This is a genomic window from Pelagibius marinus (assembly GCF_014925385.1).
Classification (GTDB): domain Bacteria; phylum Pseudomonadota; class Alphaproteobacteria; order Kiloniellales; family Kiloniellaceae; genus Pelagibius; species Pelagibius marinus.
The window spans coordinates 111,696-168,663 of record NZ_JACSDK010000017.1 but is presented as its reverse complement, the minus strand read 5'-3'; the positions used below and the strand labels follow the sequence as shown (position 1 = coordinate 168,663).

At 66.4% G+C, this 56,968-nt stretch carries 51 protein-coding genes (2 of these 51 only partly in view); 28 read left to right on the top strand and 23 right to left on the bottom strand.

Going from position 1 to position 56,968, the window contains the following annotated elements:
• Both gatA and gatC read right to left on the bottom strand, forming a co-directional pair.
• Window positions 1-271: the start of an Asp-tRNA(Asn)/Glu-tRNA(Gln) amidotransferase subunit GatA gene (gene gatA, locus H7X47_RS21865; protein WP_193370954.1), read on the bottom strand. Its footprint begins 1,208 nt before the window's first position; the window shows 271 of its 1,479 coding nt (coding positions 1-271); it begins with the start codon at window positions 269-271; the stop codon falls past the left edge of the window.
• Window positions 271-558, bottom strand: a complete 288-nt coding sequence (gene gatC, locus H7X47_RS21860; RefSeq protein ID WP_193370887.1) for an Asp-tRNA(Asn)/Glu-tRNA(Gln) amidotransferase subunit GatC — start codon at window positions 556-558, stop codon at window positions 271-273. Before gatC ends, gatA begins: the two co-directional genes overlap by 1 nt.
• 187 nt (window positions 559-745) lie before the next feature.
• On the opposite strand from gatC, the gene ruvX reads away from it, so the two are divergent.
• The 12 genes from ruvX (at window position 746) to rpmG (ending at window position 16,806) form a co-directional block, all read left to right on the top strand.
• Entirely contained in the window at window positions 746-1,225 is a 480-nt protein-coding gene (ruvX, locus tag H7X47_RS21855) for a Holliday junction resolvase RuvX (RefSeq protein WP_193370886.1), read from the top strand.
• A gap of 5 nt (window positions 1,226-1,230) precedes the next feature.
• Window positions 1,231-2,154 carry an AEC family transporter gene (locus tag H7X47_RS21850; protein WP_193370885.1) on the top strand — a complete coding sequence of 308 codons (924 nt, stop codon included), beginning with the start codon at window positions 1,231-1,233 and terminating at the stop codon, window positions 2,152-2,154.
• Window positions 2,155-2,289: 135 nt separating this feature from the next.
• Window positions 2,290-3,507: a CaiB/BaiF CoA transferase family protein gene (locus H7X47_RS21845; protein WP_193370884.1), complete on the top strand. Its 1,218-nt coding sequence runs from the start codon at window positions 2,290-2,292 to the stop codon at window positions 3,505-3,507.
• Window positions 3,508-3,589: 82 nt separating this feature from the next.
• A complete protein-coding gene (locus tag H7X47_RS21840; protein WP_193370883.1) occupies window positions 3,590-4,582 on the top strand; it encodes an aspartate carbamoyltransferase catalytic subunit in 993 nt (330 codons plus the stop codon).
• A gap of 10 nt (window positions 4,583-4,592) precedes the next feature.
• A complete protein-coding gene (pyrC, locus tag H7X47_RS21835; RefSeq protein WP_319633658.1) occupies window positions 4,593-5,897 on the top strand; it encodes a dihydroorotase in 1,305 nt (434 codons plus the stop codon).
• Between the two features lie 17 nt (window positions 5,898-5,914).
• The gene (gene plsY, locus H7X47_RS21830) at window positions 5,915-6,535 is read left to right on the top strand and encodes a glycerol-3-phosphate 1-O-acyltransferase PlsY (RefSeq protein WP_193370881.1); all 621 of its coding nucleotides are present in this window, start codon (window positions 5,915-5,917) and stop codon (window positions 6,533-6,535) included.
• A 195-nt stretch (window positions 6,536-6,730) separates the two neighbouring features.
• On the top strand, window positions 6,731-8,065 hold the full coding sequence (locus H7X47_RS21825) for an SNIPE associated domain-containing protein (RefSeq protein ID WP_319633657.1): 1,335 nt from the start codon (window positions 6,731-6,733) through the stop codon (window positions 8,063-8,065).
• A gap of 290 nt (window positions 8,066-8,355) precedes the next feature.
• On the top strand, window positions 8,356-9,498 hold the full coding sequence (gene dprA, locus H7X47_RS21820; protein WP_193370880.1) for a DNA-processing protein DprA: 1,143 nt from the start codon (window positions 8,356-8,358) through the stop codon (window positions 9,496-9,498).
• 139 nt (window positions 9,499-9,637) lie between these two features.
• On the top strand, window positions 9,638-12,337 hold the full coding sequence (topA, locus tag H7X47_RS21815; RefSeq protein WP_193370879.1) for a type I DNA topoisomerase: 2,700 nt from the start codon (window positions 9,638-9,640) through the stop codon (window positions 12,335-12,337).
• Window positions 12,338-12,339: 2 nt separating this feature from the next.
• A complete protein-coding gene (gene rnr, locus H7X47_RS21810) occupies window positions 12,340-14,718 on the top strand; it encodes a ribonuclease R (RefSeq protein ID WP_193370878.1) in 2,379 nt (792 codons plus the stop codon).
• A gap of 183 nt (window positions 14,719-14,901) precedes the next feature.
• On the top strand, window positions 14,902-16,515 hold the full coding sequence (locus H7X47_RS21805) for a S41 family peptidase (RefSeq protein ID WP_193370877.1): 1,614 nt from the start codon (window positions 14,902-14,904) through the stop codon (window positions 16,513-16,515).
• A gap of 123 nt (window positions 16,516-16,638) precedes the next feature.
• Window positions 16,639-16,806 (top strand): 50S ribosomal protein L33, encoded by a 168-nt coding sequence (gene rpmG, locus H7X47_RS21800; protein WP_193370876.1) that lies wholly within the window; start codon window positions 16,639-16,641, stop codon window positions 16,804-16,806.
• Between the two features lie 112 nt (window positions 16,807-16,918).
• Here the strand turns inward: rpmG and H7X47_RS21795 are convergent, their stop codons facing one another.
• Entirely contained in the window at window positions 16,919-18,343 is a 1,425-nt protein-coding gene (locus H7X47_RS21795) for a PleD family two-component system response regulator (RefSeq protein WP_193370875.1), read from the bottom strand.
• A gap of 22 nt (window positions 18,344-18,365) precedes the next feature.
• Entirely contained in the window at window positions 18,366-18,764 is a 399-nt protein-coding gene (locus H7X47_RS21790; RefSeq protein WP_227010703.1) for a response regulator, read from the bottom strand.
• Between the two features lie 227 nt (window positions 18,765-18,991).
• Between H7X47_RS21790 and H7X47_RS21785 the strand changes: the two genes are divergently transcribed.
• Both H7X47_RS21785 and H7X47_RS21780 read left to right on the top strand, forming a co-directional pair.
• Window positions 18,992-19,921, top strand: coding sequence for an ROK family protein (locus tag H7X47_RS21785; RefSeq protein ID WP_193370873.1), 930 nt, complete (start codon window positions 18,992-18,994; stop codon window positions 19,919-19,921).
• Between the two features lie 3 nt (window positions 19,922-19,924).
• Window positions 19,925-21,271: a DNA polymerase IV gene (locus tag H7X47_RS21780; RefSeq protein WP_193370872.1), complete on the top strand. Its 1,347-nt coding sequence runs from the start codon at window positions 19,925-19,927 to the stop codon at window positions 21,269-21,271.
• Between the two features lie 6 nt (window positions 21,272-21,277).
• On the opposite strand, the gene H7X47_RS21775 is transcribed toward H7X47_RS21780, so the two are convergent.
• On the bottom strand, window positions 21,278-22,093 hold the full coding sequence (locus tag H7X47_RS21775) for an EipB family protein (protein WP_193370871.1): 816 nt from the start codon (window positions 22,091-22,093) through the stop codon (window positions 21,278-21,280).
• 286 nt (window positions 22,094-22,379) lie between these two features.
• Between H7X47_RS21775 and H7X47_RS21770 the strand changes: the two genes are divergently transcribed.
• Both H7X47_RS21770 and H7X47_RS21765 read left to right on the top strand, forming a co-directional pair.
• Window positions 22,380-23,117: a GGDEF domain-containing protein gene (locus H7X47_RS21770; protein ID WP_193370870.1), complete on the top strand. Its 738-nt coding sequence runs from the start codon at window positions 22,380-22,382 to the stop codon at window positions 23,115-23,117.
• A gap of 44 nt (window positions 23,118-23,161) precedes the next feature.
• A complete protein-coding gene (locus H7X47_RS21765; RefSeq protein WP_193370869.1) occupies window positions 23,162-23,680 on the top strand; it encodes a DUF6505 family protein in 519 nt (172 codons plus the stop codon).
• Window positions 23,681-23,702: 22 nt separating this feature from the next.
• Here the strand turns inward: H7X47_RS21765 and H7X47_RS21760 are convergent, their stop codons facing one another.
• On the bottom strand, window positions 23,703-25,751 hold the full coding sequence (locus H7X47_RS21760; protein ID WP_193370868.1) for a methyl-accepting chemotaxis protein: 2,049 nt from the start codon (window positions 25,749-25,751) through the stop codon (window positions 23,703-23,705).
• On the opposite strand from H7X47_RS21760, the gene H7X47_RS21755 reads away from it, so the two are divergent.
• Window positions 25,735-26,019, top strand: coding sequence for a hypothetical protein (locus H7X47_RS21755; protein ID WP_193370867.1), 285 nt, complete (start codon window positions 25,735-25,737; stop codon window positions 26,017-26,019). The two genes, H7X47_RS21760 and H7X47_RS21755, sit on opposite strands and share 17 nt — an antisense overlap.
• On the opposite strand, the gene H7X47_RS21750 is transcribed toward H7X47_RS21755, so the two are convergent.
• From H7X47_RS21750 to aspS, 3 genes are all read right to left on the bottom strand, one after another.
• Window positions 26,016-27,197, bottom strand: coding sequence for an ABC transporter substrate-binding protein (locus tag H7X47_RS21750; RefSeq protein WP_193370866.1), 1,182 nt, complete (start codon window positions 27,195-27,197; stop codon window positions 26,016-26,018). The two genes, H7X47_RS21755 and H7X47_RS21750, sit on opposite strands and share 4 nt — an antisense overlap.
• Window positions 27,198-27,617: 420 nt before the next feature.
• Entirely contained in the window at window positions 27,618-28,640 is a 1,023-nt protein-coding gene (locus H7X47_RS21745) for an agmatine deiminase family protein (protein ID WP_193370865.1), read from the bottom strand.
• Window positions 28,641-28,669: 29 nt separating this feature from the next.
• Window positions 28,670-30,448, bottom strand: a complete 1,779-nt coding sequence (gene aspS / locus H7X47_RS21740) for an aspartate--tRNA ligase (protein WP_193370864.1) — start codon at window positions 30,446-30,448, stop codon at window positions 28,670-28,672.
• Between the two features lie 212 nt (window positions 30,449-30,660).
• Between aspS and rnd the strand changes: the two genes are divergently transcribed.
• Together rnd and H7X47_RS21730 are read left to right on the top strand one after the other, a co-directional pair.
• Window positions 30,661-31,833, top strand: coding sequence for a ribonuclease D (gene rnd, locus H7X47_RS21735; RefSeq protein WP_193370863.1), 1,173 nt, complete (start codon window positions 30,661-30,663; stop codon window positions 31,831-31,833).
• Window positions 31,834-31,838: 5 nt separating this feature from the next.
• Window positions 31,839-32,894: a M23 family metallopeptidase gene (locus H7X47_RS21730; RefSeq protein WP_193370862.1), complete on the top strand. Its 1,056-nt coding sequence runs from the start codon at window positions 31,839-31,841 to the stop codon at window positions 32,892-32,894.
• 14 nt (window positions 32,895-32,908) lie between these two features.
• Here the strand turns inward: H7X47_RS21730 and H7X47_RS21725 are convergent, their stop codons facing one another.
• The 7 genes from H7X47_RS21725 to H7X47_RS21695 form a co-directional block, all read right to left on the bottom strand.
• Window positions 32,909-34,426 (bottom strand): Ppx/GppA family phosphatase, encoded by a 1,518-nt coding sequence (locus H7X47_RS21725; protein WP_193370861.1) that lies wholly within the window; start codon window positions 34,424-34,426, stop codon window positions 32,909-32,911.
• Between the two features lie 7 nt (window positions 34,427-34,433).
• A complete protein-coding gene (locus H7X47_RS21720; RefSeq protein WP_437126588.1) occupies window positions 34,434-36,590 on the bottom strand; it encodes an RNA degradosome polyphosphate kinase in 2,157 nt (718 codons plus the stop codon).
• Between the two features lie 357 nt (window positions 36,591-36,947).
• On the bottom strand, window positions 36,948-37,559 hold the full coding sequence (locus H7X47_RS21715) for an RT0821/Lpp0805 family surface protein (RefSeq protein WP_193370859.1): 612 nt from the start codon (window positions 37,557-37,559) through the stop codon (window positions 36,948-36,950).
• A gap of 138 nt (window positions 37,560-37,697) precedes the next feature.
• A complete protein-coding gene (locus H7X47_RS21710; protein ID WP_193370858.1) occupies window positions 37,698-38,477 on the bottom strand; it encodes an SDR family oxidoreductase in 780 nt (259 codons plus the stop codon).
• Window positions 38,478-38,488: 11 nt separating this feature from the next.
• Window positions 38,489-39,214 (bottom strand): HdaA/DnaA family protein, encoded by a 726-nt coding sequence (locus H7X47_RS21705; RefSeq protein WP_193370857.1) that lies wholly within the window; start codon window positions 39,212-39,214, stop codon window positions 38,489-38,491.
• On the bottom strand, window positions 39,211-40,413 hold the full coding sequence (locus tag H7X47_RS21700; RefSeq protein WP_193370856.1) for an AI-2E family transporter: 1,203 nt from the start codon (window positions 40,411-40,413) through the stop codon (window positions 39,211-39,213). The genes H7X47_RS21705 and H7X47_RS21700 overlap by 4 nt, the downstream gene beginning before the upstream one ends.
• Complete coding sequence (locus H7X47_RS21695; RefSeq protein WP_193370855.1) at window positions 40,410-41,633, bottom strand: DUF2066 domain-containing protein; 1,224 nt, start codon at window positions 41,631-41,633, stop codon at window positions 40,410-40,412. The genes H7X47_RS21700 and H7X47_RS21695 overlap by 4 nt, the downstream gene beginning before the upstream one ends.
• A 119-nt stretch (window positions 41,634-41,752) precedes the next feature.
• Between H7X47_RS21695 and purM the strand changes: the two genes are divergently transcribed.
• From purM to H7X47_RS21680, 3 genes are all read left to right on the top strand, one after another.
• Entirely contained in the window at window positions 41,753-42,823 is a 1,071-nt protein-coding gene (gene purM / locus H7X47_RS21690) for a phosphoribosylformylglycinamidine cyclo-ligase (RefSeq protein ID WP_227010700.1), read from the top strand.
• A gap of 10 nt (window positions 42,824-42,833) precedes the next feature.
• Entirely contained in the window at window positions 42,834-43,481 is a 648-nt protein-coding gene (purN, locus tag H7X47_RS21685) for a phosphoribosylglycinamide formyltransferase (RefSeq protein ID WP_193370854.1), read from the top strand.
• A gap of 140 nt (window positions 43,482-43,621) precedes the next feature.
• On the top strand, window positions 43,622-43,744 hold the full coding sequence (locus H7X47_RS21680; RefSeq protein WP_193370853.1) for an aa3-type cytochrome c oxidase subunit IV: 123 nt from the start codon (window positions 43,622-43,624) through the stop codon (window positions 43,742-43,744).
• 37 nt (window positions 43,745-43,781) lie between these two features.
• Here H7X47_RS21680 and H7X47_RS21675 read toward each other — a convergent pair whose 3' ends face one another.
• The 3 genes from H7X47_RS21675 to ndk form a co-directional block, all read right to left on the bottom strand.
• Window positions 43,782-44,264 carry a hypothetical protein gene (locus H7X47_RS21675; protein WP_193370852.1) on the bottom strand — a complete coding sequence of 161 codons (483 nt, stop codon included), beginning with the start codon at window positions 44,262-44,264 and terminating at the stop codon, window positions 43,782-43,784.
• A gap of 147 nt (window positions 44,265-44,411) precedes the next feature.
• A complete protein-coding gene (locus H7X47_RS21670) occupies window positions 44,412-44,888 on the bottom strand; it encodes a PRC-barrel domain-containing protein (RefSeq protein WP_193370851.1) in 477 nt (158 codons plus the stop codon).
• Window positions 44,889-45,067: 179 nt separating this feature from the next.
• On the bottom strand, window positions 45,068-45,490 hold the full coding sequence (gene ndk, locus H7X47_RS21665; protein ID WP_193370850.1) for a nucleoside-diphosphate kinase: 423 nt from the start codon (window positions 45,488-45,490) through the stop codon (window positions 45,068-45,070).
• A gap of 246 nt (window positions 45,491-45,736) precedes the next feature.
• On the opposite strand from ndk, the gene H7X47_RS21660 reads away from it, so the two are divergent.
• Entirely contained in the window at window positions 45,737-47,620 is a 1,884-nt protein-coding gene (locus H7X47_RS21660; protein WP_193370848.1) for an ABC-F family ATP-binding cassette domain-containing protein, read from the top strand.
• On the opposite strand, the gene H7X47_RS21655 is transcribed toward H7X47_RS21660, so the two are convergent.
• The 4 genes from H7X47_RS21655 to H7X47_RS21640 form a co-directional block, all read right to left on the bottom strand.
• Window positions 47,617-48,138 (bottom strand): PAS domain-containing protein, encoded by a 522-nt coding sequence (locus tag H7X47_RS21655; RefSeq protein WP_193370847.1) that lies wholly within the window; start codon window positions 48,136-48,138, stop codon window positions 47,617-47,619. The two genes, H7X47_RS21660 and H7X47_RS21655, sit on opposite strands and share 4 nt — an antisense overlap.
• 116 nt (window positions 48,139-48,254) lie before the next feature.
• The gene (locus H7X47_RS21650) at window positions 48,255-48,689 is read right to left on the bottom strand and encodes a PAS domain-containing protein (RefSeq protein ID WP_193370845.1); all 435 of its coding nucleotides are present in this window, start codon (window positions 48,687-48,689) and stop codon (window positions 48,255-48,257) included.
• A 235-nt stretch (window positions 48,690-48,924) separates the two neighbouring features.
• Window positions 48,925-49,374, bottom strand: a complete 450-nt coding sequence (locus H7X47_RS21645; protein WP_193370844.1) for a DNA polymerase III subunit chi — start codon at window positions 49,372-49,374, stop codon at window positions 48,925-48,927.
• An 81-nt stretch (window positions 49,375-49,455) separates the two neighbouring features.
• On the bottom strand, window positions 49,456-50,958 hold the full coding sequence (locus tag H7X47_RS21640; RefSeq protein WP_193370843.1) for a leucyl aminopeptidase: 1,503 nt from the start codon (window positions 50,956-50,958) through the stop codon (window positions 49,456-49,458).
• Between the two features lie 241 nt (window positions 50,959-51,199).
• Here H7X47_RS21640 and lptF point away from each other — a divergent pair, with 241 nt between their 5' ends.
• The 5 genes from lptF to pdxA form a co-directional block, all read left to right on the top strand.
• Window positions 51,200-52,321, top strand: a complete 1,122-nt coding sequence (gene lptF, locus H7X47_RS21635) for an LPS export ABC transporter permease LptF (protein WP_193370841.1) — start codon at window positions 51,200-51,202, stop codon at window positions 52,319-52,321.
• A complete protein-coding gene (gene lptG, locus H7X47_RS21630; protein WP_227010684.1) occupies window positions 52,318-53,457 on the top strand; it encodes an LPS export ABC transporter permease LptG in 1,140 nt (379 codons plus the stop codon). Before lptF ends, lptG begins: the two co-directional genes overlap by 4 nt.
• A 40-nt stretch (window positions 53,458-53,497) precedes the next feature.
• Complete coding sequence (locus tag H7X47_RS21625; protein ID WP_193370840.1) at window positions 53,498-55,672, top strand: LPS-assembly protein LptD; 2,175 nt, start codon at window positions 53,498-53,500, stop codon at window positions 55,670-55,672.
• 131 nt (window positions 55,673-55,803) lie between these two features.
• Entirely contained in the window at window positions 55,804-56,787 is a 984-nt protein-coding gene (locus tag H7X47_RS21620; protein ID WP_193370839.1) for a peptidylprolyl isomerase, read from the top strand.
• A gap of 102 nt (window positions 56,788-56,889) precedes the next feature.
• Window positions 56,890-56,968: the 5' portion of a 4-hydroxythreonine-4-phosphate dehydrogenase PdxA gene (gene pdxA / locus H7X47_RS21615; protein WP_193370838.1), read on the top strand. Its footprint extends 908 nt past the window's final position; 79 of the gene's 987 nt are visible here — the first part of the coding sequence; the start codon lies at window positions 56,890-56,892; its stop codon lies beyond the right edge, outside the window.

The window sequence follows — 56,968 nt, the reverse complement described above, 5'->3', positions numbered from 1 at the left end:
CCGCGGTGGTCAGCACGCCCTCGGTGCAGAACAGGTCCTTCATACCGATCGGCAGGCCTTCCAGCACGCCGGCCTCGCCCGCCTTGCGCCGCTTGTCGGAGGCCTCGGCCATCTGCAGCGCCTTCTCAGGCGTCTCGGTGATGAAGGCGTTGAGCGAGCGCGCCGCCTCGACCGCGGCGATATGGGCCTCGGTCAGCTCCTTGGAGGAGGTCTCGCCCTTGGCCAGCAGGTCGCGCGCCTCGGCGATGGTGAGGTTGGTCAGCTCGCTCATCATTCCACCACCTTCGGCACGGCGTAGAAGCCATGGGCGCCCTCGGGTGCGTTGGCCGTCACCTTGTCGGGGTAGCCGCCGTCGGTCACCTCGTCCTCGCGCAGCGGCAGCTTCATCGAGACCACGGAGGTCATGGGCTCCACGCCCTCGGTGTCCAGCTCGGAAAGCTGCTCGATCCAGCCCAGGATGTTGGACAATTCCTTGGCCAGCGATTCCTTGTGGCTCTCGTCGACGCGAACGCGCGCCAGTCTCGCGATATTCGCGACAGTTTCCTTGTCGACCGACATCGGCCTCAACCCTCATTTCCGGAAAGTGCTCCGCCCCGCCGCTGCGGTTGCCGGAGCGATCAAAAACCGCCGGAACCTAGCACCGGCCCCCGGAAGCCGCAAGATTGGGGCTCCTTGCCGCCCCGCCGGGGGCTGCCTATAAGGGGTTGTTTTTCCTGATCCGGGCCGAAAGAGGATTTCACGCTCGATGGACCTCGCCGTCACAGATCTGGCCGAGCGGCTGAAGCCGGGCGAGCGCTTGCTGGGCCTCGACCCCGGGACCAAGACCATCGGGCTGGCGATCTCCGATTCGGCGCTCAGGGTGGCCTCGCCCCTGGAGACCATCAAGCGCGGCAAGTTCACCCAGGATGCCGAGCGCCTGGCGGCGGTCTGCAAGAATTACAGGATCGGTGGCCTGGTCATCGGCCTGCCGGTGAACATGGACGGCTCCGAGGGGCCGCGCTGCCAGTCGGTCCGCGCCCTGGCCCGCAACCTGGCGGAGAAGGCCGGCTTCACCCAGCCCATCGCCTTCTGGGACGAACGCCTCTCCACCGCGGCCGTGGAGCGCTTCCTGGTGGACGAGGCCGACATGACCCGCAAGCGACGCGGCGAGGTGGTCGACAAGATGGCCGCCGCCTACATCCTGCAGGGCGCCCTCGACGCCATCTCACGGCAGCGGCAGAGCTAGGCCCCATGCAGGCTCTCGCCACCGCCGTCCTGCCGGTCTTCCTGCTGATCCTGCTGGGCTACGTCATCCGGCGGCGTGGCTGGCTTCCCGCCGGCTTCTGGGAACCGGCCGAGCGCCTCACCTACCTCTTCCTGCTGCCGGCGCTGCTCGCCACCACCCTCGCCCGCGCCGACTTCTCGGCCCTGCCCGCCGCCGCCATGGCCGGCGCCGTCGTCCTGGCCATCGCCGCCATGTCCGCCCTGCTGGTCGCCTTCCAGCTCGTCACCCGGAAGAACGGCCCGGCCGTCACCGCCGTGCTGCAAACCTCGATCCGGCCCAACACCTACATCGGCCTCTCCATTCCCTTCGCCCTCTACGGCGAGCCCGGCCTCGCCATCGCCGCCCTCATCGTCGCCGTCGTGGTGCCGACAGTGAATGTCGTCTGCATTGCCGCCCTTCTGCGCTTCGGCGACCGTGCGGCGGGAGCGTCGGGATCCGGGCCGGGCCTTGTCCAGGCCATGATGAAGAACCCGCTGATCCTCGCCTGCCTTCTGGGGCTGGCGCTGAACTTCAGCGGCTTAGGCCTGCCGCCGGTGGCCGGCGAGACCCTCACCATCCTGGCCCGCGCCGCCCTGCCCCTGGCCCTGCTGGCGGTCGGCGCCGGGCTCGATTTCGGCGCCGCCCGGACCAGCGGCGGCTGGGTGGTCTCCGCCGTCGCGCTGAAGCTGGCGGGGCTGCCGCTGCTGACCGCCGGCTTCTGCCTGTTGCTGGGCGTCCACGGCCTGCCGCTCACCGTCGCCGTCATCTTCAACGCCCTGCCCGCCGCCACCTCCTCCTACATCCTGGCCCGCCAGATGGGCGGTGCGCCGGGGCTGGTCGCCAACATCCTTACCGTGCAGACCCTGGTGGCCGCGGTCACGCTACCGCTGCTGGTGCTCTTCATCGTCTGACACGGCCCGGTGATGCTTCCCGGTCCGGCGGAGCGACCACGCGCGACCCGGCCCTGCGGCGGCGGCACTTGACCGTCCGAGCCCGGACCGGCAAAACCCAGGGCAGCCTATATCGCCGCATAGGATTCTCACCCGATGACCGCCCCGCTTTCCGGCCTCAGGGTCTTTGACCTGACACGCATCCTGGCCGGCCCGACCGCGACCCAGCTTCTGGGCGACCTCGGCGCCGAAGTGATCAAGATCGAACGTCCCGGCCAGGGTGACGACACCCGCAAGTGGGGCCCGCCCTTCGTGCCCGGCCCGGACGGCGAGGACACCACGGAGAGCGCCTACTTCCTCTCCGCCAACCGCAACAAGCGCTCGGTCTCCATCGACATCTCCAAACCCGAGGGCCAGGCGCTCGCCCGCGACCTCATCGGCTTCTGCGACATCCTGGTGGAGAATTTCAAGGTCGGCGGCCTGGCCAAGTACGGCCTGGGCTACGACGACCTGAAGGACCGCCGCCCGGGGCTGATCTACTGCTCGATCACCGGCTTCGGTCAGACCGGCCCCTACGCCCCGCGCGCCGGCTACGACTACCTGGCCCAGGGCATGGGCGGTATCATGAGCCTGACCGGCGAGCCCGAGGGCGAACCGGTGAAGGTGGGCGTGGGCATCGCCGACATCATGTGCGGCATGTACGCGGTCAGCGCCATCCTGGCGGCGCTGCACTACCGCGGCATGACGGGCCTGGGCCAGCACATCGACCTCGGCCTGCTCGACAGCCAGGTGGCCTGGCTGACCTACGAGGGCCTCAACTACCTGACCTCCGGCCAGGTGCCCAAGCGCCAGGGCAGCGAGCACCCCAACATCGTCCCCTATAAGGTGATGCCCTGCGCCGACGGCTACTTCATCCTCGCCGTGGGCAACGACCGCCAGTTCCAGCGCTTCTGCGACTTCGCCGGCTGCCCGGAACTGGCCGAGGATGCGCGCTTCAAAACCAATGCCGACCGGGTGCGCAACCGCGAGGCGCTCTACGAGATCCTGCCGGAGATCACCCGGCATATGACCCAAAAGCACTGGGTCGAGGGCCTCGCCGAGCTGGCGGTGCCGGCCGGCCCGGTGAACACCCTGGATCAGGTCTTCGCCGACCCCCAGGTGCAGGCCCGCGACATGAAGATCTCCATGCCCTACCGCGGCAGCAAGAACGGCAAGGTCGACCTCATCGGCAATCCGATCAAGTTCTCGCAGACGCCGGTGGAGTACCGATTCGCCCCGCCGCGCGCCGGCCAGGACAGCGACGCGGTGCTGGAGGAACTGCTCGGCATGAGCCCGCAGGAACGCGCCCAACTGCGCGGAAAAGGCATCATTTAGGCGACTTACCCACGGCCTTTATCGCGGCGGTGGAAGACTGCCGCTTGCCGCCGGGCAAGGGCGGTGTCATAACACGGCTTTAATGACTTCGACCCACGGCACGACGGCCTCCTACGAAGGCTACCGGCACCGCCACCTCCTCGGTATCGAGGGGCTGACGGCCAGCGAAATCCTCTTTCTTCTCGATCTCTCGGACGGCTACGTCGCCCTCAACCGCGGCGCCGACAAGAAGAAGCATCTCCTCGATGGCCGCACGGTCATCAATCTTTTCTTCGAAAGTTCAACGAGAACGCGCACGTCCTTCGAGTTGGCTGCGAAGCGGCTCGGCGCCGACGTGATCAACATGTCGGTGGCCTGGTCGTCGATCAAGAAGGGCGAAACGCTCATCGACACGGCCATGACGCTGAACGCCATGCACCCCGACGTGCTGGTGGTGCGCCACCCGGATTCCGGCGCCGTGCAACTGCTGGCCGAGAAGATGAACTGCGCCGTCATCAACGGCGGCGACGGCAGCCACGAGCACCCGACCCAGGCCCTGCTCGACGCCCTCACCATCCGCCGCCGCCTGGGCGGCATCGAGGGGCTGCAGGTCGCCATCTGCGGCGACATCGCCCACAGCCGGGTCGCCCGCTCCAACATCCACCTGCTGACCACCCTGGGCGCAAGGGTCCGGCTCATCGCGCCGCCGACGCTGATGCCCGGCCAGATCGACCGCATGGGCGTCGAGACCTTCTCCGACATGCGCAAGGGGCTGAAGGACTGCGACATCGTCATGATGCTGCGCCTGCAGACCGAGCGCATGCAGGGCAGCTACGTACCCTCGACCCGCGAGTACTTCCACTTCTTCGGCCTGGACGGCGAGAAGCTGCAGGCGGCCAAGCCCGACGCGCTGATCATGCATCCGGGGCCGATGAACCGCGGCGTCGAGATCGACAGCGAACTGGCCGACGACATCCACCGCTCGGTAATCCGCGAGCAGGTGGAAATGGGTGTGGCCGTGCGCATGGCCTGCCTCGAGACCCTGAACCACAACCTGCATGCTGAGCGCAGCCGGCAGGAACAGGCTGCCCAATGAGATATCTCCCGTGACCGTCCTTCCGCCCAAGCACCGCACCGCCTACGTCAACGCCCGCCTGCTGGATCCCGCCAGCGGGCTGGACGCCCCCGGCGGCCTGCTGGCCGAGGACGGCAAGATCACCGACCTGGGCGCAGATCTCTTCAAAGACGGCGTGCCCGAGGGCGCGCAGCGGGTGGACTGCGGCGGCGCCTGCCTGGCGCCCGGCCTGGTCGATATGCGCGTGCAGATCCGCGAGCCTGGCGAAGAGCACAAGGAGACCATGGTTACCGCCGGGCGCGCCGCCGCCGCCGGCGGCGTCACCTCCATGGTCGGCCTGCCCAATACCGACCCGGTCATCGACGACGTCGCCGGCGTCGAGTTCATCGCGCGGCGCGCCCGCGAGGCGAAGGGCGTGAAGGTCTACACCTACGCCGCCGTCACCCGGAACCTGGAGGGGAGCGAGCTGACCGAGATGGGTATGCTCGCCGAGAGCGGCGCCGTCGCCTTCACCGACGGCCTGAAGCCGGTCGAGAACGCCCAGGTCATGCGCCGCGCCCTGGCCTACGCCAAGACCTTCGGCCACCTCATCGTGCAGCACCCGGAGGAGCCGAGCCTGGCCGGCGGCGCCATGAACGGCGGCGAGCTGGCCACCCGCCTCGGCCTGCCGGGCATTCCCAAGCTGGCCGAGGTGATGATGATCGAGCGCGACCTGCGCCTGGTGGAGATGACGGGCGGGCGCTACCACGTCGCCCACGTCTCCACCGCCGAAAGCGTGGAGGCGATCCGCCGCGCCAAGGACCGCGGCCTCGACGTCACCTGCGATACCGCCCCCCACTACTTCGCCCTCAACGAGCTGGCTGTCGGCGAGTACCGCACCTTCGCCAAGGTCTCGCCGCCACTGCGCAGCGAGGACGACCGCCTCGCCATCCTGGAGGGCGTCGCCGACGGCACCATCGACGCCATCGCCAGCGACCACAGCCCGCACGACCAGGAATCCAAGCGCCTGCCCTTCGGCCTCGCCGAGCCGGGCATCGTCGGGCTGGAGACCCTGCTGCCGCTGTCCCTGCAGATCTATCACTGGGACAAGTGCGGCCTGCTGGACCTGCTCGCCCACCTGACGGTGAAGCCGGCGCAGATCCTGGGGCTCGACGCCGGCCGCCTGGCCAAGGGCGCGCCCGCCGACCTGATGATCTTCAAGCCGGATCTTTCCTGGAAGATCGAACCCGACAACTTCGAGAGCAAATCCAAGAACAGCCCCTTCGAGGGCCTGCCGGTGCAGGGCCGCGTCATCCGCACCGTGGTCGACGGCCGCGCCCTCTTTGAAGCGGCCTGACGGCCTCGGGGGACGACATGCCCGATCCGATCTCCTGGGAATACGCCTGGCCCTACATCACCGCCGCGCTGATCGGCGGCTACCTCCTGGGCTCGATCCCCTTCGGGCTGGTGCTGACGAAGCTGGCCGGCCTGGGCGACGTGCGCCAGATCGGCTCCGGCAACATCGGCGCCACCAACGTGCTGCGCACCGGCCGCAAGGGCCTGGCCGCCGCCACCCTGCTGCTGGACGGCGGCAAGGGCGCCGCGGCGGTGCTCATCGCCCAGATGTGGGGCCCCGACATGGCCATCACCGCCGGCTTCGGAGCCGTCCTCGGCCACCTCTTCCCGGTCTGGCTGGGCTTCAAAGGCGGCAAGGGCGTGGCCACCACCCTCGGCGTCTTCCTGGCCCTCGACTGGCGCCTCGGCGCCGCCTGCTGCGCCCTCTGGCTGCTGGTGGCCTTCACCACCCGCTACTCCTCCCTGGCCGCCCTGCTGTCCCTCGGCGCCGCCCCGGTGCTGAGCTGGTTCATCCTCGGCGACCTGCAGATGGTCCAGCTGACCGCCCTCCTCGCCCTCCTGGTCTGGCTGCGCCACCACGAGAACATCCGCCGCCTGGTGAAGGGCGAGGAATCCAGGATCGGCCAGAAGAAGGGGTAAGGAACCCTCCCCTCGTTTGAACTGCTCTCTTGGCTGCGGCTAGCACCCGCGGTTGCCCGCTTTGATTTTCCAAAACTCTCGCTATGATTGAAAATCCGGCAGAGAATTGGACATTCGCAGCAGCGCTCAACGACTTCATCTGTTCCTAGCCCGAATGTCTCGGCTTAAGACACAACGCTAGAGAAGGAGAGTTTTGTGCTCGACCCAGGCTCAGCGTCCAATGAATTGACAGCTATCGCAAACACTTATGTTATCGCGATACTGCTGTGGATGCTCCTCCCGCTTGTATTATTCCCGCTCTGGATCTGGGCGCGGATACGTTTACGAAAGTATGCTCCCATAGCTTCTGTTGAATCAGAGGTCGAACGATTGAACCGCGAAGCTGACAACACTAGACGAGACATCGAGGAGGTTCGTTCGACATACAAGGAAAAGCACCAACTGCTAAGAAAGCTCGAGCAGCAGGTTGCGGTCTACGACGAACGTTTGTCCTTTGCGGAACTCGGTGTCTACGAACCCCATTTCGATTTCGGGGACAGTGAAGTTTACAAGAAAAAAATCAAGGAGGCGCGAGAACGTCAAAAAGCAATGGTATCTGCCAAAACCGCGACGAGCTGCCCGACAAACTGGGCCGTAGATGGCAGCAAGTCGAGGGGGCAGACGATGATCAACCGGCAGACACGCCTAACGATGCGTGCCTTTAACAATGAGTGCGAAGCTGCAATAGCAAACACACGTTGGAATAACGTTGTTGCCATGGAGCGGCGCATATTGAATGCGGCCAAGCAGATCAATAACGCCAACTCATCAATGGATCTAGTAATCAACGAAGATTATGTCTTGCTGAAACTTGCAGAACTGCATTTGACGCACGAGCATCGCGAGCAACTGAAAATCGAGAAGGAAGAGCGAGCTGAGCGCGCTCGTGCGGAGAGAGAAGAGAAGAAGTTGCTGGCGGAAGCCCACGCCGCAGAGCGAGAAGAAGAAAGATTCCAGGAGTTGCTAGAAAAAGCGCGCAAGGAGGCCGGAGTGGATGGGAGTCGTATCGCCGAGCTCGAAGCCGCATTGGCGGAGGCCCATGCAAAGACCGAACGAGCTCGCGCAATGGCAGAGATGACCAAATCTGGCTATGTTTACATCATCTCGAATATTGGTTCGTTCGGCGAGGACGTAGTCAAAATCGGTCTGACACGCCGCCTAGAACCCGATGATCGAGTCCGCGAACTTGGTGATGCAAGTGTACCTTTCGGATTCGATACACATGCAATGATATATTCTGAAGAAGCTCCTGCATTGGAGTCCGCACTTCATCAAGAGTTTTCAGACCGTCGCGTCAATGCTGCCAATATGCGTAAAGAGTTCTTCCGAGTCAGTCTCCAACAAATAGAAGACGCCGTAACGCGTCTTGCGCCCAATGCCAGCTTCTTCAAGGACCGCGAGGCACAGGAGTGGCACGAGACACTCGCTCGTCGAAAACAAAGGCTGACCGACATGCAAACAGTATCCGACGAATTTCCGGAAGAAATATAGCTGACTCAATATTCTTCGAAGAATTGTGCAGCGTAGGTTGTTCGCTTGACCGGTGACCTTCCCGACCGAGGTTGGGCACAACCTAGGAGAGTCTGCCGATCCTCACAAACCTGGAAAACCAGCCAAGGTCTTCTTTGTCAATCTCGCCCGCCGGCCGGATTGCTCCCACAAACTTGCCGCCTGTTTACATTCTTAGGAATCCAAAATTGGCAGGAAGAAAGAGTGAGCCCGAGAGGACTCGGCCCGCGAAAGGCTTGACCTCGGCCCCGCGCCACGACGATCTTAGGTCGATGACGGAGAAGGAAACTAAACCTTTAAGCGATGCCGCGCGGCTCGACTGGCTGCGCCTCATCCGCTCGGAAAACGTCGGGCCGGTGGTTTTCCGCCAGTTGCTGGAGCGCTACGGCACCCCGACGGCGGCCCTGGAGGCGCTGCCGGAGCTGGCCCGGCGGGCAGGCGCCAGGCGCAAGATCCGCCTCTGCCCGCCGGCCGAGGCGGAAGCGGAGGCCGAAGCCGCGATCAAGGCCGGCGTGCGCCTCCTCGCCCTCTGCGAGCCCGCCTATCCCGCCCTCCTGCGCGCCCTGGATGATGCCCCGCCGCTGCTCTGCATCCTCGGCGACCCGGCCGTTCTCGCGTTGGATTCCGTGGGCATTGTCGGCGCGCGCAACGCCTCGGCCAACGGCCGCCGCTTCGCCGAGCGCCTGGCCGCCGACATCGCCGCGGCCGGGCTGGCCGTCACCTCCGGCATGGCCCGGGGCATCGACACGGCGGCTCACCGCGGCGCCCTGCCCCGTCCTACGGTGGCGGTGCTGGCCGGCGGCGTCGACATTATATATCCCCCGGAGAATGAGGCCCTCCACGCCGAGATCGCCGAATATGGGGCCATCATCTCCGAGCTGCCCTTGGGCATCGTGCCCCAGGCGCGCCACTTCCCGCGCCGCAACCGGCTGATCTCCGGGCTTTCCCTCGGTGTCGCGGTGGTGGAGGCGGCCAGGCGCTCCGGCTCCCTCATCACCGCGCGTTTCGCCGGCGACCAGGGGCGCGAGGTTTTCGCCGTGCCCGGCTCGCCGCTGGACCCGCGCGCCGCCGGCTGCAACCAGCTGCTGCGCGACGGCGCCACCCTGATCGAATCCGCCGCCGATGTCCTCACCGCCCTCGGCGCCCAGCGGCGGCTGGCAACGCCCCCGCCGCCTGCCGGCGGTGCCGGTTCGGTGGTCACGCCGCCGCCGGAAGCCGCCCCGGCGGAACGCGCGGACATTGAAGAACTGCTCGGCGCGGACCCCATTCTGGTTGATGACCTGGTGCGTCTCAGCGGCCTGCCGATCGCCGTCGTACATGGGGTTTTGCTGGAACTGGAGCTGGCCGGAAAGGTCGAGCGTCACCCCGGCAACCGATTTGCGCGGCTTTACAAAGCCCCTGCCGACCCTTTATGACGGCTAGCCTTGCTGACCCGGCCTTCTTGACTTGGCTGTGTTGACCGGGATCCGCCGCCCCCCATCTAGGGGAACTCTTCGGGAGCAGCCTGCCCCCGTTAGGAAGTTGGTAACAAACTGAGCGAATCATCCGCCCCTCATGAACGTCGTCGTCGTCGAATCGCCCGCTAAGGCGAAAACCATCAACAAGTACCTGGGCCAGGACTACTACGTCCTCGCCAGCTACGGGCATGTGCGCGATCTGCCGCCGAAGGATGGATCGGTGCGCCCCGACGAAGACTTCTCCATGAGTTGGCAGGTCGACGAGCGCGGCGAGAAGCGCCTCAGCGAGATTGCCGAGGCGGTGAAGAACAGCAAGCACCTCTACCTCGCGACCGACCCGGACCGCGAAGGTGAGGCAATTTCCTGGCACATCGTCGACGAGCTGAAGCGTCGCAACGTTCTGGAAGGGGTCGACGTCGAGCGCGTCGTCTTCAACGAGATCACCAAGAAGGCGATCGTCGAGGCTTTCGAGCATCCGCGCCAATTGAACCAGGAACTGATCGACGCCTACATGGCGCGCCGCGCGCTGGACTACCTGGTGGGCTTCACCCTCTCTCCGGTGCTGTGGCGCAAGCTGCCCGGCAGCCGCTCGGCCGGGCGCGTGCAGTCGGTGGCGCTGCGCCTCATCTGCGAGCGCGAAGCCGAGATCGAGGCCTTCAAGCCGCAAGAGTACTGGACCATCGAGGCCAAGCTGCTGAACGCCGAGGGCGCGCCCTTCACCGCGCGCCTGTCGCAGCTCGACGGCAAGAAGCTCGACAAGTTCGACCTGCCCGACGAGGCCAGCGCCAAGGCGGCGGTGCAGAAGCTGGAAGCCGCCAGCCGTCTCGCCGTTGCCCAGGTCGAGCGCAAGCAGGCAAAGCGCAACCCCTACCCGCCCTTCACCACCTCGACCCTGCAGCAGGAGGCTTCGCGCAAGCTCGGCTTCGGGGCGACGCGCACCATGCGGGTGGCGCAGAAGCTTTATGAGGGCATCGACATCGGCGGCGAGACCGTCGGCCTCATCACCTATATGCGTACCGACGGCGTCACCATGGCGCAGGAGGCCCTGGACGGCGCCCGCGCGCTGATCTCTTCCGACTACGGCGATGCCTACCTGCCCTCGGCGCCGCGCCAGTACAAGTCGAAGCAGAAGAACGCTCAGGAAGCCCACGAGGCCATCCGTCCCACCGACGTCGCCCGGCGCCCGAAGGAGATGCGCGCCTACCTGGACAGCGACGGCCTGAAGCTCTACGAGCTGATCTGGAACCGCACGATGGCCTGCCAGATGGCCAGCGCCGAACTGGACCAGGTGGCCGTCGACATCGACGTGGACGGCGGTGTGGCGCAACTGCGCGCCACCGGTTCCATCGTCACCTTCGACGGCTTCCTGAAGCTCTATCAGGAAAGCAGCGACGACAAGGAAGGCGACGAGGAGAACGGCAAGTCGGGCGACCGCCGCCTGCCCAAGCTCAACGAGGGCGACGCGGTCAAGCGCGAAGAGATCCTGCCGGAGCAGCACTTCACCCAGCCGCCGCCGCGCTACAGTGAAGCCAGCCTGGTGAAGAAGATGGAGGAGCTGGGCATCGGCCGCCCCTCCACCTACGCCTCCATTCTGCAGGTGCTGCAGGACCGCGACTACGTGCGCCTCGACCGCCGCCGCTTCATTCCGGAAGACCGCGGCCGCCTGGTCGTGGCCTTCCTCGCCAGCTTCTTCGAACGCTACGTGCAGTACAACTTCACCGCCGAGATGGAGGAGAAGCTCGACGACATCTCCGGCGGGCGCATCGACTGGCGCCGCGTGCTGCGCGATTTCTGGGAGGCTTTCCACATCTCGGTCGAAGGTGCGAGCGACCTTTCCATCACCCAGGTGATCGATGCGCTGGACGAGGATCTCGGCCCGCACTTCTTCCCGGTCGACCCGGAGAAGCCCGGGGTCGATCCGCGCGCCTGCCCCTCCTGCAAGGAGGGCCGCCTCGGCCTGCGCCTGGGGCGCAACGGCGGCTTCATCGGCTGCTCCAACTACCCCGAGTGCCGCTACACCCGGCCGCTGGCCGTGCCCGGCGCAGAGGAAGACATCGGCATCGACCTGACCAACCCCAAGGTGCTGGGCGATGATCCGGAGAGCGGCAAGCAGGTCACCCTGCGCAAGGGTCCCTTCGGCATCTACCTGCAGCTCGGCGAGGCGGAAGGCGACGAAAAGCCCCAGCGCGCCTCCCTGCCGAAGAACCTGGCCCCGGCGGAGCTTGATCTGCAGACCGGCCTCGCGCTGCTGGCGCTGCCGCGCGAGATCGGCCCGCACCCCGACGACGGCAAGCCGATCACCGCCGGCATCGGCCGCTACGGTCCTTACGTGAAGCACGGCTCCACCTACCGCTCGCTGACCGAGGGCGACGACGTCCTGACGATCGGCCTGAACCGCGCGGTCACCCTGATCGCGGAGGCACCCCAGCGCCGCGCCGCCGGCCGCCAGCTCGGCGAGCACCCCGAGGACGGCAAGGTGGTCAGCCAGGGCAAGGGCCGCTTCGGCCCTTACGTGAAGCACGCCAAGCTTTACGCCACCATCCCGGCGGACATCGACCCCGAGACCGTGACGCTGGAGCAGGCTCTGGAGCTGCTGAGGGTCCAGGCTGAGAAGAAGGCCGCCAAGGCCGGCACCACCAAGAAGGCCACGAAGAAGAAGGCCACCAAGAAGAAAGCGACCAAGAAGAAGGCGGCGCCCAAGAAGGCCGCCACGAAGAAGAAGGCGACCAAGAAGCCTGCCGCCAAGAAGAAGGCCGCGCCAAAGCAAAATCCGGCCGACGAAACGGCGGCCGACTGATCTTGGCCGGCAAGAAGGACAAGGCCGGCCCCAAAAAGCCGAAAGAGGCCCACTCCGCTCCCTTCCCCAGCAAGGAACAGGTTCTCGCTTTCATCAACGAAAGCAGCGAGCCTGTCGGCAAGCGCGAGGTCGCGCGCGCCTTCCGCATCAAGGGCAGCAACGATCGCATCCGCCTGAAGGCCCTGCTGAAAGAGTTGAAGCAGGACGGCCTGCTGGAAAAGCAGCCCGCCAGGCGTCTCTCCGCGCCCGGGCGCCTGCCCAATGTGCTGGTGGTCGAGGTGACGGAGATGGACGAGGACGGCGAACTGCTGGCCCGTCCCGCCGTCTGGGATGACGACAAGGCCGCGCCGCCGCGCATCTACGTGGCCCCCGACAAGCGCAGCCGCGCCGTCCTCGCCATGGGCGAGCGGGCGCTGGTCCGCCTGCAGCGCGTCGACGACGGCACCTACGAAGCCCACATCATCCGCAAGCTGGACCGCCCGCCGCAGCGCGTGCTGGGCGTCTACGAGGTCGGCAGCGAAGGCGGCCGCCTGCGCCCCACCGACAAGCGCGCGAAGAAGGACTTCGTCCTGCGCGAGAGCGACGCCAAGGGGGCCGAGCCCGGCGAGCTGGTGCTGGCCGAGATCCTGCCGAGCCGCCAGCGACGCGACAGCCTGGGCCTGCGCAGCGTACGCGTCACCGAACGTCTGGGGCGCGGCGACGATCCCAAGTCGCTCAGCCTCATCACCCTGCACGAGCACGGCCTGCTGAGCGAGTTTCCGGAAAAGGCCCTGGCCGAGGCCGAGGCCGCGGAGGCCGCGCCGCTGGGCAGGCGCCAGGACCTGCGTGACATCCCGCTGGTCACCATTGACGGCGCCGACGCCCGCGACTTCGACGACGCCGTCTTCGCCGAACCCGATTCTGATGAGAAGAATCCGGAAGGCTGGCATCTGCTGGTCGCCATCGCCGACGTATCGCACTACGTGCGGCCCGGCAGCGCCCTCGACAAGTCCGCTTACCTGCGCGGCAACTCCACCTACTTCCCCGACCGCGTGCTGCCGATGCTGCCCACGGCGCTGTCCAACGGCTGGTGCTCGCTCAATCCGCGCGAGGACCGGCCCTGCATGGCCGTGCACCTCTGGATCGATGCCCAGGGCAAGCTGCTGCGCCACAAGTTCGTGCGCGGCCTCATGCGCTCGGCCGCCCGCCTCACCTACGAGGAGGTCCAGGCGGCACGCGACGGCCAGAAGGGCGGCGACCACGGCGAGGTGCTGGAGACCATCCTGCCCTCCCTCTACGGCGCCTTCGAGGCGCTGCTCGCGGCGCGCCACGACCGCGGCACCCTGGAGCTCGACCTGCCGGAGCGCAAGATCCGCCTCACCGCGGACGGCCGCGTTGCGGCCATCGAGGCCCGCACCCGGCTCGACAGCCACCGGCTGATCGAGGAGTTCATGATCACCGCCAACGTGGCTGCGGCCAAGGAGCTGGAGCGCCTGCGCCAACCCTGCATGTACCGCGTTCACGACAAGCCCGACCCCATGCGTCTCTCGGCCCTGGCGGAGGTGCTGCGCGACCTCGGCCTGCGCTTCAACGCCGCCCAGGTGGTGCGCCCACGCGACCTGACGCGCCTGCTGACCAGGGTCGAGGGCCAAGCCGAGGCACCTTTGGTCAACGACCTCATTCTGCGTGCCCAGAGCCAGGCCATCTACAGCCCGGAGAACCTCGGCCACTTTGGCCTGGCCCTCACCCACTATGCCCACTTCACCTCGCCGATCCGGCGCTACGCGGACCTGCTGGTACACCGCGCCCTGGTCTCGGGCCTGAAGCTGGGCGACGACGGCCTGCCGCCGGGCAGCGAACACCAGTTCGAGGAGATGGGCGGCCACATCAGCTCCACCGAGCGGAGCTCGGCGGCGGCCGAGCGCGATGCCGTCGACCGCTTCACCGCCGCCTTCCTGCAGGAGCAGGTCGGCGCCACCTTCGCCGGGCGCATCAACGGCGTCACCCGCTTCGGGCTCTTCGTCACCCTGGACGACAGCGGCGCCGACGGCCTGATCCCCATCAGCACCCTGCCGAACGACTTCTATCGCCATATCGAGGCGCGTCACAGCCTGGAGGGGGAGCGCTGGGGCCGGGTCTACCGCCTGGGCGACCGCCTGCGGGTCCGGCTGCTGGAGGCCGAGCCCATGACCGGCGGCCTCATCCTCGCCCTCGACGAGACCGAAGAAGCGCCGGACAACCCCCGGAAACCCAGAGATTCCGCCAGAAATTCCCCAAAAAAGGCGCCCAGGAAGCGGCTCGCCAAGACCTCCCGAAAAAAGCCACAAAGCGGGACTAACAAGGCCAAGGGAGGAAAACCGGGTAAAAGCGGGCGCAAAGGAAGCCCCGGCCGCAAGCGATAGCGGGCGAATTATTACTCGGATGTTAACGAATCTTTGACTCAGGCTGGTGCCTAATAAGCCGGTAAATTGGGTCAAACGGCTCTGGACAAACGAAATTGCGCTTTGCGCATAGTTAATGACTTCGTTTATTGTCTAAGCCGCAGGGAGCGCTAGGGATTGCGAAGCTTGAGGACGTCACAGGGGTTGTTCAGCCGCCTTCGATTGCCGGTCTTTGATCTCCACCGTCTGATCCGTCGGTCGGGCCCGCTTTGCCTCGCCTTCCTGATGGTCGCCTGCGCCTCGCAGGACAGCACGGTGCAGGTGGGCTACAACGAAGCCCGGGCCGAACGCCTCTTCACTGCCGGCTACGGCAATGTCAGCGACATCTATATCGATGAGGTCCCGGTCCAGGATCTCGCCATCGCCGGGATGCAGAGCCTGGCCAGCATCGATCCGGCCCTCGGGATCGAAGTCGAAGGCGAGCGCCTGCGGGTCAGCTACGACGGCCAGGCCATGGCCAGCTTCCCCCTCGCCGCGCCCGGTGACCCCGAATCCTGGGGCGCCCTGACGGCAGCGGTGATCTCGGTGTCGCGCTATCACTCCCGCGACCTGGAAGCCGCCGAGCCGGAAAAGATCTACGAGGCCGTGTTCGACGGCCTGCTGACCCAGCTCGATAACTTCTCCCGCTACGCCGGGCGCGAGGCGGCCCGCGAGAACCGGGCCAGCCGCGACGGCTTCGGCGGCATCGGCGTGCGCATTCGGCTGATCGAAGAAGGCGTGCTGGTGCTCTCCGTCATGGAAGACACCCCGGCCAAGGATGCCGGCCTGCACGAGGACGACGTCATCGTCGCCATCGACGGCGAGAGCGTCGAAGGCCTCTCCCAGCACGAGGCGGTGAACCGCCTGCGCGGCCGCATCGGCTCCGAGGTCCAGCTGGCCATTGAGCGGAATGCCGAGCCGGCGCCGCTGACGCTGGCGGTGATGCGCAGCCATATCGTGCCGCAGACGGTCAGCTATCACCGCGAGGGCAACCTCGGCTATATCAAGTTGACCGGCTTCAACAAGCGTACAGCCGACAGCCTGCGCCAGAAGATCGCGCAGGCCCAGAACGAGATCGGCAGCGACCTGCGCGGCTTCATTCTCGATCTGCGGGGCAATCCCGGTGGCCTTCTGGAACAGGCCGTCTCCGTCTCCGACGTCTTCGTGACCCACGGCCGCATCGTTTCGATCCACGGCCGCCACACCGACAGCCACCAGTACTACCCGGCCAAGCGCGGCGACCTCATTGAGAACCTGCCGCTGGTCGTGCTGATCGACGGCGGCTCCGCCTCGGCTTCGGAAATCGTCGCCGCGGCCCTGCAGGATTCCGGCCGCGCCGTTCTGGTCGGCAGCAGCTCCTACGGCAAGGGCACCGTGCAGACGGTGCTGCCTCTGCCGAACACCGGCGAGTTCATCCTGACTTGGGCCCGCTTCCACGCGCCCTCGGGCTACGCCCTGCACCGCCGCGGCGTGCTGCCCGACGTCTGCACCACGTCCAACGACGTCAATACGTCGGCCGACGTGTTGACCCTGATCCACAGCGGCGCCCTGCCCCTGGCCGCCGACCTGCGCCGCCGCGACGTCGACATCAACGACGACACCGCGGTCGAGGAGTTCCGCGCCAACTGCCCCGCCCGCGAGGGCGACGACGCCGAGATCGACCTGACGGTGGCCCGCCAGCTGCTGGAGGAGCCCGGCCTCTATGCCCGCACCCTGCACGGCATCCCGGACACCGCGGCCAGCAGCCACACCCAGCCTCAGAAGACCTCGGGCTCCTGAAGAATAAGGTATAATTTCCTAAATTGCTTTGCGGAAGGCGCTGCAGTCGCGCCGGGCTTGACAGCCGCCCAAGGCACAGTATTTTCCCGGCAACTCGATGAGTTCAGGTAAAGGATAGCGGACATGGCCAAGCCAGCCACGCAACTGATCAAGATGGTGAGCACCGCGGACACCGGCTACTTCTACGTGGCCAAGAAGAACCCGCGCACCATGACCGAGAAGCTCGAACTGCGGAAGTTCGACCCGGTCGCGCGCAAGCACGTGATCTTCAAGGAATCCAAGATGAAGTAAGCAGGGACCTCCCTGTCTTGCCACATCGGGCGGTCGCCTCCTTGGCGGCCGCTTTTCGATTCCGGAGTTGATTTCCTGGAGAACAGCCGGCGCCCTGCCGGCAAGCGGAACTTCAGTCGTCGCCCGTCGCCGGCAACGAGGCGGTGCGCTGCGAGAGCTGTTCCAGTTCCGCCGAGCTGACGCAATTGCGTCCCCGCCCCTTCGCCCGGTACAGCGCCTCGTCGGCCCTGCCGATAAGCGATTCCACGGTCTCAGTGGGGTCGCGGGTGGTGGCCACGCCGACGGAGATGGAGACCTGCTGGGCTCCCGCCGCACCGCTCAACTGGAAAGCCTGGTCGGCCACCAGGGCGCGGACACGCTCGGCCACGCTCAGCGCCACCTCGACGTCGGCATCCGGCATCACGATGACGAACTCCTCGCCGCCGTAGCGCGACAGCAGGTCGATGTCGCGCACCCCGCGGGAGACGCGCTGGGCCAGTTCGACCAGCACCTCGTCGCCGGCGTTGTGGCCGCAGGTGTCGTTGATGCTCTTGAAGTGGTCGATGTCGAACATCAGCACCGAAACCGGCTTCACCGTCTCCGCAATCTCCATGATCTTGCGGTCCAGGTGGGCGTTCATGTAGCGCCGGTTGTAGACGCCGGTCAGGGTGTCGGTATAGGCCAGGGCCACCGAGCGCTGAAGCATCTCGCGCAGCTTGTCGTGATAGCGCCGGCGGCGGATCTGGGTGCGCGTCCGTGCGCGCAGCTCGTTCCTGTCGATGGGCTTGATCAGGTAGTCGGTGACGCCGATCTCCAGGCCCTTGGGCAGGCGCGGCAGGTCTTCCTCGTCCAGCAGCAGCAGGATCGGTACGTGGCGGGTGTCGTCCTGGGAACGGAACTGGGAGCACAGCCTGAGACCGTCTTCCTGGCCCAGGTGCAGGCTTACGATCAGCAGGTCGAAGTCCTCACCCTGCGCCGCTACCAGCGCATCGTGACCCGCCTTCACGTGGTGCACCTTGTGACCGTCCTCGCCCAGGTAGCTCTGGACCTTACCGGCCACGGTTTCGCTGGAATCGGCCAGCAGGATCCGCGCATCGCGCAGCCCACCGGCGCTTTCCATGTCCGCCTCGGTCACCATCTCGCCGTTGCCGCTGGCCGCCTGGCGGACGCGCAGCTCGTCCATCATCTGCTTCAGGCGCGCCAGGGAGCGGACGCGGGCAAAGAGCGCGATGTCGTTGACGGGCTTGGTCAGAAAGTCGTCGGCGCCTGCCTCCAGGCCACGCACGCGGTCGGCCACGTCACTCAGCGCCGTCACCATGACCAGGGGAATATGGCTGGTCTCGGGGTCCGCCTTCAGCCGCTGGCACAGCTCGAAGCCGTCCATGCCGGGCATCATGACGTCGGCGAGAATGAGGTCAGGCGCCTGGCTATGCGCCAACTCGATCGCGGTGGGGCCGTCGGCGGCGGTTATAACGTCGAAATACTCTGCGGTCAGTTTGACCTCGAGCAACTTGACGTTTGCCGGAATGTCGTCGACGACTAGAATCCGGGCGGTCATATCGGAGGAAGTCCCGCCGCGGCTAGCTGAGGAACCGCTCGACGGTCTCCAGGAAGTTGGTGACGGAAATCGGCTTGGCGATGTAGGCCTCGCAGCCGCCCTCGCGGATCTTCTCCTCGTCGCCCTTCATGGCGAAGGCCGTGACGGCGACCACGGGGATCGACTTCAGATTGTCGTCTTCCTTGATCCACTTGGTGACCTCGAGCCCGGAGACTTCCGGCAGCTGAATATCCATCAGAATCAGGTCAGGGTGATGCTCGCGCGCCAGGCGCAGCGCCTCCATGCCGTCTTTGGTCTGGAGGATGTTGTAGCCATGTGCCTCGAGAAGATCGTGGAAGAGCTTCATGTTCAGCTCGTTATCCTCCACGATCAGGACGGTCTTAGCCACACCTGCCTCTTTGACGATATTCGTTCCATTCATCATCTGATTGCCCTGCCCGATAAGTCCCCGTGAGTGAAGGGCACAGTCCTGGTGAAAGACGGTACCGACAGTTCCTGAACTCCCGACGGCGGCCCTGCATTTTCAACGCCTGGCCGGATCGCCGGAATCTCATCATTGATAGAGGAACAAAGTTAATTTTTGGTAAGCTTTGGTAACATTCCTGCCTGCGGGGCAACAGAACTACATTCCGAAAAGATAGGGGAATCATGCAGATCGGAGTGGATCTCGGCGGCACGAAGATTGAGGTCGCCGCCCTGGACAGCGACGGCGGGGTTATGATCCGCAAGCGCGTGCCCACGCCGCGCGGCGACTACGCCGCGACGCTGCGCGCGATTGTCGTTCTGGTTCAAGAGGTTGAGGACAACCTGGGGCGCCGGGGCAGTGTCGGGGTGGGTATTCCCGGCGCGCTCTCCGCAACCACAGGTTTGATCAAGAATGCCAGCTCTACCTGGCTTCTCGGCCAGCCGCTGGACCGTGACCTGGCCGCGGCCCTGGAGCGCCCGGTCCGCCTGATGAACGATGCCAACTGCTTGGCGATCTCGGAAGCCGCCGACGGCGCGGCGGCCGGCTTCGAGGTGGTCTTCGGCGTCATCGTCGGCACCGGGGTCGGCGGCGGCATCGTGGTCGGCGGGCGTCCGCTGGTCGGCCCCAACGCCATCGCCGGCGAGTGGGGCCACAACCCCCTGCCCTGGCCCACCGCCGAAGAACGCCCGGGGGCGGACTGCTACTGCGGCAAACAGGGTTGCATCGAGACTTTCCTCTCCGGCCCCAACCTGGCCCGCGACTACCATGGCCACGGCGGGCGCGAGGGCACCGCGAAGGACGTCGTCGAGCGCGCCGCGTCGGGCGAAGCGGCGGCCGAGGCTGCCCTGATCCGCTACGAGGACCGCTTGGCCCGCGCCCTCGCCCACGTCATCAATATCATCGACCCCGATGCCGTCGTCCTGGGCGGCGGCCTCTCCAACGTCGACCGCTTCTATGACAGGGTGCCAGCCCTGCTGACCCGCTACGTCTTTTCCGACCATGTGGCCACCCGCTTGCTGAAAGCCCGCCACGGCGATTCCAGCGGCGTCTTCGGCGCCGCGCGGCTATGGCGGCCGGAAGAACTGCCGGCGGCCCTGGCCGAAGCGTCCTGAGCCATGCCCGACCGAGCCATACCAGGTCGAGCCATACCAGGTCTCTGCCGCGACTGCCTGGAGACCTATCCCGAGCCGCCGACGAAGGAAGCCCGGCCGCGCCGCTGCCCCGCCTGCGACAGTCCGCGCCTGGTCTGGCACCCGGACCTGGACCGCCTGAGCCTGGCCCACATCGACTGCGACGCCTTCTACGCCAGCGTCGAAAAGCGCGACCGTCCGGAACTGCGCGACAAGCCGGTGATCGTCGGTGGCGGCCAGCGCGGCGTGGTCTCCGCCGCCTGCTACGTGGCGCGCATGTATGGCGTCCATTCGGCCATGCCCATGTTCAAGGCGCTCAAGGCCTGCCCCGACGCGGTGGTGATCCGCCCCGACATGGCCAAGTACGCCGAGGTCGGCCGCACCATCCGCGAACGCATGCTGGAGTTGACGCCGCTGGTCGAGCCGCTGTCCATCGACGAGGCCTTCCTCGACCTCTCGGGCACCGAGGCGCTGCACCACGGCTGGCCCGCCCGCAGCCTGGCCCGGCTGGTGCGCGACATCGAGCGGGAGCTGGATCTCACCGCCTCCGTTGGCCTCAGCTACAATAAGTTCTTCGCCAAGATCGCTTCGGATCTGGACAAGCCCCGCGGCTTCGCCGTGCTGGGCTTCGACGCGGCGACCAGCTTCCTGGCCAACCAGCCGGTGGGCATCATCTGGGGGGTGGGCAAGTCGCTACGCGCGTCCCTGGCGCGCGAGGGCATCACCCTGGTGCGACACCTGCTGCCCTATTCCGAAGCGGAACTGGTGGGCCACTACGGGCGCATCGGCCAGCGGCTTTATCACTTTGCCCGCGGCCAGGACGACCGCGGCGTGAACCCGCGCTCACCGGCCAAGAGCATCTCCTCCGAGACCACCTTCAACCGCGACATCTCCGCCGCCGAGCCGCTGCTGGAGCGCCTCTGGCCACTCTGCGAAACCGTCGCGCGGCGGCTCAAGAAGGCGGGCCTGGCCGGCGCCTCTGTGCAGCTGAAATTGAAGACCGCCGACTTCCGGCAGATCTCCCGCTCGCGACGCCTGGGCGCCCCGACCCAGCTGGCCGAGGAGCTTTACCGCACCGCGCAGCCGCTGTTGGAACAGGAGACCGACGGCCGCTCTTTCCGCCTCATCGGCATCGGCGCCGCCGACCTGGTCGCCGCCGAGCGGGCAGACCTGCCCGACCTGCTGGATCCCGAGCGCACCAAGCGGGCGCAGGTCGAGCGGGCGATCGACCAGGTGCGCGCCAAGCTCGGCGACCAGGCCATCCTCAAGGGACGCGGCCTGCACCTCCACAAAGGCGCGCCGTCGAAGGGAACGCAGCGGGGAAATTCCTAAGGTGGCTCAGCAGTCGGGGGCCGGCAGCTCGGTCAGTTCGGTGAGATCGGCATCCAGCACGAAGTCGCCGTAATCCAGACGCATCTCGTCGACCACGCCGTTGGCGAAGAGCCGCAGGCCTTGTTCCTGCTCCGGCTCGGCGTCCCGCTGATCGGCATCGAAGAAAGCCAGGTCGACCCGCCAGGACGGCACGCCGTCCAGCAGCGGGCTGGAAATCTGTGCCGGCGCTCCAGGCGCCATGCGCCGCGACAACGCCGCCGAGACACCGAACAGTCCCTCATCGCCGGAGCCGTCGAAGACCAGCGTCCAGATCGGCACGTCGCCCGCCTCGGCGCGGGCCAGTACGTGCAGGGTGTGGTGGGTCGGAAAGAGGGTCCCGGCGGGCAGATCGATCTCGCGGGCTTCCGGCTCGCTGAACACGGCCCGGCCGCTGCCGTCCTCGTCAAGCTCGGCCTTGCCGCGCACCGACTCCGTCAGGCCGCTGCCGTCGAAGCGTCGGACGAAGAAGCGGTAGTGCTTGCCGTCCATCGCTTCCCAGGACGACAGGCTCCACCCGAAACTGACGGAGACCCCATCTTCGTACAGCAGCGCGATGCGGAACTTCTGGCTCACCGCCCAGCCGTCGCAGACATCTTTCCACTCGAACTCGAATCGGCCCGCCGCCTCGACCACGGGACTGGACGACTGCAGGCTGCCCAGCGACAGGGCGTAGACCGCCCGGTGCGGCGACAGCCTCTCTCCGGCCATTGCCGCCGCGGCCGGCCCTCCGCCGCCACAGCCGATTGTCAGCGCCACCAGCAGCGCCGCAGATATCCGTCGCATTCGTACCCCCGATAGATCCGCATCTTAGCGCAGACCGTCTTAGGAACTAAGCCCCAAGTGATTGATTCTCAGCTAAAAATCAAGCGCGCGAAAGAGGGTCGGGCCGGCCCGGGCGCGGGCAACATCTGTGTACGAAGGGGAAAGGGCTGCCGCCCGGGCGGCAGATTTTGCCGGGCCGCTTGCGGTCGTCTGGCATAACGCATTGATTTTACGGACTTCTATGTTGGCCTGTTGCTTGCAACTCGATCAGAGATAGCACTACGCCGCCTTTGCAGGAAACCGTACGATGATTCCCAGCGTCCTTGACGACGTGAATATCGAGAACCTGATCCGCCAGGACAGCCTGCCGCAGCTCTGCTCCGCGGCGGACCGGCTGCGCCGCCTGGCTCAGACGGCTCCCGACTCGCTGGGCGCCCCCGGCTTGAAGCTGCTCGACGAGCTGCTGACCGCGGCGGCGGAAGCGGACCAGTCGATGGCCCTGCAGCGCGCGCGCATCCGCTACCTCGAATCCCTCTCCGTCACCGACGAGCTGACCGGCCTGCTGAACCGGCGCGGCTTTGAGGCCGAGCTGTCGCGCGCCCTCGCCCGGGCGCGCCGGCTGGACGAAACTGGTCTTCTGTTGATGTGCGACCTCAACCATTTCAAGGCCATCAACGACACCTACGGCCATCCCGCCGGCGACGCAATCCTGCGGGCGACCGGGCAGACACTGAAGCGCAACACCCGCGAAAGCGACTACGTGGCGCGCGTCGGCGGCGACGAATTCGCCGTCATCATGACCCACACCTCGCAAGGCCAGTGCGAGCAGCTGGCCCACAAGCTCTCCTCCCTGGTCAACGGGCTCATCGTGACGTTGCAGGGCAAACGGATACCCGTCTCCGCGGGTTTCGGCATGACCCCCTATGACCGCAACAGCCAGCCGGACACCCTGCTCTTCTTCGCCGACCAGAACCTCTACAAGAACAAGGGTCCGCGACTGCTGGACTCGCTCTCCGCGGAGCCCGCTGGAGACACCGCCGGCTGAACGGCTCTGGCGGCGGCGGTCCTGTCGTGTAGGATCGCCCTGTCATGACGCAAACGCCAACACGCCTGCCCCGCGCCCTCCGGCTGGACCAGTCCGACCTGCATGTCTTCGAGCGCCCCTGCGACGTCGGGGAATGGGCCATCCCCGGCAGCTTCGCCTATGCCGGCCTCGACCCGGCGCGCCTGGAGGGCAAGGCGCAGATCGCCTTCAAATCCGCCTGGCTTGGCCTGACGAGTTTCGGGCACACAACGCTGGTCGAAGTGGCCGAGGTCGGCGAAGCCGACTTTTTCGCCGCGGTGGAGCGCCTCGCCCGCCACATCGAGGAAGCCTACAGCGCCCCCAGCTTCGGCCAGGCCCTGGCGGCGGCGCGCCAGGAGCTCGAAGACGCCGCCGGCTTGTGCGAGCACAAGCTGGGCACCTTGCTGGCGATCGAACGCGAACCGCGTGACGAGGGTTTCGTGGAGCGTTTCCGCGTCATCGAACCGGCGCGCGCCGGCGATCACGCAAAGATCTGGGAAATCACACCCGATACTTCAGAAGACGACCCGGCCGACGGCGTCTGAGCCGCCGGCCCCTTGTCGGAAATCAGGCGCTGCGCACCTGCTTCAGGAAGTCGCTCACTTGCGCCTTCAAGCCGTTGGCCTGCTCGGCCAGGGTCGTCGAAGCGCTGAGCATCTGATCGGCCGCGGAGCTGGTCTCCTCAATCGCCTCATGCACGCCGGTGATGTTGCTGCCGGCCTGCTGGGCCCCGGAAGCGGCCTCCTGCACGTTGCGGGAGATTTCCTGGGTCGCCGAGGACTGCTGCTCGACCGCCGCGGCAATGGCCGTGGCGATGCCGTCGATCTCGGAAATCGTCTCGGTGATGTCCTTGATCGCCGTGACCGCATCACGGGTGGCGTTCTGGATGTCCTTGATCTGACCGGCAATATCCTCGGTGGCCTTGGCGGTCTGCGTGGCCAGTCCCTTGACCTCGCTGGCTACCACGGCGAAGCCCTTGCCCGCCTCGCCGGCGCGCGCCGCCTCGATCGTGGCGTTCAAGGCCAGCAGATTGGTCTGCTCGGCGATATCGGTGATCAGCTCGACCACCTCGCCGACCTTCTGGGCCGCCGCCGACAGGCCTTCGACCTGCTGGTTGGTCTTCTCGCCCTTCTCCACGGCGTTGGTGGCGATGTTGGATGACTGGTTGACCTGCCGCCCGATCTCCTTGATCGAGGAGGCAAGCTCCTCGGCGGCGCTGGCCACGGTCTGCACATTGCTGGCTGCCCGCTCGGCGGCTTCGCCGGCGGCGTTGGCCTTGCTGTTCGCGCCCTTGGCCGTGTCGGTCATGCTCATGGAAGAGGTTTGCACCTCATTCGACGCCGTGGTGACGGACTCCACCACGCCCATGACGCTGGCCTCGAAGTCGTCGGCCAGCTTCACCATGGCCTCGCGCCGTTCGCGCGCCGCCGTCTCGCGTTCCTCCGCGATCTTGGCGTTGGCGCGCTCGACCTCTGCCAGGCCGTCACGGAACACGCTGAGCGTCTTGGCCATCTCGGTGATCTCGTCGCTGCCGGTCAGCCTGACCTCGGTGTCCAGCTTGCCGTCGGCGATCTCGCGCATGGAGACGGCCACGGCGGACAGCCGCGCCAAGAGGTTGCGACCAACGTAGAGCCAGGCAATGGCCACGGAGAAGACAAGGCTGCCCGCGGCGATCGCGAAGAGCCAGAGCTTGCCGCCCGCGATAGCCGCGTCGGAGGAATCGATGCCGACGTTGAGATCGTCGCCGGCGACGGCCACCAGACGGTCCACCTCGGTGGTCAGATCTGCGGAAAACTGCCGCGTGCGGGCCAGCACCTCCGCAGCGTTTGCCGCAGCCGCCAGTGCCGCCTCGCGGATCTCGAAGATGTTGCCGGCCTCGGTGCCGTGCGCCAGCAAGGTGGTGATCATGCCCTTCAGGCTCTCCGACTGATGGCCGGCGGGCATCCTCTCAACGCTCTCCAGAAGGGCCGCCTGCGCAGCGGTGAAGCGCTCACGCAGCGGCTGCAAACGGCTCGCTTCGCTGGCCTGGGCCGCGTCGCGCAGAATGCCCTCGACCATGTTCGCGTGCGCCTCGGTCCGCAGCACGGCCATCAAGCCGCCGACACCACTGTCGAACAGCTCGGTGACGGCCGCGCCACCCACCTCGGCAGCGTCTTCGGCTTCGATCACCAGCTCGAAATTGACATCGTCGACCATGGGCACGGTGATGCCGAGGATCTCGTTGTGCGCCACGGCGACCTCGGCGACCTTCTCCTCGAGCGCGGCCTGCAGCTGCAGCATCTCAGTGACGGCGGCGTTGAGCGTCTGGAGGTTACCGGTGGTCTGCCGGGTGAGCTCGGTGACGGCATTCAGCTGATCGGAATCGCCGAGACGCTCGCGCAGGGCGCTCAACGTCGAGCCCATGGCCGAGATCTTCGGGAAGAGGCTCGCATTCAGCTTGCGGCGCTCCTCGTCATTCTTCGCAGCGACAAGCGCCGGCGCTTCGGCGGACAACGAGGCGCTGGCTGCCGAGAGGCGCAGCGCCTCGGTCATGGCCGGCACGCTACGGTCGGTCACCTGATGCAGTACGTTGCCGACATTGGCGAAAGAAAACCAGGCGATGGCGCTGGCCGCCAAGGTCAGAAAGGCAACCGCGCCGAAGGCGCCGAAAAGCCTGGGACCGATCCCCACGCCGCTGAACTTGAGCTTTGCCGGCTTCGCTTCCTTCGAGGATCTGCGCTTCGGAAGCCACTTTCCCCAACCGTTCTTTTCGCTGCGCTTAGAGCCCGCATTTGTTGCTTCGCTCATAAACTCTGTCCCCAAACTTCGTGCAGGTCTGCCGCTGTTGCGGCGCATAGAAGGAAGGGCGCTGCCTCGCAGCAGCGCCCTCTCTCCTGGTCTTTAGCTGGAACCACCCAGGCGCTGAACCGCCTTGAAGGAACCATCGGCCTGGATGACCGACAGGAAGACCTCGTCCATGCCCTGGTTGTCACCCGGGCCATAGGTCAGCGTCACACCACCGAGGTCGAAAGTCCCGGTGTCTGCAACGGCCTTGAGGAACGATTCGCGCGTCAGCTCGCCCTGGACGTTCTCCAGCGCCATGATGGCGACACGGCCGACCATGTAGCCTTCCAGAGACACAAAGCCCGGCTCGGCGCCCGCGTCGTTGGCCTTCAGAGCCGCCTGGTACTGCTTGACCAGCGGAATCGACGTGTCCCAGGGGAAGGGCACGCACTGGGTGATCACCACGCCCTCGCCGTCGGGGCCCAGTTCCTTGGCCAGCGCCTTCGAGCCGACAAAGGAGATATTCACGAAGGTCGCGTTCAGCTTGACCTTGCGGGCCAGCTTGATGAACTCGGCGATCGGCTTGTAGGCGCCGACCATGACAACCGCCTGCGGCTCCGCCTTGCGGATATCCAGCAGCGCCGACTTCACGGCCGTGGTGTTGCGCTTGTAGGTGCCCTCGGCCACCAGCTTCAGGCCCCGCGCTTCCATTGCTTTGTTGACGCCAGCCAGTCCGACGCGACCGAAGGAATCATCCTGATACAGGATGGCGATGCGGTCATAGCCGAGATCCTCGGTCAGGTGCTTGATCCAGGCCTCGGTCTCCTGACCGTAGGTGCCGCGCACGTTGACCACATTGGTCAGCTCCGGCGCGCGCAGGAAGCCGGCGCCCGTAAAGGGGCCGACGAAGGGCACGCCGGCGTCGGTGGCGATCGGCTGGGTCGCCTTGGAGGTCGGCGTACCGACGGCACCGATCAGGCCGAAAACCTGTTCCTGATTGATCAGGTTCTGGACATTGCTGATCGCCCGATCCGGCTCGTAGCCGTCGTCCTGGCTGGTCAGCTCAAGCTGCCGGCCGCCGACGCCGCCGTTGCGGTTGGCTTCGGCGAAGGCCGCCAGGATGCCTTCACGCATGCCGGTGCCCAGCGCCGAGGCCGGACCATCCAGCGCGGCCGACTGGCCGAAAGTAATGGTGCTGTCGCTCACGCCCATCTCGGCCTTGGCCGCGATGGGGGTGGTCGCCGCGAGAACAAGCGCCAAGCTCGGAAGCAGCGCCTTGCGGAAGAAGTGAGTCGTCATGATCCCGGGATCCCCTCTCGATTTCGTTCGGTCTTGCCCTGCCTCACCCCGAAGAATTGAGGCGCAGGACTTATTGCCGTGCCAAACCTTTAGTAGACCCTCGTAAATGTTGTCTTAATTTCATACCAAACGAGTATTTCGCCGCAGAGGCGAAATACTGCCTTTGGTATGGTTCTAATAACTCCCCTTGTCTACTGATTCATAACTCTCTGGTCGCGCCGCGCGCGCCTCACAGGCGCCCAAAGATACGACCAACACTACCAGGTACAAAGAAACCACTATCTATGGTTGCTCACCTGGAGTGGAGAAAGGTCGTTAGGGGGATTGGCTCTGTCCCAGGTCGCCCGACTGCGAGTCCCTGATCCAGGGCCGCTGCGGCCAATTCAGCCAGCCCTGTTCTGCCCCCGCCGGCCGCTCGTCTCAGGGCCGCGGCTGCTGCTGGGTGATGCAGTGGATGCCGCCGCCGCCGACCAGGATGGCGCTGGCCTCGACCTGCACCACCTTGCGCTCGGGGAAAGCCCTGGAGACGATCTCGAAGGCCGGGGCGTCGTTGGCGTCGCCGAAGCGGGGCATGACCACACCGCCGTTGGCGATGTAGTAGTTCACGTAGGACAGCGCCAGGCGCTGGCCGTCGACATAGCGCGGTTCGCGCGGCAGCGGCAGCTCGATGACCTCCAGCGCCCTGCCCCTGGCATCCTTTGCCTTGGCCAGCCGCGCCAGGTTGTCTTTCAGGATCGCGTGGTTGCGGTCCGCCGGGTCGTCGCAGGTGACCGCCATGACCACGCTGGGACGCACGAAGCAGGCGATGTTGTCGACATGGCCGTCGGTGTCGTCCTTATCCAGGCCCTCGCCCAGCCAGACGAAACGCTCGACGCCGGCATAGCGGCGCAGCAGGTCCTCGATGTCGGCGCGCCCCAGGTCCGGGTTGCGGTTGGGATTGAGCAGGCACTCCTCGCTGGTCAGCAGCGTGCCCTCGCCGTCCACATGGATCGAGCCGCCTTCCAGCACCAACGGCGCGGCATAGCGTGACACCTCGAGCTGCGCCAGCAGACGCTCGGCGGTCAGCGCGTCCTGGTCGTAGGGCTGGAACTTGCCGCCCCAGGCGTTGAAACGCCAGTCGACCCCGGCGATACCGCCCTTGCCGTCGATGACGAAGCTGGGCCCGCTGTCGCGCATCCAGGAGTCGTCCAGCGGCATGGCCTGGCAGGTAACACCGGGCCCGCACTGCGCCTGGGCCTCTTCCAACTCCTCGGCGTTGGCCAGCATGGTCACCGGCTCGAAGCCGGAGATTGCCTTGGCAACCGCCGCGTGGGCCGCCCGGGCCGCCGCCAGTCCCTCGCCCCACAGGCTGTCGCGGCAGGGCCAGGCCATCCAGCAGCGCTCATGCGGCGCCCACTCGGCGGGCATGAAGAAGCCGTCGTCGGCGGGAGTGCGATCAGCCATGGTACCTGCCCCCGGGTGCTTCGCCAGCCTTACTCGGGCGGCAGGTCGAGCTTGATGTGCAGCTCGCGCAGCTGGCGCTCGCTGACCGGCGCGGGGGCCTGCATCATCAGGTCCTCGGCGCGTTGGTTCATCGGGAAAGCGACGACCTCGCGGATGTTGGGCTCGTCGGCCAGCAGCATGACGATGCGGTCGATGCCCGGGGCGGAGCCGCCGTGCGGCGGGGCGCCGAACTTCAGCGCCGAGATCATGCCGGCGAACTCGCTGTCCACCTGGTCCTGGCTGTAGCCGGCGATGGCGAAGGCCTTGTACATGACCTCCGGCAGGTGGTTCCGGATCGCGCCCGACGACAGCTCCACGCCGTTGCAGACGATGTCGTACTGGTAGGCCAGGATATCCAGCGGGTCCTTGGTCTCCAGTGCCTCCAGGCCACCCTGCGGCATGGAGAAGGGATTGTGGCTGAACTCGGTCTTGCCGCTGTCCTCGTCCAGCTCGAACATCGGGAAGTCGACGATCCAGCAGAAGCGGAAGGAGTTCTTCTCCAGGATGTCCAGCTCGTCACCGAGACGGTTGCGGACCTGGCCGGCCAGCTTGGCCGCCGCGCCTTCCTTGTCGCAGGAAAAGAACACCGCGTCGCCGTCCTTCAGGCCCGCGGCTTCCTTGATCTGGGCGGTGCGCGCCTCGTCCAGGTTCTTGGCGATGGGGCCCTTGGGCGTGCCGTCCTCGCCGTAAATGATGTAGCCCAGTCCGGCCGCGCCTTCCTCGCGCGCCCAGTCGTTCAGCTTGTCGAAGAAGCTGCGCGGGCGCGATCCGGCGCCCGGCGCCGGGATGGCGCGCACCACCGAGCCCGCCTCGACGGCCTTGGCGAAGATGCCGAAGCCGGAGCCGCGGAAGGCCTCGGTCACGTCGACGATCTCGATGGGGTTGCGCAGATCCGGCTTGTCGGAGCCGTACTTCAGCATGGCCTCGCGGAAGGGAATGCGCGGAAAGGGCGCCGGAGTCACGCTGCGGCCCCTGGCGAACTGCTCGAAAACGCCGTGCAGCACCGGCTCGATGGCGTTGAAGACATCGTCCTGCGTCACGAAGCTCATCTCGAAGTCGAGCTGGTAGAACTCGCCCGGCGAGCGGTCGGCGCGGCTGTCCTCGTCGCGGAAGCAGGGCGCGATCTGGAAGTAGCGGTCGAAGCCGGCGATCATCAACAGCTGCTTGAACATCTGCGGCGCCTGCGGCAGGGCGTAGAACTTGCCGGGGTGGATGCGGCTCGGCACCAGGTAGTCACGCGCGCCCTCCGGGCTGCTGGCGGTCAGGATCGGGGTCTGGAACTCCTGGAAGCCCTGGCTCACCATGCCCTCGCGGATCGCCTGGATCACCTGGCCGCGCAGGCGGATGCGCGCCTGCATCTTCTCGCGCCGCAGGTCCAGGTAGCGGAAGCGCAGGCGGGTCTCCTCGCCGGCGTCCTCGTCGGCGTTGACCTGCAGCGGCAGCACCGCGGCCCGGGACTGGACGGTCAGTTCCTCGACCTTCAGTTCCACCTCGCCCGTCAGCATGGCCGGGTTCACGGTCTCCGGCGTACGCTTCACCACCGGGCCGGTAACCGTGATAACGCTTTCAACCCTGGCGTTCTCCAGCTCCTGGAACATCGGGCTGGAGACGTCGATCACGCACTGGCTGATCCCGTAGGTATCGCGCAGGTCGACGAAGAGGAGCTGGCCATGGTCGCGCTTGCGGTGGATCCACCCGGAAAGGCGGACCCGCTCGCCGGCGTGGGTTGTGCGCAGTTCGCCGCAGGTGTGGGAACGGTAGGCGTGCATTGAAAAGCTTCCGGAATAAGGACAGCAAGGGCTTGGAATCAGCGCGCAAGAGGCCGGGAATCTGGCCTTTTGTCAAGCCTGGAGGCGCGGCCGGGCCCGGCCCTCACGCGGGGCCGGGCCGCCCCCGGGAAGCCCTGCGAAAGCGCCGTGGAGGCCCCTCAGGGGCCGCCTACGCGCTTTCGCGGCTGCGCGTTTAAGTGTATACCGCTGCCATGAACCTGATTGCGGAAAGCGCGGAACTCCAGGCGTTCTGCGCGCGGCTGGCTTCAGCCGAATTTATTACTGTCGATACCGAATTCCTGCGGGATTCCAGCTATTGGCCGAAGCTCTGCCTCTTGCAGGTGGCGGGGCCGGAGGATGACGACGTCGCGGCTATCGATACCCTGGCGGAGGGCCTGGACCTGGCCCCTCTGCTGGCGCTTTTCGACGACCCCAAGATCGTCAAGGTGCTGCATTCGGGGCGCCAGGACATGGAAATCTTCTTCCATATGACCGGGCGCCTGCCGGCCCCCATTTTCGACACCCAGGTGGCTGCCATGGTCTGCGGCTTCGGCGAATCGGTGGGCTACGACACCCTGGTGCGCAAGCTGACCGGCGCCCAGATCGACAAGTCCTCGCGCTTCACCGACTGGTCCCGCCGTCCCCTGGCCCAGCGCCAGCTGACCTACGCCCTGGCCGACGTGACCCACCTGCGCAAGGTCTACAAGAAGCTTGCCCGCCGCCTGGACAAAAGCGGCCGCGCCACCTGGCTGGACGAGGAGATGGCGATCCTGTGCTCGCCGGAGACCTACCGCCTGGAGCCTGAGGAGGCCTGGAAGCGCCTCAAGACCCGCTCAAACGACCGGCGCTATCTGGCTGTGCTGCGCGCCCTGGCGACCTGGCGCGAGGAAGAGGCCCAGCAGCGCGACGTGCCGCGCGGCCGGGTGCTGCGGGACGAGCAGCTCTTCGACATCGCTGCCCACCGCCCGACCAGCGAGGAAGAGCTGGCGCGCTCGCGCGGCATCAACCGCGACCTCGCCCGCGGGCGCATCGGCAAGGCGATCCTGGAGGCCGTATCCAAGGGCCTGGCGGTCCCCGACGGCGACCTGCCCAAGCCACCGCCCAAGCAGCAGTCGACCAACGGCATCGGCCCTTTGATGGACCTGTTGAAGGTGATGCTGAAGCTGCGCTGCGAGGAGCACGACGTGGCCCAGAAGCTCATCGCCAATACCGCCGACCTGGAGCAGATCGCCATCGACGACGAGGCCGACGTCATGGCCCTCAAAGGCTGGCGCTTCGACATCTTCGGCCGCGACGCCCTGGCCCTGAAACACGGCACGGTGGCGCTCAGCGCCTCGGGCAACAAGGTCCGGGTGGTGCCGCTCGGGCAGTCCGGCAAGGACTGAGCGCCATGGGCCGCCTGATCCAGCGGGTGCGCGGTCCCCTTCGTCTTGCCTCCCTTCACCTCGTGGGGCTTCTCGCCGGCGCCCTGCTCGCCGGCCCCGCTCCGGCCCAAACCCCGGCGCCGCCCGGCGGCGGCTTCGACCTGCCCCTCGACTGCCGCATGGGCGAGGTCTGCAACGTCCAGAACTACATCGACTACGACCCCGGCCCCGGCTGGAAGGACCACACCTGCGGCGGCCTCTCCTACGACGGCCACCGCGGCATCGACATCCGGATCCCGACGCAGATCGAGATGCGTCGAGGCGTCGCGGTGGTCGCCGCCGCGGCCGGCGAGGTGCTCATCGCCGAGGACGGCCAGCCCGACCTGCTGATGCAGGACACCGGGCCGGGCAAGACCCGCCAGGAACGCAACGGCAACTGGGTTGCCATCAAGCACGGCGGCGGCTGGATCACCACCTACGCCCACATGAGGAAGGGCACGGTCGCGGTGAAACGCGGCGACCGCGTGGAGCGCGGCCAGAAGCTGGGCCTCATCGGTCTCTCCGGCAACAGCGACTTCCCTCACGTCCACTTTGCCGTGACCTACCGTAACAAGCTGCTGGATCCCTTCACCGGCCTGGAGCCCTCGGCGGCCTGCGGCAAGGCGGCACAGAGCCTCTGGTCGCCGGCCGCGCAGGCTCAGCTTCCCTACCGCGTCGGCGGCCTGCTCTCGGCCGGCTTCCTGGGCCGCACCACGACCCATCGCGAGGTGCTGGAAGGCATCGAGGAACCCGGCCCGCTCTCCGCCAAGTCCCCGGTCCTGATCTTCTACGCCGGCGCCTGGGGCCTGCGCCAAGGCGACATCCAGAAGCTGACCATCCTTTCGCCCGAGGGGAAGGTCTTCTTCCAGAAGGACGAGGTGCTGGAGCGCAACCGTGCCGTCCTGACCCGCTGGGTCGGGCGCAAGCTCACCAGGTCGGCCTGGCCGGCCGGCACCTATCGTGGTCTCTATCGGGTGGAACGGGAAGCCGACAGCGGAAGGGTCACCGTTTTCGAGATCGAGCGCGAGATCGAGGTGCGCTGACCGCCGTTCCCCGGCTAAACGACGATCCTGGTTTCCTCGAACTGGCCGGCCTGGGCCAGGGTCTTGAGGCGGCGCTGCACCGCCTCGCCGTCCGGCACCGAGCCGTCGTCCGGCAGCCTCAACTCCAGCACCTTGCCGTCGACGCTGAGACCACTGTGGTCCAGCACCCAGCGCGTCGCCGCCGAGACCCGGTAAGCCAGGCGCAGGGCAAGGCCCAGCAGGATCGCCCGCTCCCGCCAGCGCTCGTCAAGCAGTGCGATCGTCTGCCGCGCGTCTTTCGCATCCGCCGGCGCGCCGTAACGCAGGAAGACGGTATAGGCGAGGAAGGCGCGGCCGGGATGGTCGATGCCGACCAGCGGCGAATGCAGGATGCGGCGCAGGGCCTGTACGGCGCGGAAGTCCGGATGCTCGCGCCAGGCCAGGTCGGAAACGTAGCAGGCGGCCAGCCGCAGGCGGCGCTCCTCGTCGCTTTCCTCCGGAAACAGCGCATCGCACCATTTCATCATGGCCTCGCCGACATCGCCGAAACGGCCTTCCCGCTCCGCCATCTCCGCCGCCGCGACCAGCAGCGGATCCTGCCGTCGCACCTCCTTCGGAAGCTGATTGAAGAGGTAGCCCTCGCGAACGCCATAGGTCGAGAAGACCACCTCCTTGCTCTGCAGCTTGCGTAGCAGGCGGGCCAGGACCAGAGCGCCCAGGGGCAAGGTTTCGCGCCGCCGGCGCGATATGTACTGGAGACCGGCAAGCGAGGACTTGCCCTGCCGGGCCAGCAGCCGCGCCAGCTTGATGGCCTCGGCACTGCTGATGGTGTGCTCGTGGATGGCGTGCAGCGGATGGCGGCTCTGCTCCATGTGCAGTCGCGCCAGATTGCGCCAGGCGCCGCCCACCGGATAAAAGGTCCGGTCCTTTCCGGCGTTCAGCCAATCGACTTTCGAGAATGCCTTGTCGATGACGCCGCGCATCTTGCCCCGGTCGTCGCCGCAGCTCTCCATCAGCCGCAGTGGCCCGAGGCCCAGGGTGGTCGAGCGGCCGACCTTACCATCGGTCACCTCCACCAGTTCCAGGCTGCCGCCGCCGAGGTCACCCATGATGCCGTCGGCGGCCGGGTTGCCGGCGATCACGCCGAGGGCGGAAAGCTCGGCCTCCTCCTCGCCGCTCAACACGCGGATCGGATGACCGCACTGCTCCTCCACCGCCTGGCGGAAGGCGGGGCCGTCCTCGGCCTCGCGCACCGCAGCGGTGGCGATCAGGTCGATGCGGCCCACGCCCATGGCCCGCGCCAGCGCCGTGAAGCGCAACAGGTTGGGCACGGCCAATTCAACGCCCTCCGGGCTCAGGCGGCCACTGGACTTCAGCCCGCGCCCCAGTCCGCAGAGCACCTTCTCATTGAAGACAGTCGCCGGCGCGCGCTTCAGGCCGTCGAATACCACGAGACGAATGGAGTTCGAGCCGATATCGATAACGGCGACGCGCTGATCGCGGGCGTTCCCCTTTGCCAGGGAGACGACTGCCGCCTGATGCCGGGCATTCATACGATTGTCAGGATTTCTTGAGAACCAACCGGGGCGCTTTCTTCGACTTCTTCAGAGCCGAGCCACGCCCGGACAGGCTGGGGTTCGTCATGAAGTAGGTATGCGCGCTGAAGGACTTCGCCGTGCAGCGCACCCGCCGGTAGGTCCCTTCCGGTTCCAGGATCCAGCTCTGCGCTTCGTCGTTGAAGTTGGCGATCATGATCTGGTCGAGGACTTGCTGGTGAACCGTGGCGTTCTCGATCGGCACCAAAGTCTCGATCCGGCGGTCCAGATTGCGGGGCATCCAGTCCGCCGAGGAAATAAAGACCTTGGCGTCCCTGGACGGTAGCGGCTTGCCGTTACCGAAGCAAACGATTCGGCTGTGCTCCAGGAAGCGGCCGATGATGCTCTTCACCCGGATATTGTCGGAAAGCCCCGGGACGCCGGGCCTCAGGCAGCAGATCCCGCGAATCACCAGGTCGATGGAAACGCCGGCCTTGGAAGCCTTGTAGAGGGCGTCGATGATCTCCGGATCGACCAGGGAATTCAGCTTGGCCCAGATGGCCGCCGGACGGCCGGCCTTGGCGTGGGCGATCTCGCCATTGATCAGCTTCAGGAGCGTCTGGCGCAGGGTCAGCGGCGCGAAGGCGATCTTCTCCATGGCCTTCGGCGTCGCGTAGCCCGTCATGTAGTTGAACAGGCGCGTGGCGTCGCGCGCCAGCACCGGATCGCAGGAAAAGAAGGAGATGTCGGTGTAGATCCGCGCGGTGATGGGGTGGTAGTTGCCAGTGCCGTAGTGCACGTAGGTACGGATCGACTCCTTCTCGCGCCGCGCCACCAGCGAGATCTTGGCGTGGGTCTTCAGCTCCAGGAAGCCGTAGATGACCTGCACGCCGGCACGCTCCAGGTTCCGCGCCCAGCGGATATTGCGCTCCTCGTCGAAGCGCGCCTTCAGCTCGACCAGCGCGGTCACCGACTTGCCGGCCTCGGCCGCCTCCGCCAGGGCCTTCACGATGGGCGAGTCTTCCGAGGTGCGGTACAGCGTCTGCTTGATGGCGATCACCGCCGGGTCGTTTGCCGCCTGGCGCAGGAACTGCACCACCACGTCGAAGCTCTCGTAGGGATGGTGAACTGCCAGGTCCTTGGCGCGGATGGCTGCGAAGCTGTCGCCGCCGAAGTCGCGAATGCGCTCCGGGAAGCGCGGATTGTAAGGGGCGAACACCAGGTCGGGGCGGTCGTCCATAATTAGCTCGCTGGTGTCGGAAAGGCCCAGCATACCGTCCAGCGGAAAGACGTTCTCCGGCTCGACCTGGAGCTCGCGGACCACGAAGTCCAGCAGCGCCGGCTGCATATCCGCATCGACCGTCAGCCGGATCACCGACCCGCGGCGGCGGCGCTTCAGGGCGCTTTCGAAGACACGTACCAGATCCTCAGCCTCTTCCTCCACTTCCAGATCGCTGTCGCGCAGCACCCGGAAGAAGCCGCTGGATTTCACCTCAAAACCCGGGAAGAGCTCATCGAAGTAGAGCCGCAGCAATTCCTCGAGGCGGATGAAGCGCGCCTTGTCACCCGGCAGGCGGATGAAGCGCTCGACCAGGGTCGGGATGGGAATGAGGCCGTTGATCTGAGACTCGGCATCGTCGCGCAGCAACTCCACCACGATCGACAGGCCGCGGTTCGGGATGAAGGGAAAAGGATGCGCCGGGTCGATGGCGATGGGCGAAAGCACCGGGTAAAGATGATCGGTGAAATACTGGTCCAGCCAGCGCCGCTCCTTGCCGGTCACCTGATCGGCATTGACCACCGTGAGGCCGGCCTCCTCGAGCTCGCCGATCAAGTCCAGCCACTTCTCCTGTTGCCAGCGCATCAGCTTGGCGACCCGCTCGTTGATCGCCGTCAGCTGCTGGCCGGGAGACAGGCCCTCCGGTGAGGGTGTCTTCACCCCTGCGCGTAGCTGACCGCGCAGACCGGCCACGCGCACCATGAAGAATTCATCCAGGTTGCTGGCGGAAATGGAAAGGAAGCGCAGGCGCTCCAGCAGCGGGTGGTTGGCGTTGTAGGCTTCCTCCAGGACCCGCTCGTTGAAAGCGAGCCAGGAGATCTCACGGTTGATGAAGCGCTCGGAGGACGACAGGTCGATCGCGGCCACCTCTGCCCCGGCGGGCAGGTCGGACTCCTGCTCCAGCGGTTCCACTTCCAGCGCGACAACCTTGCTTTCTTCCACTTTTTCACTCTCCGGTCCGGCTGCGGGGCCAGCAGGCACCCCCAGGGCGAGGCCCTCATACCACAGCCATGGATACCAAAATATTACTGCTATATGTAGCTAGGCCAAGGACTTGGCAAGCCTTGCGACGGGGGCCGGCGCACCGCCCGCAGCTTTGATGTACATCAAAGCACCGTAGAATCGTTTTGGCTACACAGGTGCCGGCCCGTGGGTGATCCCTACCCAGCCCCATGAGCCAGGGCCTTCCCGACAGAGCCTCGCGGTCTGCGGGAAGGCCCGCAACTCACCCAAGCATACCACAAAGCCATGGCCTCGGGCCTAGGAGATGACCTCCCAGGCGCCGTCGGGCTGCCGGCAGGCCACCCCATAGCCGGACTGCCGGCGCTGGCCGATCACGATCTGCTGCTGGAACTCCCGGCAGTAGCGTCCCGCGGCGTCCCTGCCGTCGCGCGTCGGCACCACGCTGCCGGAAGCGCCGCCGTCATTCCACTGGATGGTGTCGCCCAGGGGCACGCTGTAGGCACGTCGCTGCGCCCAGACCACGTGGTCGCGCTGGCTTTCGTTCAGCACGTCCACGATCTGCAGCGCCAGGATCGCATAGAGCGCCCAGTCGTCGTCGCGGTGGCGCCGATAGCCATGGCGATGCTTGTGGCCTCCGCGCTGATAATCGTGATGATGTTTGTGCACGACCGCCTTGTGGCGGTGCTTGCGGTGACCGGGCGGTACCCAGTGGCGGCCGCTGTGCCAGACCACCCGGCGGTCGTGTCGCTTCGCCCGATGATGCTTCATGTGTTTGTGATGCCTGCCCTCGCCGCGGTAATGATCACCGCTCCAACGGCTGCCGCGATCGTGACGATAGTCGTCGGCGAGCGCCGGCGTTGCGGTCAGGATGAATAGCGCAGTAAGCGCCAGCACGAACTTCCTGGACATTTTCCGATCCTTCCAAAGCTGCCTAAAAGCGTTGGTGAGATCGGTGCTACGGGAAGGGGCGCCGTGGTCCTCCCTCGGCGCCCCGGAATGGTCAAAATTGACCCAACTTCCGTCACAGCTTGTGACAGAAATTGGGCGCTAAAGTGTTCCCGGAAAGGCGCCGCCGTCGATCAGCAGATTCTGACCGGTGATGTAGCCGGCGTGAGCGCTGCACAGGAAGGCGCAGGCTTCGCCGAACTCCACCGGGTCGCCGAAGCGCCCGGTCGGGTTGCCCGCCGCGCGCTCCTTGGCCACCTCCTCCGTGGAGCGGCCGGACTTGTCGGCCACCGCCTTGATCGTCTGGCGCAGGCGGTCGGTGTCGAAGGGGCCCGGCAGAAGATTGTTGATGGTGACGTTGTTGATCACCGTCTTGCGCGCCACGCCCGCCACGAAGCCGGTAAGGCCGGCGCGCGCGCCGTTGGAGAGACCCAGGATGTCGATGGGCGCCTTCACCGCGCCGGAGGTGATGTTGACGATGCGCCCGAAGCGGCGCTCCATCATGCCGTCCACCGTCGCCTTGATCAGCTCGATGGGCGTCAGCATGTTGGCGTCCAGCGCCTTGATCCAGTCGTCGCGGTCCCAGTCTCGAAAGTCGCCCGGCGGCGGCCCGCCGGCGTTGTTGACCAGGATGTCGGGCTGCGGACAGGCGGCCAGCGCGAGTTGGCGCCCCTCCGGCGTGGTGATGTCCGTGGCGACGGCGTTGACGGTCACGCCCGTCGCGCTGCGGATCTCCTCCGCCGTCTTCTCCAGCGGCTCGGGCGTGCGCGCCACGATGGTCACGTCGACGCCTTCCGTGGCGAGCTGCAGGGCGCAGGCGCGCCCCAGCCCCTTGCTCGCCGCACAGACCAGCGCCTTGCGCCCCTTGATCCCCAGATCCATTCCCTACCTCCCTAGTTCAGGTCTTCCGCTTCCTGTGAAGCATCGATCTCCTGCAGCACCGACCGCGCCAGCGGTATGGTGATCTGCCGCTGCCGGGCCAGCGCGGTCCGGTCGATTGCCGCCACCACGCGCCGCGCCGCCGCGAAGGAGCGCTCGATGCGCGCGCTCACGAAGCGCACCACCTCGGCGCTGACCGCGATCTGGCGGTCGGCGAAGAGCTTCACCAGCACCACTTCGATCAGGGCGTCGTCCGGCTCGCCCAGGGCGACGGCCTGCATGCCCGACAAACGCGAGCGCAGGTCGGCCAGTGGACAGTCCCAGCGGGCCGGCGCTTGGCGGTCCGACAACAGCAGGAAGCCGCGCCGCTCCAGCATCATGTTGTAGAGGTGCAGCAGGCGCCGCGCGACCTCCGGCTCCGCGGCCAAGCAGCCGGCGACGTCTTCCACCACGCAGGCGCCTACGCCTCCCTCGGCATCGCCCAGATAGGCTGCCGGCTCGTCACGGCGCAGCATCTCGGCGTCGATCTGGATGGCGCCGGATGCCTGGCGCCAAACCTGGCAGAGATGCGTCTTGCCGCTGCCCGGCGGCCCGAAGAGGGCCAGCGCGCCCGCCGGCCAGTCCGGCCAGCGGTCGATCCAGGCGACCGCCACCTCGTTGCTCGGCGCGACCAGGAAGTCTTCGCGCGCCAGGGCCGGGCGGTGGCCGAGGTCTAGGGGAAGCTGCGCGGGCGACGTCACGGCGTGGCGTCCTGCCCGCCGTTCTGCGCCGCGTCCTGCGGCCCCCCGTCATCGCCAGGGGCATGGCCTGTGTAGTAGGCGCTGAGGCGGTACTGAGAGAGTGCGAAGCGGACGCCCACACCGACGATGGCGGCGACCGGCACCGCCAGCAATACGCCGACGAAACCGAAGAGCGCGCCGCCGGCCAGCAGCGCGAACATCACCCAGACGGGGTGCAGGCCGACCTTCTCGCCGACCAGCTTGGGGGTCAGCACGTTGCCTTCGATGCCCTGGCCGATGAAGAAGACGACGGCGACGACGCCCACCGACAGCAGGTTGTCGAACTGCGCCAGCGCCAGCCCGACGGAGAGCACCAGCCCGACCAGCGAGCCGACGTAGGGGATGAACGACAGGAAGCCGGCGATGAGCCCCACCACCAGGCCGAAGTCGAGGCCGGCCAGGGTCAGGCCGACGGCATAGAAAACGGCTAGAGACAAACAGACCATGCCCTGCCCGCGCAGGAAGCCCGCCAGGGTCTCGTCCACCTCCAGCGCCAGGCGCCGGATCGTCTCCTGGTGCTTGCGCGGCAGCCAGTCGTCGGCCTTGGCGACCATGCGGTCCCAGTCGCGCAGCAGATAGAAGGTCACAACCGGAGTGATCACCATCAGCGCAACGAAGTTGAAGAAGGCGACGCCGCCGGAAATGATGCCGCCCAGCACCTCCGTCACCCAGGCGAAGATCCTGTCGGCCGAGCCGCCCAGCACCGACCTGATCTTCTCTTCGGTGCCGGCATCTATGCGGTCGCGCAGCATCTCGACCAGGACTGCGACCTCCCGCTGGATGGCGGCCAGGTAGTCCGGCGCCCGCTCGATCAGGGTGGCGATCTGGCTGACCACGGCCGGGATCACCAGCAGCAATACCAGGATGCAGATCAGAACGAAGCAGACGGTAACGATGGAGGTCGCCCAGGTGCGCGACAGCTTCCACTTCTCCAGGCGGTCGCAGATCGGGTCCAGCAGATAGGCGACGGCCATGCCGGCCACGAAGGGCAGCAGCACGCTGCGCAGCAGGTAGACGCAGATCAGCGTGACGACCAGCAGGACCAGCCAGAAGCGCAGCTGGCTGGCCGTCGGCACATGCGCCAGCACGCGGCCCTGGCTCTCCTGCGCTTGCGCCCCCCGCCCCTGCGGATCCTGCCCTTGCGATTCCTGATCGTTCATTGCGGCGCGGGTGCCGGGAAGATGCTCTGTCCGTCAAGGGCCGGCTGCGGCTCGGACATCAGCCTGTCGCGCTTTTCGGCCAACATCAGCTCCCAATTGCTGTCCGGGCGCAGCGCCAGTAACAGATCGCGCTGCGCCAGCGCCCGGCTCAGGCGCTGCTCGTCGCCGAAGAAGGTGATTTCCAGCTGCGCCTCGTAGCGGGTCAGCGTGGTGACGCCGGTCTGCTGGATCGCGGCGACACCGTGCAGGCGCCGGCGCACGTTCAGCCAATCGTCGAGGCCGTCCAGCGGCACGTAGACCACAATCGAGCGCTCGCTGCCGAACTGCAGCAGGTTCTGCTGCTTCCAGGCTTCCTGGACGGCGTTGTCGATGCGGTCTGCGGCGCGGGTCAGGAAACCGTCGTAGGGCTCACCGGTCACCTGCACCACCTTGTCGCGCAGCACCGCCGTGTTGGTGCCGTCGCTGTAACGGTTGGTCACCACCGTCAGCACCGCGGAGCCGGCCTCCGGGTCGCCGCTCAGGCTGGCTTCGGCGACCAGAACGTCCTCGGCGCCGTAGAGGGCCGCGATCGCGCGCAGCGCCTCAGGGTCGGCTGCCAGGGCACGCTGCGCATCGATGGCCGCGATATCGCCGATGTCGCCCAAGGGTACCGGCAGGGGCACCAGACCGTCGTCCCCCGGCCGCAACGACCAGACATCGCGCCAGGGATTGGGGTACTGCCAGAGCGTCGCCTCGGTGTCGGGGCTCTCGAAGACCGGCAGCACCACCACCGGCTTGCTGCGGGTTTCGGCGAAGGCGACGTTGTTGCTGCGCAGCAGCTTGCGCACCTCCGCCCCGTTGAAGCGGAAGGTCAGATCGGCAAGGTAGCGCACCGCGGAGGTGCGCTCGTCGGCCACCGAGAAATCGAGCACATAATACTGCAGCAGGTTGGAATCGGGCTCCGGCACCAGGCCCAGCTGGTTCTCCGGCACCAGGCGCCGCAGCAGCCGGCGGAAAGCCCGGCGCTGGCCCACCGCCAGGGCCACCTGGCGGGCCTCGGCCGCGGTTCCGGCGGTCTCGTCCACCGGCACGTTGCGCACCGTGAAGATGTCGCTGGCGCCCTGGGCGTGGGCGCTATCCGCGCCCAGCAGCAGCGCCCCCGCCAGTGCCAGGGACAGGCCCCCGCAGGCCACCAGGGCCAGGGCCAGCACTCGAACGCCGCTCAGCCGGCGAAACCACATTGCAAACCGTCCCGGATTCTCTATCTTCGCCCGGCAAAGCGGGCTGAAAAGCCTCATGTCTTAAATACCTCATGTGACCGGAGGACGCCATAACAAGCCGGAATTCGCGTGACAACCAGCTGAGCTACAAGGATGCGGGCGTCGACATCGATGCCGGCAACGCGCTGGTGGAGGCCATCAAGCCGCTGGCCCGCTCGACCGCGCGCAGCGGGGCGGACGCGGGCCTGGGCGGCTTCGGGGGCTTCTTCGACCTCAAGGCGGCCGGCTTCCGCGACCCACTGCTGGTGGCCGCCAACGACGGCGTCGGCACCAAACTGAAGATCGCCATCGCCGCCGAACGCCATGGCACCGTAGGGATCGACCTGGTGGCCATGTGCGTCAACGACCTTGTGGTGCAGGGCGCTGAGCCTCTCTTCTTCCTGGATTACTACGCGACCGGACACCTGGAGGTTGCCGCCGGCACCGCCATCGTCGAAGGCATCGCCGAGGGCTGCCGTCAGGCCGGCTGCGCCCTGATCGGCGGTGAGACCGCCGAGATGCCCGGGCTTTACGCCGCCGGCGACTACGACCTGGCCGGCTTCGCCGTGGGCGCGGTGGAGCGCGACCGGGTGCTGACCGGCGCCAGCGTGGCGGCCGGCGACGTGGTCCTCGGCCTCGCCTCTTCCGGCCTGCACTCCAACGGTTTTTCCCTGGTCCGCCGGGTGGTCGAGACCCTGGGCCTCGATTACGCCCAGCCGGCGCCCTTCGCGCCGGAGCTGAGCCTGGGCGAGGCCCTGCTGGCGCCGACCCGCATCTACGTGAAGAGCTGCCTGGCGGCATTGGAGACCGCCGCGGACGGCGGCCGGGGCGTGAAGGCCCTGGCCCACATTACCGGCGGCGGCTTCCTGGAGAACCTGCCGCGGGTCATCCCCGAGGGGCTGGGTGTGGTCCTGGACGGCATCACCTGGCCGGTGCCGGAGGTCTTCCGCTGGCTGGCGGAGTTCGGCGGCATCGCCCCGCAGGAGATGGTGCGCACCTTCAACTGCGGCGTTGGCATGGCCGTGGTGGTCGATCCCGGACAGGCCGAGGCCGTGCGCGCCGCCTTCGAGGAGGCCGGCGAAACGGTCTTCGGCATCGGCCACATCACCGCCCACCACGGCGAGGGCGGCCAGGTCACCATCCGGAACCTGGAGGCGACCTGGCCTCAATGAGGACAAGAGCTTGAAAGTCGGCGTCCTCATCTCCGGGCGCGGCAGCAACCTGAAATCGCTGCTGGACGCCTGCGCGACACCGGGATTCCCGGCGCAGATCGTCACGGTGATCTCCAACCGTCCGGGGGCCGGCGGCCTCGACCACGCGCGGGCGGCGGGCGTCGCGGCCGAGACCATCGACCACAAGGGCTTCGACGGCCGGGAAGCCTTCGAGACCGCGGTGACGGCGGCGCTGGAGGCGGCGGGGGTGGAACTGCTCTGCCTGGCCGGCTTCATGCGGGTGGTCAGCGCCGGCTTCGTGCGCCACTGGCAGGGCCGCATGATCAACATCCACCCTTCCCTGCTGCCGCTCTTTCCCGGCCTCGACACCCATGCCAGGGCCCTGGCGGCCGGGGTACGGCTGCACGGCTGCAGCGTGCACTACGTGAACGAGGAGGTGGACGGCGGCCCCATCATCGGCCAGGCCGCGGTGCCGGTGCTGCCCGGCGACGACCCGGACAGCCTGGCCGCCCGGGTGCTGACGGCCGAACACCGGCTCTACCCCGCCTGCCTGCGGCTGGTGGCCGAGGGCAAGGTGCGCTTTCAGGGCGGCAAGGCCGAGATATCCGGGAAATTCGACCCTTCCGCCCGGATCTTCAACCCGCCGGCGGAGGCTTGAGCGGCAGACTCCGGGACTTGCCCGCTACAGCGTCTCAGGCTAGAAGAAACCGCAAGCAAACCAATCGCGCGTCCAACCCGCGTTCCGCTGGGGTTCCAAGGGTGGTCGCAGTCAGCAAGTAACGAGCAGGGCTTTCACATATGTCGGACGATCAATTGCTTCGCGAACATCAGCAGATCTGGAAGGGCTTCGTGCGCTTCATCACGATCTCCACGGGCCTGGTGGTCATCACCCTGGCCCTGATGGCGCTCTTCTTGCTGTAGCTGCTATACCGGCTGCCGACGGCGGCCCGGTCTTCCCCTAATCCTCTTCGGTGACGAGCTGGACTTGCCAGCCGCCGAGCCCACGCACGGCCAGCCGGTAGCTACCGGGCCCGATAACTGTCGAGCGGCCCCCGCCTTCGCCAATCTGGTTGCCGACGACTTCGACCAGTTCGCCTTGGGACGTATGCAGTTCCACGGTGAGCAGACTGCCCTTGTTCTGCCAGACCAGGCGCCAGGGCGAGGTGAGTTCCAGGACATCTGAGTTCCAGTTGTCCTTACCCGTGAATTTGTGAATCGCCGCTGGGACATCGCTCTCCTCGGAGGCCCCCTCAACCCCGAGCAGGGGCGCGGCCACTTCGTCGTAGCAGGCGAGCCGCCTTGCATTGCTGTCCAGGCTCGCGCAGTCGATGATCTCCTCGGCCAGCTTCGTCGTGTCGTCCGCCGGCTTTTCCTGGGCGAGGACTCCGCCGGCCCCGGCGACGCAGAGCAGGGCAGATAAGACGAATACTGCATTGCTCATCGCACCCCCTTGATCGCTGATCGCCGGGCCCCGCAACCGCGTGCCTCGTCCGGGCTTCCGCTCCGGAAGTTGGTCCCGGAGAAGAATGGATGCTCCATGACGGAGCACCCTTAGTCTCTGCCGCGCCCCGAGCACAACCGCGGGCCGCTACTGGACCTGCTGCGGCGTCGGCGGCGTGGGTTCTTCCCTGATCACCTTCTCTTCCATCATCTTCCGGTCCTGCTCGACCTGTTTTTCGGCGATGGTCTTGAACGCCGGGGCTGCTTCCAGTTCCTCCCGCGTCATGTTGGTGAGCAGCAGCAGTTCACCATCGGACTGCTCCTCGCTCAGGGCGGTCCAGGAAAGGCCGACGGGCTTTGCGCCCACGCCCAGGAAACCGCCGATGTCGACCACCACGCCGACGACCTTATTGCTGTCGCTGAGGAGCAGATCGGTCACCTTGCCGACGTTCTCCAGCCCCTCGGACGATCGAGCGACGACGGAGGCGCCGATATAGCTGTCGGAGAGCTTCTCGCCGGGCTGCTGTTCGGTAAAGAAGTACGGCTTCGCCTGCTGGGCGACAGCCGCCGGCGAAACCGCCAGAGCCGCGACGGCTGCGACGGTGAGGATCTTCAGGGTTCGCATAGCTCGTGCTCCTTCGTTGTTTTCGATCACTCGAAAGCAGGTTGCACTGCCTTTATCCCTATAGACGCCAGGTAGCAGCCATTTGTTCCCCAGGAGTCGAAAGCACAAAAAAAACGGGGCCAAAAGGCCCCGCTCTCTCGCAAGCCGTGCCTCGCTGCGGGGCACATTTCCTGCCGTCTTCAGCCCACGATCTCGTCGTCACTGAAGAAGAACTTGATCTCCTGGGCCGCCGTGTCCGGGCCGTCGGAGCCGTGCACGGAGTTCGCCTCGATGGACTCGGCGAAGTCGGCGCGGATGGTGCCCGGCGCGGCGTCGGCCGGGTTGGTGGCGCCCATGACTTCGCGGTTCTTGGCGATGGCGTCCTCGCCTTCCAGAACCTGCACCACGACCGGACCGGAGGTCATGAAGGTGCAGAGGTCGTTGAAGAAGGGCCGCTCCTTGTGCACAGCGTAGAAGCCCTCGGCCTGCTCGCGGGTCATGTGAATGCGCTTGCTGGCGATGACGCGCAGGCCGGCTTCCTCAAGGCGGTCGACGATCTTGCCCGTGATGTTGCGCTTGGTCGCGTCCGGCTTGATGATCGAAAAGGTACGTTGGGTGGCCATTGACTCCGGCTCTCCTCTAGATTGCTCGTTACCGGGTAGATTGCTGGTTTGCGGCGGCCCCCGCCGGCTCTCACCTGGAAAATCCGGCTCTACCGCCCTTTTTAGCGTTCCGCGCCGGGCTTATAGACCCTTTGCCGGGCCAGGGCAACGCCCGCGCAGACCCGGGCCCGGCCGTGACTTTCACCCACCGCCCGGCCGTGCTATCACCCGCCCGCCGCCACCAGAGGCCGGAGCAGAACGGGCCCCATGCTGCACATTAACGATCTTGTCTACCGGGTTCAGGGCGAGCCCCTGTTCGACCACGCCACCGTCGCCGTCAACAAGGGCGAGCGGGTCGGCCTGGTCGGCCGCAACGGCTCGGGCAAGACCACCCTCCTGAAGCTGATCTCCGGCGAGTTGCATGCCGATCAGGGCAACATCACCTATCCCCGCCTGACCCGGGTCGGCAAGGTGGCCCAGGAAGCCCCCTCCGGCCAGACCAGCCTGATCGACACGGTGCTGGCCGCGGACACCGAGCGCAGCGCCCTGCTGGCCGAGGCAGAGCACACCACCGATCCGCACCGCATCGCCGAGCTGCATGAGCGCCTGGCCACCATCCAGGCCGATTCCGCCCCGGCCCGCGCCGCCCGCATCCTGGCCGGCCTGGGCTTCGACGAGGCGGCCCAGCAGCGCCCCTGCGCCGAGTTCTCTGGCGGCTGGCGCATGCGCGTCGCGCTGGCCGCCCTGCTCTTCACCCAGCCGGACCTGCTGCTGCTCGACGAGCCGACCAACCACCTCGACCTGGAAGCCGCGCTCTGGCTGGAGGGCTACCTGAAGAGCTATCCGGGCACGCTGCTGCTGGTCTCCCACGACCGCGGGCTGCTGAACCGGGCGGTGAACCGCATCATCCACCTGGAGCAGCGCAAGCTGACCGCCTACACCGGCAACTACGACCGCTTCGAGCGCCTGCGTCGCGAACACCTGGAACATCAGGCCGCCCTGCAGGCCAAGCAGCAGGCCCAGCGCCGCCACATCCAGGCCTTCGTCGACCGCTTCCGCTACAAGGCCTCCAAGGCCCGCCAGGCGCAGTCCCGCCTCAAGGCCCTGGCGCGCATGGAGCCCATCGCCGCGGTGATGGAGGACCGCACGGTCACCTTCGACTTCCCGTCTCCCTCCCACCTCTCGCCGCCGATCCTGACGCTGGAGAACGCCTCGGTGGGCTACGAGGCCGGCAAGCCGATCCTCTCGCGCCTCAACCTGCGCCTCGACATGGACGACCGGGTCGCCCTGCTGGGCGCCAACGGCAACGGCAAGTCGACCCTCTCCAAGCTCTTCGCCGGGCGGCTGAAGTGCATGGAGGGGCGCATGACGCGCTCCGGAAAGCTGAAGATCGGTTACTTCGCTCAGGACCAGGCCGAGGAACTGGACCTCCAGGCGACGCCGCTGGCCCACATGCAGCGGCTCATGCCCATGGAGACCGAGACCAAGCTGCGCGCCCAGCTCGGCCGCTTCGGCTTCGGCGTCGAGCGCGCCGAGGTCCAGGTCGGCAAGCTCTCCGGCGGTGAGAAGGCGCGCCTGCTCTTCGCGCTCATGAGCCGCGACGCGCCGCACGTCTTGATCCTCGACGAACCGACGAACCATCTGGACGTCGACTCCCGCCAGGCGCTAATCCAGGCGCTCAGCGCCTTCGAGGGCGCGGTGATCCTGGTCAGCCACGACACCCACCTGATCGAGCTGACCGCCGACCGCCTGTGGCTGGTCGCCGACGGCGGCGTTTCGGCCTTTGACGGTGACATGGACGACTACCGCAAGCTGCTGCTGGAGCAGCGCCGCCAGGAACGCTCGCGCCAACGCGAGGACAAACCCCAGCGCGACGAGGTCGTCTCCAAGAAGGACAAGCGCCGCGCCGCGGCCGAGGCGCGCGCCGCCGTCGCCGATCTGCGCAAGGCTGCCAGGCAGGCCGAGGCCCAGATCGAGAAGCTGAACAAGCAGAAGGATGCCCTCGAGGCCAGACTGGCGGACCCGGAGGTCTACGAAGGCCCGACGGCGAAACTGCAGGACCTGCAGATCAAGTTCGGCCAGGTCAAGCAGGCCATCGCGGAGGCCGAGAACCGCTGGCTGGAGCTGCAGACCGCCCTAGAGGAAGCCTAGGCGGTCCAGATGCTGGCTACCTGCGGCAGGTTTTCATAGCCGTTGAGAATGAGGATCATGTCGACGGTTTCTCCGTCGCTGGCCAGGGGATAGTACATGCGCTCGGAATCGATGAACTGACGGTTCGGGTGCGGCATCGGGAACCGGTCGTAGAGGGGCACCCGGGTCTCCACCACCCTGCGCATGTTAGCGTTGATGCGCGCTACCAGTTCCGGCACCACCGCCTCGTCGACCAAAAGGCCTTTGATCTTGCGTCCGGCGGCCCGGTCCTGCTGGTCCCCGACCAGCCGGAAGCGGAACCGCATCTCCCCGTCCTGCCGTTCCACGTCGACGAGGTTCAACAGGCTCAGGAGAGTGGGAAAACCGCAGGGATCTAGATGCTGGCGCCCGGGCAAGCGTCCCGGCGGCGCCACCTCCTTCAGGTGGCGGGCCATATCGGCGAACCTCTGATGGGTGGCCGGCGGCTCCGCGCCGTTCAGATCCTCGAGGTAGAACTCTGAAAAATTGAAATCCGCCATTTCGATTCCCGCCGACCGAAACAACCTTACTCCAAGGCGCCCCACTTATTACATAGTGTAAATGTATAACAAAGCATTTTCACAGCAATCTGTCGGGTTTCTTCCGAAGCGGGTGCTTAAGGCTCCGGCAGCTTCACCACCGGGTCGGGTTCGTAGCCGTGCAGCGTCAGCAGCATGTCGATGGTCTCCCCGTCGCCCGCCAGGGGATAGTACATCCGTTGCGAGACGATGAACTCGCGGTCCGGGTGCGGCATGGGAAAGCTATCGAAGACCGCCTTGCGGGTCATCAGGACCTTCATCATGTTGGACCGGACACGCGGCACCAAAGCGGGGACCAAGGCGTCCTTCAGCAGCTTGCCGGTGATCTCGCGGCCCGAGCGGCGGGTCTGCTCTTCGCCGACAAGGCGGTAGCGGAAGCGGACATCGCCGTCCACGCGCTCCACATCGACCAGATTGATGAAGCTCATGAACTCGCGGAATTCCAGGGGGTCGATGTGCTGACGCCCGGGCAGCTTGCCTTCCGGGGCCACCTTGTCGAGGTAGGCTTGCATGTCGGAGAACCTCTGGTGGACCGGCAACGGCTGGCGATCGCCAAGATCTGCAAGGTAATAGTCAGAATAAACGAAATTCGCCATGTCGACGTGCTTTTGCCCAACCTGATAACTTCACGCGGCAAATTGTAGCCTATTTGCAGCGATCAAATAATCATGAAGTTGGACTACAACTTCCGGCGACAATATTTGCCGCTGCTTGCGTAAAGCGTGTCGGGTGGCCGCGGCGTTGCCCTCAGGCCTTCTGGCTCCAGCGGCCGGCGTCGTCCTGCTGCCAGTAGGTGACGTCGTGGCCGGCTTCCTTGAGCGCCTTCCACTGGTCGCGAGCCTGGGCCAGGGCTTCCTCGTCCCCACCGTCGAACAGCAGAACGCAGAGGGCGTAGTCGCCGATCTTGTCGGAGGTCGCGCCGTCGGTCAGGAACAGGACCTCGGCACCATTCGGCGCCTCGTCTTCCACCGTAAGCCAGACCGGCTGACGCGCGGCGCGACCGTCCTTGACGCTGCCATGCGGCAGGAAGGCCCGGTCGTGGTAGGTCCAGAGCCGCGCCGAGAGCGCTTCGACCCGCGCTTCCGAGCCGGACCTGACCACCGCCCGCTGGCCCCGCTCCAGGGTCTTTTCCAGCATCTGCGGCAGGGCCTGCTCCAGCGTGGTGCGAGTCATGTGATAGAAGCGCACGCCTGTCATGAGTCGGCCATCACCATCTGGGGATTGCGCCGAGGCCGGCGGGCCGGTTTCCCGGCCCGCCCCCCGGCTACTTCGCTTGGGCTACTTCTCGAAGTTATCGGCCACGAAAGCGTCCAGCAGACGCACGCCGAAACCGGTCCCGCCCTTCGGCACCGTCGCCTTCTCCTTGGCCGACCAGGCAACGCCGGCGATGTCCAGGTGCGCCCAGGGCGTGCCCTTCTTGATGAAGCGCTGAAGGAACTGCGCGGCGGTGATCGAGCCGCCGGCCCGCCCGCCGCCGATGTTCTTCATGTCGGCCGCGTCGCAGTCGATCTGCTTGTCGTACTCCGGACCGATGGGCATGCGCCACAGCGGCTCGCCGACGCTCTGGCCCGCGGCGGTGAGCTGGTTCGACAGCTTGTCGTCATTGCTGAACAGGCCCGCGTACTCGTTGCCCAGGGCGATGATAATGGCCCCGGTCAGGGTCGCCAGGTCGACCACCAGCTTCGGCTTGAACTTCTGCTGCGTGTACCAGAGCGCGTCGGCCAGGACCAGGCGCCCCTCGGCGTCGGTGTTCAGCACCTCGATGGTCTGACCGGACATGGAGGTGACGATGTCGCCCGGCCGCTGGGCCGTGCCCGAGGGCATGTTCTCGACCAGGCCGCAGATGCCGACGACGTTGACCTTGGCCTTTCGCGCGGCCAGGGCGTGCATCAGTCCGACAACGGTGCCGGCGCCGCCCATGTCCCACTTCATGTCCTCCATGCCGGCGGCCGGCTTCAGCGAAATGCCGCCGGTATCGAAGGTTACACCCTTGCCGACGAAGGCCAGAGGCGCCTTGTCCTTGGCGCCGGCCGGCGCGCCCTGCCAGACCATCACCAGCAACTGCGGCTCCCGGGCCGAGCCCTGGGCCACGCCGAGCAGCGCGCCCATGCCGAGCTTTTCCATTTCTTTCTGGCCCAGGGCCTGCACCTTGACACCCAGCTTGCTGAGCTTCTTGGCTTCGGCCACCAGGGACTTGGGAAAAAGGATGTTGGCCGGCTCGCTGACCAGATCTCGGGTGGTGAAGACGCCCGAGGCCACCTTCTCCAGCTTCTGGTAGAGGCGCTTCGCGGCGGCTGCGTCCTCGACCATATACTTGATCTCTTTCAGCTTGGGCTTCTTCTCCGGCTTCTCCTTGGTCTTGTACTTGTCGAAGCGGTAGCTGCGCAGCAGCGCGCCATAGGCGGAGTTGGCGGCCCGCTCCGGCGCGCTCTTGCCGCCACGCAGCTTATCGATGAAGACGGCCGCCTTCTCTTCGCCGGAGCGCAGCAGTTGCGCAGCCACCGAGCCGCCGAGGTCCTGCAGGTCCTTCTCAGCCAGCTTGGCCGAGGCGCCCACACCGACCAGCAGAATCCGGCTGTTCGCCAGATTGGCCGGCGCCACGATCTCCAGCAGTTCGCCCTTCTTGCCCGAGAAGCTGCTGGCGGCAATGGCCCGCTCCAGCGCGCCACCGGTCTCTTTGTTCAGGTTTGTCGCCGTGGGCGAGAGCTTGCCGCCCTCCAGGACAGCGACAACCAGGGCACCGGACGACGGAACGCTCGGCGAAGCAAAGGAAATATTCATCAATCCCCTCACGGAAAGAAAGCGGCCGGCACCGCTCCGAAATCGGCGGGCCAGCCATGGAATGTCAAAAGGCGGACAACGATAAGGCCGAACAGCCTGTCAGCGCCAGCGGCCAAGTTCAAGGGGCCTTTCGTACCTTCGGCGGGGCGAAATCCGCCCGAAGTTTGCCGGGATTTTGACTGGACTGAGGTCGTGGCCGCGCGCTATCTCTTCTACTCCCGCACCGCAGCGATTGGGCCCGATGCCCTGGATAACACGCTACATTTTCGGGCAGTTGGTGACGGCGACCATCTTCGTCACCCTGGCCCTGACCTTCGCCATCTGGCTGACGCAGTCGCTGCGCCTGATCGACTATATCGTCAACCGCGGGCTCCCGGCCTCCACCTTCCTCACCTTCGTCGGCCTGCTGCTGCCGTCCTTCCTGGGGGTCGTGCTGCCGGTGGCCGCCTTCGTGGCCGCGCTCTTCATCTATCATAAGCTGGCCATGGACAGCGAAATGGTGGTCATGCGGGCCGCCGGCCTGTCGCAGCTCCAGCTGGCCCGCCCGGCGATCATGCTGGGGGTTCTGGTGACCATCGCCGTCTATTCCATTTCGCTCTATTTCCTGCCCGTGTCTTTCCGTAATTTCAAAGACTTACAGAACTCATTCCGCAGTGATTTCTCAACTGTCCTGTTGCAGGAAGGCGTCTTCACCGCGCTCACCGACGAGATCACTGTCTACGTCCGCCAGCGCTCCGCCGACGGTGAGCTGCGCGGCATCCTGGTGCACGACAACCGGGACCCGAAAAAGCCGGTGACCATGATGGCCGAGCGCGGCGCCCTTGTCGCCAGCGAGACCGGCCCGCGGGTGGTGATGGAAAACGGCAACCGCCAGGAAGTGACCCCGGGGACCGGGCGCTTTTCGCTGCTGTACTTCGACCGCTACACGGTCGAGCTGAGCGAGTTCAGCGAGGCGGCGCAGTCGCGCTGGCGCGAACCGAAGGAACGATTCCTGAACGAATTACTCTTTCCCAGCGCCGACCAGCGCGACCAGCGCTACTATCAGGAACTGATCGCCGAGGGGCACCATCGGCTGGTTGGTCCGCTCTATACCCTGGTCTTCGTGCTGATCGGCATGGCGGCTCTGCTGGCCGGCGAGTTCAATCGGCGCGGTCAGACCAAACGCGTGCTGGCAGCCATCGCCTGCGTCGCCGCTCTGGAGGGCGTGTCCCTGGCCCTGCATGACCTGGCCACGCGCAGCGCAGCGGCCGTTCCGGCGATGTATTTAGCCGTGCTGGTCTCCGCGGGCATCAGCCTCTACGTGCTGCTGCGTAAGCCCTACCGGCGCGGCGCGGCCCAGGACCTCAGCGAGGCGGCGACATGATGGGCGCTTCGATCAACAGCGGCGTGCAGCCGGCCATGCGCCGGCTGCGGCTTTCGCCGACCCTGACGAAGTACATTGCCCGCCAGTATCTCTTCTGGTTCGGCAGCTTCTTCCTGGCGATCGTCGCCATCATCTTCCTGGCCACCGTTGTCGACCTGCTCGACCGCCTGGCGACCAAGGACGTCTCCTTGAGCGTCACCCTCAAAATGGCCTTTCTGAAGCTGCCCTACCTCAGCCAGGAGGTCATGCCCTTCACCCTCCTCTTTGCCGCCATGACCACCTTCTGGCGGCTGACCCGCTCGAACGAATTGGTGGTAGCGCGCGCCGCCGGCGTTTCCGTCTGGCAGTTCCTCCTGCCCGTGCTCGGCAGCTCAGTCGTCATCGGCGCCTTGACGATCACGGCATTCAACCCCCTCGCCTCAATCCTGCTCAGCCGCTACGAGCAGCTGGAAGCAAGCTACATCCGTAACCAGACGAGCATGCTGGCGGTCTCCAAGACCGGGCTGTGGCTGCGCCAGGCCGACGATAACGGCCAATCGGTCATCCACGCCGCGCGGGTGAAGCCCGGATCGGTCTCCCTGCAGCAGGTGATGGTGTTCCGCTACGCCGACGAGGATCGATTCGTCGACCGTATCGACGCCCGCGAGGCCCAGCTGCAGGCGAATCGATGGCTGCTGTCCGATGCCTGGCTTTCACGGCCAGGCGAAGCCTCGGAGTTTCACGAGCAGATGGAACTGCCCACGGACCTGACCGTCGACAAGATCCAGGAGAGCTTCGCGCCGCCGGAGACCATCGCCTTCTGGGAACTGCCGGAATTCATCGAACTCATGCAGGCCGCCGGATTCTCCGCCATACCGCACCGCCTGCAGTTTCATCGGCTGCTGGCCCTGCCGATGCTCTTCGCCGCCATGGTTCTTCTCGCCGCGACCTTTTCACTGCGCCCGCAACGCCGCGGCCGGGTCGGTCTGGTGATTCTGACGGGTATGTTGACCGGCTTTCTTCTATACTTCATCTCCAATTTCGTGTTTGCGATCGGTCTTTCAGGTACTATCCCGGTCGTGCTCGCAGCCTGGACTCCGGCCGGCGTGTCGTTGATGCTTGGGGTGGCCATGTTGCTTCATCTGGAGGACGGATAGCCAAATAATGATACGGGGGGGAACGGGGCGAGCGGCGGCCATGGCTGCCGCGCTATATGCATTGCTTGCCGCCTTCGGGGATGCGGCCATTGCGCAGGACATCGACATCGAAGCGCTGGAGAACACGCCGGCGCTGATCACGGCGGACGAGCTGACCTATGACGAGGAAAACGGCCTCGTCATCGCCAGCGGCAATGTCGAGATCGCCCAGTCCGACCGCGTGCTCCTCGCCGACGAGGTGACCTACAACATCAACGAAGACCTCGTCACGGCGGAGGGCAACATCACCCTCGTGGAGCCAAGCGGCGATACGGTCTTCGCCGATTATGTGGAACTGACGGGCGACCTGAAGGAAGGGTTCATCCGCGATATCCGCATCCTGATGGCCGACAAGACGCGAATCGCGGCGGCCAGCGGCACGCGCACCGGCGGCAACCGTACGGAATTCAGCAAGGGCGTCTTCAGCCCCTGCGAGCTGTGCCGTGACGACCCCACCCGCGCGCCCCTGTGGCAGATCAAGGCCAACGAGGTCATCCACGACCAGGAATCCAAGGACATCATCTACCACGACGCCTGGCTCGAGTTCTTCGGCATCCCGGTGATCTATACCCCCTACTTCGAGCACCCGGACCCCACGGTCGACCGCCGCAGCGGCTTCCTGGCCCCCACCGTCGGGACCAGCGATTTCCTCGGCTACGCCCTGGAGGTCCCCTACTTCTGGGTCCTGGACGACGACATCGACTTGACCGTCGCGCCCATTCTGTCGACGGAGCAGGGCATCGACCTTACCGGCGAATACCGCCAGCTCTTCACCAACGGCGAGCTGCGCGCCGCCGGCAGCGCGACCATCGCCGACCGCGAGGAGAACGACGGCAGCATCGCCAAGGACCGCTTCCGCGGCCACATCGATGCCGAAGGCCAGTTCGAGCTCGATGAGACCTGGCGCTGGGGTTTCGATGCCAACCGCAGCAGCGACGACACCTACCTGCGCGCCTACAACTTCGATTCCTCGCGCACCCTGACCAGCACCGCCTATCTTGAGGGCCTGAAGGGGCGCAACTACGCCGCCGTGCACGGCTTCTCCTACCAGGGCCAGCGCCGCGGCGACAGCAACAACGAGTTTCCCATCGTCGCCCCGCTGGCCGAGTACGACTTTGTCAGCGAGCCGAACCTCTTCGGCTTACCGGGCGGCTACATCACCGCCGACACCAGCCTCATGGCACTGACCCGCATCGACGGACGGGACAGCCGGCGCGCCTCCTTCGTCGGCGGGTATCATCTGCCCTACACCAGCCCCCTGGGCGACATCTACGAGGTCACCGCGCGGGTCCAGGCCGACGGCTATTGGACCGACGGCGTGGTGCCCGGCTCCGCCAACGTCAACCCGTCCAACGCGCCGGGCAGCGACACCACCGGCCGGATCTTCCCGCAGTTTGCGGTGAAGTGGCGCTACCCCTGGGTTCGGCAGGACGGGTCGTTCCAGCAGGTGATCGAGCCCATCGTGCAGGCGGTGCTGGCGCCGAACGGCTCCAATCCCGGCGAGATCCCCAACGAGGACAGCCAGGATTTCGAGTTCGACGACACCAACCTCTTCAAGCTCAACCGCTTCGCCGGTCATGATCGCGTCGACTCCGGAACCCGCTTCGACTACGGCTTAAAATGGACCGGCGCCTTCAACAACGGCGGCTCGGCAGGCGCCTTCGTCGGCCAGAGCTATCGCCTGAGCGAGAATCGCGACGTCTTCGCGGAGGGTTCCGGCCTGGAGGACAAGTTCTCCGATATCGTCGGACGCGTGCAGGTACACCCCCTGGAGGACCTCGATCTGCTGTACCGCTTCCGCCTGGACAAGGACGATCTGACGGCGCAGCGCAGTGAGCTGGAGGCGAACATCGGCCCACCGGCTCTCAACCTCGACCTCTCCTACTTCTTCATCAACGGTGACGCCTCCACCGAAGAGTTCGGCGACCGCGAAGAGGTCAGCTTCGGCATCAACTCACGCCTCACCGAGAACTGGAGCATCGGCTTCAGGCACCGCCGCGACCTGAACAACGACCAGTCCCTGCGCTCGGCAATCAGCCTCACCTATGAGGACGAGTGCTTCCTCATCGAGGGCGTCGCGGAACGCAGCAATTACCGCGACCGCGACATCGAGGACGACGACAGCATCTTCGTGCGCGTCGTCTTCAGGCACCTTGGAGAGGCCTCGGGCGGCTGATCCCACGTGCCGCCGCCCCTGAATTCCCGCCCGCCCCCCGCTTGACGGAGGTCCGCGGGCCTCAGCTTCCGTTTGAACCGACCGGACCCGGCAGGATATACTGCGGCCCGCTTTCTTTGGAAAACCGGGCAATGCCACTCAAGATGATGCGAAGACCATTCCAGGTTGCACGGCGCGGCGCGCTATTTGCTGCCTGCCTGCTGCTCCTGACGACAAGCTGGCCCCTCGACCAGGCCCGCGCGCAATCGGACCTGTTCCGCCCTGCCGCTGTCGTAAACGATGACATCATCTCGGTTCTCGACCTCGCCATGCGCCTTCAACTGGCCATCGTCGCCGCCGGCGTCGAAGACACCCAGGAGGTGCGCCGCAGGCTGACGCCGCAGGTCCTCCGAGGCCTGATCGACGAGCGGCTACAGCTTCAGGAGGCCAAGCGCCTCGATATTTCGGTGCCGGACGCGCAGGTTGCGGTCGCGCTGGAGCAGATCGCCCAGCAGAACAAGATGACCGAGGGGGAATTTCTAACGATGCTGCGTAATCGCGGCATCATACCCACAACGCTGATTGAACAGATCCGTGCTCAGATCGCTTGGCGGAACGTGATTTTCCGGCGAATCCGGCCGAACGTGGTGATCTCTAGCGAAGAGGTCGAAGAGGTCGCGACCCGCCTTGCCGTCCGGCACGGGTCCATCGAACGGCGCGTTGCGGAGATCTTCGTGCCCATCGAGACGGCCGCCAAGGAAGGCGAGGCCCTGAACAACGCGAACCGCCTGCTGGAGGAGTTGCGCCGCGGCGCCAATTTCGCCGGCTTGGCCCGCCAGTTCTCCCAGTCGGGCACGGCATCGCTGGGCGGCGACCTGGGCTGGGTCCGCGACGGCGAGCTCGACGAGCCGCTGAACAAGGCGCTCGCCCAGATGGGCCCGGGCGAGGTCGCCGGCCCGGTCCGCACGATTTCGGGCTTCCACATCCTCCTGCTGCGCGACATGCGCAAGAACGAGGGCCAGCAGATCGACCGCACCCGCATCGAGGAAAGCCTCACCAACCAGCGCACGGACCAGCTCGCCCAGCGGTCCCTGCAGGAGCTGCGGCGCCTGGCGAACGTCGATGTGCGCATCTGAGGCCTGCCTTTCCGGCGGCCGGCCCGCCGGGCTCCGTCCGGCCCCTTGACCCCGCTTTCGTCGCCCCACCATTCACAGACGGCGCCGCCTCTGGCGGTGACCATGGGAGAACCCGCCGGGATCGGCGGCGAGATCACGCTGCAGGCCTGGCTGCGGCGCCGCGAGTGCGGGTTGCCGCCCT

What these genes read in the sequence shown, in the direction of transcription:
- gatC (WP_193370887.1), bottom strand. Translation starts at nt 558, where the DNA reads ATGTCGGTCGACAAGGAAACTGTCGCGAATATCGCGAGACTGGCGCGC.
- ruvX (WP_193370886.1), top strand. Translation starts at nt 746, where the DNA reads ATGGACCTCGCCGTCACAGATCTGGCCGAGCGGCTGAAGCCGGGCGAG.
- H7X47_RS21850 (WP_193370885.1), top strand. Translation starts at nt 1,231, where the DNA reads ATGCAGGCTCTCGCCACCGCCGTCCTGCCGGTCTTCCTGCTGATCCTG.
- H7X47_RS21845 (WP_193370884.1), top strand. Translation starts at nt 2,290, where the DNA reads ATGACCGCCCCGCTTTCCGGCCTCAGGGTCTTTGACCTGACACGCATC.
- H7X47_RS21840 (WP_193370883.1), top strand. Translation starts at nt 3,590, where the DNA reads ATGACTTCGACCCACGGCACGACGGCCTCCTACGAAGGCTACCGGCAC.
- plsY (WP_193370881.1), top strand. Translation starts at nt 5,915, where the DNA reads ATGCCCGATCCGATCTCCTGGGAATACGCCTGGCCCTACATCACCGCC.
- dprA (WP_193370880.1), top strand. Translation starts at nt 8,356, where the DNA reads ATGACGGAGAAGGAAACTAAACCTTTAAGCGATGCCGCGCGGCTCGAC.
- topA (WP_193370879.1), top strand. Translation starts at nt 9,638, where the DNA reads ATGAACGTCGTCGTCGTCGAATCGCCCGCTAAGGCGAAAACCATCAAC.
- rpmG (WP_193370876.1), top strand. Translation starts at nt 16,639, where the DNA reads ATGGCCAAGCCAGCCACGCAACTGATCAAGATGGTGAGCACCGCGGAC.
- H7X47_RS21795 (WP_193370875.1), bottom strand. Translation starts at nt 18,343, where the DNA reads ATGACCGCCCGGATTCTAGTCGTCGACGACATTCCGGCAAACGTCAAG.
- H7X47_RS21790 (WP_227010703.1), bottom strand. Translation starts at nt 18,764, where the DNA reads ATGAATGGAACGAATATCGTCAAAGAGGCAGGTGTGGCTAAGACCGTC.
- H7X47_RS21785 (WP_193370873.1), top strand. Translation starts at nt 18,992, where the DNA reads ATGCAGATCGGAGTGGATCTCGGCGGCACGAAGATTGAGGTCGCCGCC.
- H7X47_RS21780 (WP_193370872.1), top strand. Translation starts at nt 19,925, where the DNA reads ATGCCCGACCGAGCCATACCAGGTCGAGCCATACCAGGTCTCTGCCGC.
- H7X47_RS21775 (WP_193370871.1), bottom strand. Translation starts at nt 22,093, where the DNA reads ATGCGACGGATATCTGCGGCGCTGCTGGTGGCGCTGACAATCGGCTGT.
- H7X47_RS21770 (WP_193370870.1), top strand. Translation starts at nt 22,380, where the DNA reads ATGATTCCCAGCGTCCTTGACGACGTGAATATCGAGAACCTGATCCGC.
- H7X47_RS21765 (WP_193370869.1), top strand. Translation starts at nt 23,162, where the DNA reads ATGACGCAAACGCCAACACGCCTGCCCCGCGCCCTCCGGCTGGACCAG.
- H7X47_RS21755 (WP_193370867.1), top strand. Translation starts at nt 25,735, where the DNA reads ATGGCGCTGGCCGCCAAGGTCAGAAAGGCAACCGCGCCGAAGGCGCCG.
- H7X47_RS21750 (WP_193370866.1), bottom strand. Translation starts at nt 27,197, where the DNA reads ATGACGACTCACTTCTTCCGCAAGGCGCTGCTTCCGAGCTTGGCGCTT.
- H7X47_RS21745 (WP_193370865.1), bottom strand. Translation starts at nt 28,640, where the DNA reads ATGGCTGATCGCACTCCCGCCGACGACGGCTTCTTCATGCCCGCCGAG.
- aspS (WP_193370864.1), bottom strand. Translation starts at nt 30,448, where the DNA reads ATGCACGCCTACCGTTCCCACACCTGCGGCGAACTGCGCACAACCCAC.
- rnd (WP_193370863.1), top strand. Translation starts at nt 30,661, where the DNA reads ATGAACCTGATTGCGGAAAGCGCGGAACTCCAGGCGTTCTGCGCGCGG.
- H7X47_RS21730 (WP_193370862.1), top strand. Translation starts at nt 31,839, where the DNA reads ATGGGCCGCCTGATCCAGCGGGTGCGCGGTCCCCTTCGTCTTGCCTCC.
- H7X47_RS21725 (WP_193370861.1), bottom strand. Translation starts at nt 34,426, where the DNA reads ATGAATGCCCGGCATCAGGCGGCAGTCGTCTCCCTGGCAAAGGGGAAC.
- H7X47_RS21715 (WP_193370859.1), bottom strand. Translation starts at nt 37,559, where the DNA reads ATGTCCAGGAAGTTCGTGCTGGCGCTTACTGCGCTATTCATCCTGACC.
- H7X47_RS21710 (WP_193370858.1), bottom strand. Translation starts at nt 38,477, where the DNA reads ATGGATCTGGGGATCAAGGGGCGCAAGGCGCTGGTCTGTGCGGCGAGC.
- H7X47_RS21700 (WP_193370856.1), bottom strand. Translation starts at nt 40,413, where the DNA reads ATGAACGATCAGGAATCGCAAGGGCAGGATCCGCAGGGGCGGGGGGCG.
- H7X47_RS21695 (WP_193370855.1), bottom strand. Translation starts at nt 41,633, where the DNA reads ATGTGGTTTCGCCGGCTGAGCGGCGTTCGAGTGCTGGCCCTGGCCCTG.
- H7X47_RS21680 (WP_193370853.1), top strand. Translation starts at nt 43,622, where the DNA reads ATGTCGGACGATCAATTGCTTCGCGAACATCAGCAGATCTGGAAGGGC.
- H7X47_RS21675 (WP_193370852.1), bottom strand. Translation starts at nt 44,264, where the DNA reads ATGAGCAATGCAGTATTCGTCTTATCTGCCCTGCTCTGCGTCGCCGGG.
- H7X47_RS21670 (WP_193370851.1), bottom strand. Translation starts at nt 44,888, where the DNA reads ATGCGAACCCTGAAGATCCTCACCGTCGCAGCCGTCGCGGCTCTGGCG.
- ndk (WP_193370850.1), bottom strand. Translation starts at nt 45,490, where the DNA reads ATGGCCACCCAACGTACCTTTTCGATCATCAAGCCGGACGCGACCAAG.
- H7X47_RS21660 (WP_193370848.1), top strand. Translation starts at nt 45,737, where the DNA reads ATGCTGCACATTAACGATCTTGTCTACCGGGTTCAGGGCGAGCCCCTG.
- H7X47_RS21655 (WP_193370847.1), bottom strand. Translation starts at nt 48,138, where the DNA reads ATGGCGGATTTCAATTTTTCAGAGTTCTACCTCGAGGATCTGAACGGC.
- H7X47_RS21650 (WP_193370845.1), bottom strand. Translation starts at nt 48,689, where the DNA reads ATGCAAGCCTACCTCGACAAGGTGGCCCCGGAAGGCAAGCTGCCCGGG.
- H7X47_RS21645 (WP_193370844.1), bottom strand. Translation starts at nt 49,374, where the DNA reads ATGACAGGCGTGCGCTTCTATCACATGACTCGCACCACGCTGGAGCAG.
- H7X47_RS21640 (WP_193370843.1), bottom strand. Translation starts at nt 50,958, where the DNA reads ATGAATATTTCCTTTGCTTCGCCGAGCGTTCCGTCGTCCGGTGCCCTG.
- lptF (WP_193370841.1), top strand. Translation starts at nt 51,200, where the DNA reads ATGCCCTGGATAACACGCTACATTTTCGGGCAGTTGGTGACGGCGACC.
- lptG (WP_227010684.1), top strand. Translation starts at nt 52,318, where the DNA reads ATGATGGGCGCTTCGATCAACAGCGGCGTGCAGCCGGCCATGCGCCGG.
- H7X47_RS21625 (WP_193370840.1), top strand. Translation starts at nt 53,498, where the DNA reads ATGGCTGCCGCGCTATATGCATTGCTTGCCGCCTTCGGGGATGCGGCC.
- H7X47_RS21620 (WP_193370839.1), top strand. Translation starts at nt 55,804, where the DNA reads ATGCCACTCAAGATGATGCGAAGACCATTCCAGGTTGCACGGCGCGGC.